The sequence below is a fragment of the Marinifilum caeruleilacunae genome, from assembly GCF_013141825.1.
Taxonomy (GTDB): Bacteria; Bacteroidota; Bacteroidia; order Bacteroidales; family Marinifilaceae; genus Marinifilum; species Marinifilum caeruleilacunae.
This window is the reverse complement of record NZ_RZNH01000010.1, coordinates 1-57,671: the sequence shown is the minus strand read 5'-3', so window position 1 is coordinate 57,671 and position 57,671 is coordinate 1. Positions and strand designations below refer to the sequence as shown.

Below are 57,671 nucleotides of genomic sequence, written 5' to 3'. Positions count from 1 at the left end.
TTGTGGAAGCATGGTAGGAAAACGATAATCTTTTTGATTGGACTGTCTGCACGAAGTAAAAATGGAGTTGAAACTAACAGCACCAATAATGCCTGCAGCGGCTGCATTACGGATAAATTTTCTGCGACTCTGTTCGTATGATTTATTCATGACTCTTGATTTTAGGAAATTCGCAAACGACTCTGAATCCAACATCGGTACAATCGGAATACCACCATATGCTTTTCGGAATTTGAGGATCTGTTAGCATCCATGCATCGTGTTGGGTGTGATCTGTTTTGTTGTATCGTAAGTCTTTTAACTCACTGTTGAATGATCCGCCCATAAGAACATGTTCTGTTTTTCCATTTACCGTGATTTGATCGGAACAAAACTCTTTCACATTGCCCAGCATGTGGAGCAAACCAAAAGGATTGGCCTTTACTCGATCGGGAAGAGCGGTTTTTTCTTCACTGTTCACCATCCAGATCACATATTCATTAATCCTTTCATTTGCTTGCTTGAATAGGTTCATCGGAAAGTTTTTCTGCTTGTAATTTTTTAAACTACCACCAAAGAAAAAATCTTCTTTGCCATTGGCATTGCAGGCATACATCCACTCTTTTTGTGTAGGAAGGCGATAGGTTTTTCCCGTTTTTTCAGACAACCATTTGCAATAGATGTTGGCAGCATGCCAGGTCATTGTAATGGCTGGTCTTTTTCCCATGCCCCATGCCTGTGAAGGATCTCCGAAAGGAGGTGTTGCGCCACTTATGGCATCAAGATCTTCTGTGTTCTTTTCTACTCTTCCTTCCGATTCGGTTTCGGCCAGAAAGGCTTTGTATTCGTTCCATGAAACTTCAATTTTCCCCATAAAAAAACGGGGGATAGAATCGGTAGCTGGAATGGCCATTAGATCAAATGAGACATCTGTTCCTGGGATTTGTTCTGTGAAATTTTCGAATTTCGATACTCTTGTTGAGCTCGTAAATAGCTCATCCGACTTCACTTTTCGCATAAACATTTGATTAGGCTTATGCATTTTCTTTCCGCCATGCCCAACATCTAAATGACAGTTGATGCAATCCAGTTTTTCCTTGTTGTTTTTGTAGTAAAGGTGGGCCTTATCGCCCTTTTTAGAAAGATGTAGGGGAAATAAGTTATCATGGCAGTTGGTACATGATTCATTGTAAGTGAAGTTTTTGGCCTGTTTTGCCTTCGATTTCTCATTCCAATTGATTTCGGAATGATCCTTGAAATAGAAAGAATATACATCTTTTGAAGCAGCCTTTAATTTCTGTGGCCAGTAACTGCTGTGACTTTTAGGAGGCAAATGGCAATCGACACAATGCACAACTACGCCACTTTTGTTGTTGTAATGACTCGCATACTTCCAGGAATTATCGGCTTCGGTATGAACATGACACGACATGCAATATTCATCTTTGGAAGTGTAATTATCAACGCCTTTTAAGCCAGATGTAAACAGAAAAGCAAACAGGAACGCAATCAGAATCAATAATGGGAATTTGTATTTCTTTAACTTACTCATTGGGAATTTTCAATCGTTTTATCGGTTCTTGATTCGTTTTGCTGTTTGTATTGTTTTGGTGTTTGTCCATACTCCTTTTTGAAACATTTCGAGAAATACTTCGGATCGTTAAAACCAACCTGGTAGGCAATTTCCGAAATGGTAAAATTGTGATGCGTTAAAAGCGGAATGGCCTTTTTTAAACGGAAATTACGCATGAAATCAACCAGGGTTTTATCGGTTAAGGATTGGAATTTTCGGTAAATATTGGAGTAGCTCATGTTTAATGGTTCGGCCAAATCTTCCAGTCTAAAATCAGGATTGTCGAAATTTCGTTCCATTTCAACAATTACTGATTCGATGAATTTCTCATCTGGCGATTTTACCTCAATCTCCTTACTTTCGGTTAGTACTTCCGACCTGTATTGCTCAATTAATTTTTGCTGAGCATCCAGGATGTTATTCACTTTCAGTAAAAGCTCCTTTACATTGAAAGGTTTGTTTATATATTCGATTGCACCAAACTGAAGACCTTCCAGCTTTGATGCAGTAGCGTTTTTGGTGGTTAGCAAAATAATAGGAATATGTCGGGTCGATCGTTTTTCTTTAAGATGTTTGCAAAGGCTTATTCCGTCCATAATTGGCATCATTACATCGCTCAGAATAATATCAGGTTTTAGATCTTTGATTTTATCAATCGCTTCCTGTCCGTTTTGTGCGGTCATCACCTGGTAATGAGCTTTGAAACTATCTTCCAAAAACATTAACATTTCGTAATTATCCTCAACAATCAGTAAAGTTTTTTTCAAATTATCGGCATCATTTACAATCTCTTCCTTTATTTCCTTTTCAGCAATAGAATCAGGCTTTGTAACTGGTTCTCTATTTTGAACGATATCCTGTACAAGGATTTCTTCCTGTTTAAAATGATTATTGCCCAATGGAAGCGAAATGGAGAAGCTTGTTCCCTTGTCGATTTCCGATGCTACTTTAATATCGCCTTTGTGCAGCAGGATGAGTTCTTTGGTGAGTGCAAGACCAATTCCGGTTCCTCCCACACTCTTTCCATCTTTCGATTGATAAAACAGATTAAAGATATTTTCAAGGTCATATTTCGGAATGCCAATACCGGTATCCGAAACTGTAATTAATATCTTATGTGCCGAAATATCCTCTTTTATTGCCAGTGTAATTCTCCCATCGCGTGGCGTAAACTTAAATGCATTTGCCAATAGGTTGTATATGATATGCTCCAGCTTTTGGCGATCGTACCAAAGCATCATCTTTTTCGATTCACTTTCCAGGATTAAATCGATTTGCTTAAATCGTGCTTGCTCCATAAAGGAAAGGGCTACCTGGTTCAGGTGATTTACCACATTATTTTCGCTGGCTCGGATTTTCAATTTACCCATCTCTTTGTTCCGAACAGTCATAAGTTCCATGGCAATGCGCGACAGGCGGGTGGCATTGTTTTTGATCACCTGCAAACGCTGCGAAAGTAAAAGGTTTCCTTCGGCCCGCTCAATCATATTATCGATAGGCGATAAAATGAGCGTTAGCGGAGTTTGAATTTCGTGCGACATTTTTGCAAAGAAATTCATTTTCATGGCATACAATTCCTTGTTTTTTTCGTTTTGTAACTCTTCCAACAATAGCTTTTTCTTCAAGCTTGCCCACATCAGGTAATACCTGATAATAAAAAAGCCAATCACAATAAACAGGATGGCATAAATGGTGTAGGCCCACCATCTTTTCCAAAATGGTGGCAAAATGCTTAGTTCAATCGATTTTGCATCAATATTCCAATCGTTGAGCTTTGTTCCGGCCTTTACTTCAAAAGTATAATCACCGTAAGGGATATTGGTATAGGTTGCAATTCGATTGTTTGTGCTACTGATCCACTTATGGTTGAAACCTTTCAATCGGTACGCGTAGGTGTAATTGGGATCCAGGTGATCGTTAACAACGGCAAATTTAAAAGAGAATGAAGTTTGATGGTGATTCAGCTTCAAATGCCTGGTTTGCTCAATTCCATTTACGAGTTGGTCTGGAATAATTTCATCGGCATCCCGATTCACAATTTCCATATGGTTGATATACAGGTTTAGATCCTTTTTCTGAGTTTGCATGTTGTTGGGATTGAAATAATTGACACCCTCTATGCCACCAAAGTAAATCAGGCCATTTTTATCAAGGTAAGAACTTCCAGAGAGGAATTTCCCTTTAATTGTTCCATTTTTCCAGGTGTAAAAATATTCCTCTCTCGATTGTAAATCCAGATGAGCTATTCCATTGTTTTTGGAAAGCCAAAGATTGTTTGGATCGCTTGAAATTACAGCTACACACCCATGTATTTGATCAGCTGTGAATCCAGACATGCTCACTACTTCTTTCTTTTTTATATCGAACTTCACCAATTTCGAATAGCTGTTTACCAGGTACAAATAACCATCATTATTGCTTGTTCCGTGAATAACACTACTTTCCGAAATGTTGTTTGATGATGATAGCTTGTAAGTAATAAACCTCGAATTCTGAAAATCTTCGGCTTCTTCCATCAAGCAGATTCCACCATTAAACATTCCAATCCAAAATTGACCGAGTTCGTCTTCAAGAAAGAATTCGGCTATGCTGCCCTGTAAATCCTGGTTGTTATGTTGGAAGTAGGCCAACTGCCTACCATCTGTATTGAATACGAATAAACCGATATTGCTGCCAATCCAAATTCTATTTTTTCGATCAATGTAAATCGATCGGATATCGCTACCATTTTGTACATATTTGTTTGATGTTTTAATCCGGCGAAAACGATTCTCTTTCTGATTATAAAAAGCCAATCCATTTAGGTAAGTTCCAATCCATAAATTCCCATTCTGATCTTCGGCTATGGCCTGAATGTAGTTGCCTGGAATGCCTTTGGCTGATTTTGTGTTGGCAATAAATTGTTGAATGGTTTCGCCTTTACGATTAAGCATGCTTAGGCCTTCGCCATCGGTTCCAATCCAGAGCTTTCCATCTTTGGCTTTGAGTATGGAGAGAACTCTTGTTGGCGAGCCATCTAGGCTGCCACTGTGGTAGCCAACTGTATTCGATTCATTTGGAATGATATTGATATTGCCATAATTGGTAAACACCCAGATGTCTTTGTTGTTGGTTTCCCCTATGCCAATAATGGTTTTACTCTGAAGAGAAAAGCGGTTGGTTTTCGAATGGTTGAATCTTTTCACCTCCTTGCTTTTCGGATCTATTTTATACAAACCACCGCCATCGGTTCCCATCCAAATCAATCCACGACTATCTCTAAAAATCCGAATAATCATATTTGAAGGTACGAAGTCAAGCTTCTCATTTCTTACTCGATAGTCAATGTACTCACCGTTTTTTGTATTGTAGAAAAAGAAACCAGACAATTCTGTTCCTATCCAAAGGTTATTGTTATTGTCGGTGCTCAGAATAATTGTGCTAAACGGGTTATTAAATGGGCCTTTGATTTCTTCCAGATCTTTGCTTTTGATATTGCCTTTAAAAATTCGCCCTCTGCTTGTGCTGAACCAAATTGTGTTTCTATTGTCTTGCGAGATGGAGGTGATATCTTCCTCGGATTCGATGTCAAACTGTATGAAGGATTTTGACACGATTGATTGACCAATAACAGCTCCATTGTTAGAGCCCATCCATATAGTAGTGTCGGTTAAGTGCGCTGACTGCACCTGAAAATTCTCTCCTTGTTTGATGTTTGAACCTGCGTAATCCTGAAATTTACCTGATTCAAGCAATTTTGAAATATCTCCTTTTCTGGAAACAGCCCAAATGCTCTCATCTTTTTGCTTTAGCAACTTAAATAAGGATTGTGAATTCGCATTTTGCGAGAATATTTTGGAGTTGATGATTGGTTCAAAATCATATCCATCGTAGCGAATCAAACCTGAATAGGATTCAATCCAAAGATAACCTTTCGAATCTTCAACCACATTGTTTGCATTGGTTTGTTGTCCTTCAAACTTGGCTTGCATGTGAATGAAATTTGTGGTTTCATCCGCCAATGCATGGAGTGATGTTAAGAGTAACATCAAACCTAAAATGATAGAATTGTATTTATTGATGAGGCACATAATCAATCTTTCTCTTTCTTCAGTTGTTATCAAAAATACGTATCCCTGCAAAGCCTGTCAAATCCTGAAGTGCTCTTTTTTCGGGCAGACTTTTAAAAAGTATTACAAGGTACATTTAAATTGCTATTCCCAGGTAGGGAATTGCCTAGTTGTTAGTAGAATGCAGAAAAAGTGCACCCAATTGCTTAAAATATCCACCAAATGGGTGAAAAGAGAAAAAATAAGTCAAAAATGAAGTTGAAATGATTTTTTAGAGCCTTCTATATTACCCTAATCGTGCTGCACGGGGACTATTTAAGCTGTGTGTACTGTAAAACCGACAATTTCAGAAATCTTATCCCAAAGTAAAATCTCCACCTTATCGCAGAATATTTACCCCTCATTCATGTTGGGATTTTACAAATTTGAAGTGATTCAGGATCGGAACCGATGAAGTAGACTATAATTGTTTTAAAAAATATTATAAAAGTTCCGATAAGTATTATAGAAGTTTTGATAAATGAGAATCATTTAACCCGTTTTAATAACTAATCTAAGGAAAAATGCTAATGAAAAACATGAAGAAAACGTGTAAGAATCTTAGTCGAGTATTAAGTATTGCACTGGTTCTTGTTCTGTTTGCGGCAACAGCGGTCGCACAGAGTGGCAACAAAAAGACGATTACAGGTATTGTAACCGATGCTGCATCGGGCGAAACCATTATTGGTGCAAACCTGTGGATTAAAGGAACAACTATTGGTACCACTACCGATTTTAATGGTAAATATAGTATCGAATCCGAAAAAGAATCGGATGTATTGGTTGTTTCGTTTATTGGATATCAATCACAGGAAATTACAGTTGCGAACCAAACCCTTATCGATTTTAAATTAGAATCGGATACTGAGAGTTTGGATGAGGTGGTGATTGTTGCCTATGGAACTCAGAAAAAGTCGAACCTTACAGGATCTGTTGCTTCCGTTAAAGGTGATAAGTTAAAAGATGTGACAACTCCTCGAGTTGAAAATCTACTACAGGGGAAAGCTTCTGGTGTATATGTTTCAACCGCCAGTGGTCAACCTGGTAGTAAGGCAAAAATTCGTATTCGAGGTAAAGGGTCATTAAGTTCCGAAGTAGATCCACTTTGGGTTGTTGATGGTGTTGTTGGAGCGGACGGATCTGCGATTAGTCCAAATGAAATTGAAAACATCTCTATTTTAAAAGATGCTTCAGCAACGGCATTGTACGGTTCGCGTGGGGCCAATGGTGTAATCATTGTGACAACGAAAACAGCCAAGAAGGGAAGAGAAGTTCTTACTGTTAATGCTAACTATGGTGTGAATATTCTATCGCTTGGGAATTTTGAGGTAATGAACTCTCAGGAATTGTATGATTATCACAAGAGTTGGAACACCAAGCCTTGGTTCTCTGAGAAGCTATTGGAAACTGATACTGATTGGTTCGACCTTGGAACGCAAACTGGAACCGTTCAGAATTATAACATGTCATATTCGGGGACATCAGGTAAAGTAAGCACTTTTATCATGGGTGATTACTATACCGAAACAGGTTCTGTTAAAGGTTATGATCTGGACAAATACACAATGCGAGTAAACCTTGATTATAAGGTGAACGATAAATTAACATTGAAAACCAAATTATCAGGTTTTGTTCGTACCACCGATAGTAAACAACATTCAGTATATGCAATGTATCACTATCTGCCTTGGGACAGTCCATATAACTTAGATGGTTCGGTTAGAAAAGGTGATGAAGGAACAGCAAGTTTGGAAAATGGAACTGATGGTGATTTCTGGATTGGTCGAGATGGTTCAAACTATATGTATAACCTTCAATGGAACTGGTCACAATCAAGAAATGTAGGAGGAGATGTAAATATGGGCCTTGAGTACAAAATTGCTCCATTTTTGACTTTTGAATCAACGAATAACTATAATTATAAGCATTACTTTGGAGAGAGCTATACTGATGCCAGATCTACTTCAGGAGAATCAGACAAAGGTTCTTTGAGTAATAGTCACTCTTCGGTAACCAAGAGATTTACCAATCAAATGTTGAAATTCAACAAATCTTTTGGTGATGACCATGTTTTAACTGCTTTGGCAGGTTATGAGTATACCGACTACAAATACGAAAGCACTTCAGCAGTAGGTAAAGGAATCCCTCAAGGAACTGAAGTCTTAAATGTAGCAGCTGAGCCAAAATCAGTGAAAGGGACAAAATTAGAATGGGCGATGGAATCCTATTTGTTCAATACAAACTACATTTTCAAGAACAGATATATGGCTCAATTCTCCTTCCGTCGAGATGGTTCATCAAGATTTGGTGAGAACAAACGTTTTGGTAATTTCTTTACCGTTAGTGGTGGATGGTCTGTTCATGAAGAAAGTTTTATGGAAGATCTTCACTGGTTGAATACCTTGAAGGTGAGAGCAAGTTATGGTTCGGTTGGTAATATGCCAACATCTTATTATGGTGCTTACGGATTGTACGCTATCAATCGCCATTATGTAGGTATTCCAGCGGCATTTCCATCACAATTGGAAAATAAGGATTTAACATGGGAAAAATCATACATGAGCAACTTTGCTATCGATGCTCGTTTGTTTAATCGTGTAAATCTAAGCATTGACCTGTACGATAAGAATACTTCTGACTTGTTGTATTACGTGCCATTAACATCGATAACAGGAGTTGAAGGCCAATGGCAAAATGTTGGTGAATTAAATAACCGTGGTATTGAAATTAGTTTAAATACTGATATCGTTCGAGGAGATGATTTCAACTGGGATTTCGATTTCAATATTGGTTTCAATAAGAATGAAATCAAAGAAATGTACAATGGGCAACCGCAGATTATTGGGAAGAAGAAGTATACTGAAGGACATGACATGAATGAATGGTTCATGAGAGAGTGGGCAGGAGTTGATGAAGCTACAGGTGCTCCTTTGTGGTACATTCACAATGAAGATGGAACAAAGGAAACGACAAGTGACTATGCAAGTGCAACTCGTGAATTATTAGATAAATCTTCAGCTCCTGACTTCTTTGGTGGTTTCTCTACTTCTCTGAGTTATAAGAATATAAGCTTATCTGCTAACTTTGGTTACGCTTATGGTAACTACATTTATCACAGTGCTCGTGAAACCTTTGATAGTGATGGAGGTTACCCAACCTTTAACAATATGAAAATGCATGATGGATGGTCAAGATGGGAAAATCCAGGAGATAAGGCTACTCATCCAAAAGCAATTGAAGGTGGTAACAACCAGGCATACAAACCTTCTTCAAGATATTTGGAGGATGGTTCTTATCTGAAATTGCGTAATGTAACACTGAGCTACAACTTGCCAGAATCAGTATTAGAAAAAATAAAGTTGAATTCAGTTAAGTTCTTCGTGACTGGGGAAAACCTTTATACATGGACCGATTTCTCTGGTACGGATCCTGAAGTGGCTGTTGTTGGAGAAACAGGAAATAATTCAGGTGCTTATTATTCAGAAGGTACTGCTGGAGCTTTGTATCCAATGTCTCGCAAATTCTTATTCGGAGTTAACGTTCAGTTTTAATCAATAAAGAAAAATATAATGAAAAAACTTACATATATATTATTGTCGTTAATGACGCTTGGTATTCTGTCTTCATGCGATTTGGAGAAAATGCCATACGAGTCGATGAACGATGAAGTAGCTTTAAGTACCGAAGAAGGTCTTTATGCTGCAACACTGGGGAACTACTCTTTCCTTAAATCAGAGTATTTTGTGAAACCATTCCACTATATCCCTGAATTTGGTAGCGATAATGTTGCTTTGAGTGGATCTACAACAGATGGATTGTTCTATCTGTACAACCTACAGCGTAACAAAGATAACTATCATTTGTCGGGTCTTTGGGCCAACTCTTTTAAGGTGATCATTGCATGTAATAAGGTGATCGAGAAAGCTGAGGAAGGACGATCTGAAGAAATGGACAACCTTATCGGTGAAAACTATTACTTAAGAGCTTTCCTTTATTTCACTATGGTAAATGCTTTTGGTAGACCATACGCACAGGATGGTGGAGCAAGCCTTGGTGTACCTTTGAAAACAAGTTCGAATGTGGATGAATTTCCACCAAGAGCTAAGGTTTCTGAAGTGTATGCTCAAATTGAAGCAGATCTTTTAAAAGCTGAAGCTTTGTTAGGAGAAGTTAAAAATTCGGCTTATGCATCCAAGCAAGTAGCCCAGGCTTTATTATCCCGTGTTTACCTTTATATGGAGAATCATGATCAATGTATTGAATACTCAAATAAAGTAATTAACTCAGGCAGATATGATTTGGTAGAAGGAGATTATTATCAAAAATATCCACAACATTTACCTGAGGATAATGCTGAAACTATTTTCGCATTACGTCACTTAACAGAAATTGATTTGCCTCAAGGTTGGGGACAGTGGAATGCTTATTTAACCGTTGGAGCGATGTACTCTCATATTGATGGTATGGGATGGGGAGAGATGTACGCATCAAAATCACTAAGAGATGTAATGATGCAGTACCCACAAGATTTACGTCACGCTTTTATTGAGCCTCAGTTTGTAGAAGATGAAAATGGTAATAAAACAAGAACCATTCAGTGGGCTGAAGAATATGATGATGCCAATCAGGGACACGAAAGATATCGTTATGTGATTAAGGATGTGGATCAAGAAGATGTAAGCGGTACAATGAAATACTTTTACGAAGAAGATGGAAGTAAAACTTATGTAGAAACAGAAGTTGATGGTGATATTACTCGCAATTATATCATGTTAGGAAGTGATAAGCAATACGTTGAGTTGACCTATCAAATGAAAGCCAGAAACGGTTATCCAAAATACTTTGTAGTGAAGTGTTCACGTCAGGAAGGAAAGACTCAAAACTGGTCGCCTATCGTATCTCGCCTGGCAGAGATGTACCTGAATCGTGCTGAAAGTTTTGCAAAGAAAAATGATGAAGCCAATACTTTGGCTGATCTTAATGTGATAAGAGAACGTGCCAATATTCCTGCTTATACTGCAATTCCTGCAGGTAAGAGTTTATTAGATATTGTATTACAGGAACGTAGAGTTGAATTGGCTTATGAAGGACACAGAAAATATGACGTTTTCCGTAATAAGTTGACTTTGAATAGAAGATATCCTGGAACACATGATTTAGGATCTGCAACAGCTGTTCGTTTGGAAGTGCCATACACTGCAGATGAAGTGGTTTGTTTTATCCCACAGCGTGAAATTGATGCATATCCTATCGATTTACAACAAAATCCATAATCTTAATAGTTAGTGATTAACAGTTAGATGGAGACGGCAGTTTTTGGTATTCAGTAGTAGACAGTCAGTACATACATTTGGTAAATTAAGCCGTTTCCATCTGCGGTTATCCTTTAACAAAGCCTTGAATTTAATTATGCAATGAATGGTGAATTCAATTAAAAGGCAAATGCTTTGTGTTCCTCGTTAGATAGGGAATGAATAACGAGGACACAAAGTTTAAACAAGAAAAAAATGCTAAAACAATTCATATTATTATTGGTTTGCACAAGCTTCGTTATGCTTTCTTCCAGTGCTTGTAGTAAAAGTAACGATAGCGAAGAAATCAAAAAGAAAGCGATTAGCTATACGGTTTCAGTACCGGTTGCCGGCAATTCGTGGGTGGTAAACAATCCATTGTTAAACCATACAATGATTAGCGAAAATGGAATTAGCCAATGGAACAATCCCGAAACAGTAATCAGAACATGGTTTTGGGTTGAACGGGCAGGTGAAATTCATATCGGTGTAAAAGCACAGGTTTCGAAAGGGGAGTCGAAAATCAGATTTACATTCGAGAATCAAGATATTGATGTAGACCTGACAAATGCTACGGCATCTAAAATTGAAATTGGAAGTTTTATGGTTTCCAAACCTGGATATTATTTCCTGCAAGCACAAGGAATTGAAAAAACAGCCTCAAGCTTTGGCTCATTTAGCGATATCCTTTTGGGTGGTGAAGTTACAGCTCAACCAGTAATTTGTGTGAAAGATGATTTTTATTGGGGAAGAAGAGGACCTTCGGTTCATTTGGGATACAAAATTCCTGAAGAGCTTGAAGATGTGGAGTGGTTTTACAATGAGATCACAGTACCTGAAGGTCAGGATGTATTGGGATCTTATTTTATGGCCAATGGATTTGCCGAAGGATACTTTGGGATACAGGTAAATTCAGAAACAGAACGAAGGATTCTATTTTCGGTTTGGAGTCCTTATCAAACCGATGATCCAAATAGTATTCCGGATGAATACAAGATTAAATTGTTACGAAAAGGAGAGGGCGTTACTACCGGTGAATTTGGAAACGAAGGTTCCGGAGGACAGAGTTATAAGGTGTACAATTGGAAAGCAGGGAATACTTACAAATTTTTATTGAGAGGACATCCTGCCGAAGAAGACGACTGCACCGATTATACGGCATGGTTTTATGCTCCCGAAAAAGGCAAATGGGAATTAATTGCCAGTTTCAGACGACCTAAAACAGATACTTATCTGAAAAGACCACATTCGTTTTTGGAAAATTTTATGACCGAGATGGGGCCGGTCGATCGAATGGCCTACTATACCAATCAGTGGGTAATAGATAAAAATGGAGTTTGGTACGAACTAAACGAAGCTACATTTACTGCTGATGCAACAGCCAGAAAAGATGCAAGAAGAGATTATGCAGGAGGAATTCAAAACGGAAAATTCTTCTTGAGAAATTGCGGCTTTTTTAGCGATAGAGTGGAATTCGATACCGAATATAAAAGAGAGAAAACACAAACACAACCAGATATTGATTTTATCGATCTACCATAGTTAAAAGGAGGAGTGTCTCCTCTTTTTAATTGTGGTTTTGATAATCAAAATGTAAAATAAAAGATTAAATTTAGTCGAGAAAACTAGATTGAAAAACAGACTATTAAAACATTCATAAATGGCAACTAACAGAAGATCATTTTTAAGTAACCTGGCCCTGGGTGCCGGAGTACTTGCAGCTGCACCGCTGGCATCGTGTGCAGGAACAAAGGAAGAAAGTGCGCTACCACATATCAAAGAATTGGCTGGGAAACTGCCAAAAATGAATTTCAACATGTGTGGTTATGCCGCTCCAAAATTGGAAACTGTACGTGTAGGATTTGTGGGAATTGGAGATCGTGGTTCAGGGGCAGTCAGAAGAATGACCTATATCGAAGGAGTTGAAGTAACAGCCCTTTGCGATATCCGTCAGGCAGCTGTTGATGGCGCTCAGAAAATTCTTTCCGATGCTGGTTTGCCAAAAGCCAAAGAGTATGTAAATGGAGATTTGGGTTTTAAAGCCCTTTGCGAAAGTGGTGATGTTGATTTGGTATACATTGCTACACCTTGGGAATGGCACGTACCTGTTGCCATTGCTGCTATGGAAGGCGATAAGCATACAGCAGTTGAGGTATCAACAGCAAAAACATTGGATGAATGCTGGCAAATGGTCGAAACTTCGGAAAGAACCCGTAAGCACTGTGTAATTCTTGAAAACTGTTGCTACGATTTCTTCGAGATGTTGACCATTAGCATGGCGCAACAAGGGGTATTTGGAGATTTGGTTCATGGCGAAGGAGCATACATCCACGATTTGGATTACTGGCATTTCAACAAGCCAAAAGATGATAAAATGAGCGATGGGGCTTACACAAAAATGTGGCGCTTACACGAAAATAAACGCAAGGCAAATGTATATCCAACACATGGTTTGGGTCCAATTTGCCAGGCAATGGATATTAACCGGGGCGATAAAATGGATTACCTTACGGCGATGATGTCTGATGATTTCACCTTAAAGCACAGAATTAAGGAGATGGCTCAGGAAGATCCGTTCTTCGAGCAGTTTGTAGGATGGGAAATGCGTGGTAATATGGACATGCAAATGATTCGTACCAACAAGGGAAGAACCATCATGATTCAGCACGATATCAGTTCGCCTCGCCCATACTCAAGAATTCACATGTTGAGTGGAACCAAATGTTTCGCACAGAAATGGCCGAAACAGCACATCGCATTTGGGCACAACGTAATTGATGAGGCGCAGTTTAAAGAATTGCAGGATAAATACACGCCGGAAATTATCCGTCGAGTTGGAGAAATGGCCAAGCAAGTTGGAGGCCATGGAGGAATGGATTTCGTGATGGACTGGAGATTGATTGACTGTTTAAGAAATGGGTTGCCAATGGATATGGATGTATACGATGCTGCAGCATGGAGTTGTATCACGCCATTGAGCGAATGGTCTATCGCCAACAAGTCTCGCCCAATCGATATTCCTGATTTTACAAGAGGAGCCTGGAAAACAAACAAACCAATCGATTTGAGTATGGAAGGGGCAGGAAGTACAAGCGTTCGTAACCTGAAAAAAGCAGATTCGAAGGGACAGTTGAATGTTCATTAAAAAATAGATACATTTGTAGTTGTACATAATAGTGAAGATGTCGTTAAGTCGAACGATCTTCACTATTATTTTATCTATCGTAAATGAATTCAAGAAAAAAAGTGATGAGTAAGAAAATTTTGGTAACAGGCGGAACAGGATTTATCGGTTCGCATACAGTGGTAGAATTACAGAATAACGGATTTGATGTGGTAATTGTAGATAACCTTTCGAATTCGAAAGTGGAGGTGTTGGATCAGATCGAGAAGATTACAGGAACAAAACCCGAATTTGAGTGTTTCGATTTAACCGACAGGCAAAAAACAATACAATTTTTTGAGAAGCAGGAAAAACTAGAGGCTATTATCCATTTTGCCGCATCGAAAGCTGTTGGGGAATCGGTTGAAAAACCATTGATGTATTACCACAATAACTTGAATTCTTTAATGAATTTGATGGAATGCATGCAGGAATTTGATGTGCAGAATTTGGTATTCTCTTCATCGTGTACAGTTTACGGTCAGCCAGACCAATTGCCTGTAACCGAACAAACGCCAAGAAAAGAGGCTGAATCGCCTTACGGAAATACCAAAAGCATTTGTGAAGATATCATTCGCGATGTGTGCAAGGCAAATCCACAACTGAAGGGAATTGCCCTTAGATATTTTAATCCAATTGGAGCTCACGAAAGTGCTTTGATTGGCGAGTTGCCTTTGGGTGTTCCAAACAACCTGATTCCATTCCTTACCCAAACCGTTGCAGGTATCCGTAAAGAATTAAGTGTGTTTGGCGACGATTACAATACGCCAGATGGTTCGGCCATTCGCGATTACATTCATGTGGTTGATTTGGCAAAAGCACATGTTGTTGCCATAGAACGATTGCTCGATAATCAAAACAAAGAAAACTGTGAGTTCTTTAATGTTGGAACAGGGAATGGAGTGTCGGTATTGGAAATTATCAATTCTTTTGAAAGATCGACGGGAGAAAAAGTGCCTCACAAAATCACTGGCAGAAGAGAGGGCGATATTGAACAGATATATGCCGATACCGCATATGCCAACCAGGAATTGAATTGGAAGGCAGAGAGCAGCCTGGATGAAACTTTACTTTCGGCCTGGAAGTGGCAGGTAAATCTGAAAAATTTTTAAGATTACTTTTTGTGAGAGGGGAACGGTAGGAGTGAGGATTACGAAGAGCATTTGAATTTTTGAAAAAAATGAGAACAATATCCATGAAAATGATAAAACTGTTTCCCTTGATTTTAATCTTACTGTGTTGTGTAAAGGGTTTTGAAACTGTGGCTCAGAATCAAGAAAGCGACTTGTCGTTTTTAGAAAATCCAAAAATGTTCGATCAGAATAAAGAGGCTGCACATGCCAGCTTTATTCCCTTTAAAAGCGAACAAGCTGCACTGACTAAGAAAAGACAAGAGTCGGTATATTACAAAAACTTAAATGGAAACTGGAAGTTCAATTGGGTGCGAAAACCTGCCGATCGTCCAAAAGATTTTTATAAAACTTCCTATGATGATTCCAATTGGAAGGAGATTCCTGTTCCTTCCAATTGGGAGTTGGAAGGCTATGGAGTTCCTATCTATGTAAATCATCAGTACGAGTTTGCTGATTACAAAGCCCCCGTTTCAGATGAAATTGGGTTTGTGGAGAAAATCTACCCCAAGCATCCAGGAAAAATACCACACGACTACAATCCGGTTGGATCGTACAGAAAAATTTTTACCATTCCTGATACCTGGGATGGAAGACAAATCTTTATTCAGTTTGGTGCTGTAAAATCGGCCATGTTTTTATGGGTGAATGGCCAGAGAGTAGGCTACTCGCAAGGCAGCAAAACACCAGCCGAATGGGACATTACCAAATATCTGCAAAATGGCGAGAATATATTGGCAGTAGAAGTATTTCGTTGGAGCGATGGCTCTTACCTGGAATGCCAGGATTTTTGGAGAATCAGTGGCATCGAAAGAGATGTTTTCCTCTACTCAACACCTAAAGTTCGCATTCGCGATTTCTTTGCCAGAACCGATCTGGATTCACAATATCAAAATGGATTGTTTTCGTTAGATGTAGATCTTAGAAATCATACACAACAATTGAAATCTGGAAATTATTCAATTGAATACAAGCTGTTGGATGATCAAAGAAAAGTGATTGCCAGTGATGTTCAAACGGCTAAAATTCACAAGAATAAGGATCTTTCATTGCATTTTTCCACTACGATTCAGAATCCTAAAAAATGGACTGCCGAAACACCCAATTTATATACGCTAATTATTCAACTTAAGGATAAAAAGGATGTGGTAAAAGAGGTGGTGACCTGTAAAATGGGCTTTCGAAAAATCGAGATCAAAGATGCTGTTTTTCATATTAATGGGAAGGCTGTTTTGATAAAAGGTGTAAATCGCCACGAGCACGATCAGCACAAAGGGCATGTAGTGAGCGAGGAAAATATGCTGAAAGAAATTGCGCTCATGAAACAGTTCAATATTAATGCGGTGCGAACCAGTCATTACCCTTGCGATGAAGGTTTTTACGAATTATGCGATCAGTATGGATTGTACGTAACAAATGAAGCCAATATTGAATCGCACGGAATGTACTATGGTAAACATTCTTTGGCTAAAAATCCGGAATGGAAAGAGGCTCATTTGGACCGAAATATTCGAATGGTAGAGCGCGACAAAAATCATCCATGCGTAATTGTATGGTCGATGGCAAACGAAGCAGGCGATGGTGAGAATTTTACTGCTGTTTACAAATGGATAAAAGATCGTGACCCATCGCGCCCAATTCATTATGAGCGTGCAATTATGGGCGATAATACCGATTTGTATTGTCCGCAGTACCCGGGCGTGAAGCATTTGGAAAAATATGCATCTCAAAAGCAAACAAAGCCAATGATTATAAGCGAGTACTCGCATGCCATGGGAAACAGCACTGGCAACCTGGTAGATTTGTGGGATGTGATTTACAAAGCGGAAAACACCCAGTTGCAGGGAGGATACATTTGGGATTGGATTGACCAGGCATTGGTGAAAACAGATGAGGATGGAAAAGAATTTTGGGCTTACGGTGGCGATTACGGACCTAAGGGAATGCCTTCGGATAATAATTTTGTGGTGAATGGAATTATTTCAGCTGATTACACTCCACAACCGGCAATGTGGGAAGTAAAATACGCTTATCAGTACGTTCGATTCGAAGCTGTAGATCTTGAAAAAGGAATATTTAAAGTGAAGAACTTTCACGATTTTATTGATTTGGCCAAGTATGATATTCTGTGGACCTTATCGGGCAATGGAAAGACCATTCAAAAAGGAAAACTCCGTGATTTTAATCTGCAAGCACAAGAGAGTAAGTTGGTGACATTAGCCATTCAAACTTTTGAACCAATGGCGGAAGTGGAGTATTTTATCGATTTTTCGGTGGTGTTAAAAGAGAGTGAGCCATTTTTAAAGCAAGGTTTTGAAGTGGCACACGAACAATTTCAACTTCCGGTTTACAAAAAACGCAAAAAAGAGAGTGTTGCGGCAAACTTATACCTGCATGAAGACGATGGTAAAATAAAAATCTCTGGTAAAAATTTTGTGATTCGTTTCGACAAGACCAATGGCCAGATTTCATCTTACCAGGTGAATGGCATGGAACTGTTTCAAAAAGGTTTACAGGTGAACTTCTGGCGTCCTTGTAACGATAATGATAAAGGAAGCAATATGATCAAACGCCTTGGAGTTTGGAGAGAAGTTTCAAAATCGATAAAACTAACTGATTGTAAGGTGGAGCAAAAGAATGAGAGAGCAATAGAATTGTTTGTAAATTATGACCTTCCAGCCGTAAAATCCACGCAAAGTGTAAGCTATAAAATTGATGGAAACGGAAAGATTGAAATGTTGAGCTCTTTCCATAAAGGAGAAGATGACTTGCCCGATTTACCGCGCTTTGGCATGCGTTGCCAACTGCCTGTGAATTTCGATCAGTTGGAATATTTTGGACGTGGTCCGCACGAGAATTATTGCGATAGAAATAGAAGCGCATTTGTGGGAAAATACAGTAGCAAGGTAAAAGACCAGTATTTCAAATATGTTCGTCCACAAGAGAATGGCTATAAAACGGATGTTAGGTGGTTTGAGTTGAGAAACGAAAAGGGTTTTGGACTGCGCATTTCTGGTCTGCCAAGACTTGGATTTTCGGCACTTCACAATCCTGTAGAGGATTTTGATCAGATCACGCATCAGGATTTTCGCCATACCAATGACATTGTAAAAAAAGATGGTGTTTTTGTGACTTTTGATTTGAAACAAATGGGAGTTGCAGGAGACAATTCCTGGGGAGCAAAACCTTATAAACAATACAGTTTACCTGCTAAAAACTACCAGTTTTCTTTTAGCATTCAGCCGGTATTTTAGCAGTATGCATTTCAGTCAGAAAATCAGAATGAATAATCTTTTAAAAAATATTATAAAAGTATTCGGTAAAAAGAAAAAATATTTTAATTTTACATTCGTAATACAAAAAACTAACTAGAAGAGAAACGTTTGAGAACTCAATTTCTATACGAAAAGAATCTTACAGGTGTAGCAAACTCTGTAAAGAGGAAACAAGAACAATATCTTAAAATTGTTCGACACCTATATTACAATGGAGCAGCATCGATTGCCGAAATTGTAAAAGCAGTAAAAATTAGCCAACCGCTTGTTGCTTCTTTGGTCGATGATTTAATGGGCTATGGAATGCTGCTGGACAATGGTATTGGAGAGTCGATAGGTGGACGACGCCCGAATCTGTTTTGTATCAATCCCGAATATCAGTATGTAATAGGTGTTGATATCAATTTACATTCCTTGAACCTGGCAGTTTTTGATCTGTCGAACAAACAGATTCACAGGGAAGAAATTAAATACTTCGACCTTGAAAATAGTGAAGAATACCTAACGGCTCTACTGGAGAAAATCGAACGAATGATTTCCCGATTGGGAATAGCGCGCGAAAAATATCTTTCTGTTGGAATTTCGATACCCGGTTTGGTTGATGCCAGGCATGGTTTAAGTCATACCCACCTTTCGGTTGCGGAAAATGGATTGGCTCAATACTTAAGCGAAAAACTGGGAATGAGTGTGCAGCTCGACAATGATGCCAGGATTATGGCATTGGGAGAGAAGGCATTCGGGAAAGCCATAGACAAGGAAAATGTACTTTGTTTGAACCTAAGTAATGGTATTGGTTTGGGAATGATTTTGAATGGTGAGCTTCACTCCGGAAAAAATGGATTTGCCGGTGAGTTTGGACACATTCTTATCGATCCAAAAGGAGAGCTTTGCCATTGTGGTAAAATTGGTTGCCTGGAAACGCTTACCTCTGGTAAAATCCTGGTAAGAAATGTGAAGAAGGCCATTGAAAATGGACAACCTACCATATTGGCACAATACCACGAAGAAGGGAAAAAAATAGATTTGAGAGCAGTGGTTGAGGCCATACAGGCCGGAGATCAATTTGCGATAGACCAGCTGAACCAAATGTGTGAATATTTGGGAAAAGGCCTGGTAACTCTGATTCACTTGCTGAATCCGGAAATGGTAATTATAGGAGGGAAACTGGCACATACAGGGAAAATTGTGTTGGATCCGGTTGCCATGTCAATGAATAAATATGCCATGAGTAGAATTAGTTCAGAAACCGAATTGGTTTGTTCCGATTTGCTGGATAATTCGGCCCTAATGGGAACCATGGCCAATGTAATGAAATGCGTGTTAAGTTTAGATGAATAGAGGAATAATTGATTCCCGCATGGTTGAACTTTGGTTCAATATTTAATTGTAGTAGTAGTGTTTTGCGGGAATCAATTTCTTCTTATAGGTGAACGATTAGATAACAAATACTAAAGACAGACACATGAAACCAACATTATTAGTATTAGCAGCAGGAATGGGAAGCCGTTATGGAGGCTTAAAACAAGTTGATCCAATAGGGCCATCGGGCGAGACAATTATCGATTACTCAATATTTGATGCAATAAAAGCCGGCTTTGGAAAAATTGTATTCGTGATTCGCGAACAATTCGAAGCAGATTTTAAAAAGCGATTTGTTGAAAAACTGGAAGGCAAAATCGAACTTGAGTTTGTGAACCAGGAAATTTTTAAAGTGCCTGAAGGAGCAGTTTACACTCCCGAAAGAGAAAAACCATGGGGAACTGGTCATGCAATATTAATGGCAAAAGACTGCATTAAAGAACCATTTGCTGTGATTAATGCTGATGATTTTTATGGAGCCTCAGCTTTTAAAACCATGGCAGACTTCCTGAAAGATGGAGCCAGTGAGAAAGAAAATTGCATGTTGGCTTACTTCCTGAAAAACACCATTTCGGAAAACGGATCAGTTTCGAGAGGTATTTGTACTGCCAACGAGAATGACCATTTGCTTACTGTGGTTGAAAGAACGCATATCGAAAAGTTGCCTGAACATATTGCCTATCTCGAAGATGAGAAGTGGTATCCATTGGCCGATGAATCAACGGTATCGATGAACTTTTGGGGATTTACACCAAACGTATTTGAGCATTTGAATACTCAATTCAAAACCTTCCTTGCCAAAAGTGGAAGCGAATTAAAGTCTGAGTTTTATATCCCATCGGTTGTTGCAGAGCTGATTGATCAGGACGAAACACAATTCAAAGTTTTACGATCCGATTCACAATGGTTTGGAGTGACTTATAAAGAGGATAAAGAAAAAGCTGTACAAGCCATAAAACAGTTGATTGATAAGGGAGAATATCCTAATAATTTGTGGAGTTAAACCGAACTATTTTCTAAGAAACATATCATGAAATACAGTTTGTACATTTCATGACCTAAAAAAAAGACAACATGAGTACTTCTAAAACTTCGTTTAAGAACTTTATTTTACCAATGATTATTATTGGTGCACTGTTCTTCATATTTGGTTTTGTAACGTGGTTGAATGGAATTTTAATTCCTTACCTAAAAATAGCTTGCGAATTAACAGATTTTCAAGCCCTGTTTGTAGCATTTGCTTTTTACATTGCCTATACGGTAATGGCTTTGCCATCGGCCTGGGTATTAAAAAAGACAGGATTTAAAAATGGAATGATGGTAGGTTTGTGGGTAATGGCCATCGGGACCATTATTTTCATTCCGGCAGCAATGTCGAGAACTTACGCAGTGTTCTTAACCGGTTTATTTGTAATGGGTACTGGATTGGCCTTGTTGCAAACTGCATCCAATCCGTATGTAACTATTATTGGGCCAAAAGAGAGTGCTGCCCGCAGAATCAGTATACTCGGAATTTGTAACAAGTTTGCAGGTGCAATGGCTCCACTAATTCTTGCTTACTACATTCTGAACGATGGTGATGCCTTTGTAGAAAGCTTGAAGGCAATGGATGCAACAGCAAGATTGGCTGCACTCGATTCATTGGCTGCCAGGGTAATCAATCCATACATTGTGATGACTGTTGTTCTGATTTTAATGGGAATTGGTGTTCGTTTGGCGCCGCTACCAGAAATTGATACAGACAAAGAAGAAAACGAAGTGGAAGAAAGCACCACAGTTAAAAAGAGCATTTTCGATTTCCCTCACCTTATTTTGGGTGTGTTGGCACTCTTCTTCTATGTGGGAGCAGAGGTAATTGCAGGCGATACCATCATTAACTACGGATTGTCACTGGGCATTGAACTGAACACAGCAAAGGCATTTACTTCATACACAATGGTAACCATGGTTGTGGGGTATTTGTTAGGAGTGGCATTAATTCCAAACGTAATTACTCAACGTTTCGCATTAAAAGCATCGGCTATACTGGGTTTGGTTTTCGCAATGGGTGCCATTTTTACAACAGGTATCACTTCCGTGATATTTGTGGCACTATTTGGTTTGGCAAATGCTTTGGTTTGGCCGGCAATCTGGCCGCTGGCTTTATCCGGTTTGGGAAGCTTTATTAGCACAGGTTCAGCCTTGTTAATTATGGCCATTTCGGGAGGGGCAATTTTACCACTAATTTGGGGTAGAATGTCTGATGTATTCTCAACTCAGCAAGCATACTGGATCATGGTGCCATGTTACCTGTTTATCCTGTTTTATGCATTAAGAGGATACAAGATCAGATCCTGGAAACCAGGAACAAAGAGTGTTGAAGCAGAGACGGTAACAAGCAAGTAATTTTGATCATGGAACTTGAATTACGAAACATTGCATCAAGATTTCAGATTGTTGGAGAAATAGCTTCGGTTCGTCCGCTGGGAGAGGGTTTTATCAACGATACCTTCCTGGTAAAAACCAAATTGGAAAGTACACCAGATTATCTCCTGCAAAGAAAGAACAAGAGCATCTTTAAAGATGTTCCGGGAATGATGCAAAATATCATTAGTGTTACTTCTCATCTGAAAGAAAAAATAAAGAAAAATGGTGGCGATCCAAACAGGGAAGCCATGACGATTATACTTTCTGAAGAAGGAAATCCATACTTTACAGATAGCAAGGATGACTACTGGACCTTGTGCCTTTTTATTAAGGACAATATCAGTTATGATGATGCGGATAGTCCAAAACTGGCCTATGCCGGCGGTAAGGGAATCGGGAAATTCCAGGCCATGTTGGCAGATTTGAAAGAGCCGCTTACCGATATTCTTCCGGGCTTTCACAATATCCGTTTTCGTTTCGAACAATGGGATGAAGTTTTGGATAGAGATCCGCTTAAGCGAAAGAAAGACCTTGAAGAGGAAATTTCGTGGATCGAAGAGAGAAGAAACGAGATGCTGGAGTTTTGGGAATTGGTGGAAGAAGGAATAATTCCAGCACGCGTGACTCACAACGATACCAAAATCAACAATATCCTTTTCGATAGGGATGGAAAAGATCTTTGCGTTATTGATTTGGATACAGTTCTGAATAGCACTGTGCTAAACGATTTTGGAGACGCAATTAGATCTTATACCAATACCGGATTAGAAGATGATGAAAACCTGGAACAGGTAAGTATGGATATGGAAATGTTTAAAGCCTATACCAAAGGATATTTGGAGGAAAGTATGGCATTCTTATCCGAAAAGGAAATTGAGTACCTGGCCTTTTCGGCAAGATACATCACTTTCGAACAGGTCTTACGATTCCTTATGGATTATATAGATGGCGACAATTACTACAAAACCAAATCGCCTCAGCACAATTTGATCAGAACCCATGCTCAATACAAATTATTGCGAAGTATGGAAGATCAGTTCGATCAGATGAATGAAGAGGTAATGCAGTTTTGCAAAGAATTGTCGGCCTAAAAAATGTGTAAAATAATAAAGCTAACTCATAGATAACGAGCTTTTTCTCCTTGTGTGGTGGAGATTCAGCCGAAAAAGATTTTAAAGAGAGAAATGGAAAAAAGATTCGAATCAAGAGTAGAGCAAGCATTCTATGAATTATCGGGAGTGCAGGAAATTACAAGCAAAATTCCTTACGTTACGGTTGATAATTTCCCAAAATTAGGATTATTGACATCGCTTCGTTTCCTGGAATGGGCGGAGCAAAACCCTCAGGGAGTAATTAGTTTGCCTACGGGTAAAACTCCTGAATATTTTATCAAGTATACGCAGTTTTTATTAGAGAACTGGGACAATAAAAAAGGAATTGAAATTCGTGAACAATATGGTTTAGGTGAAATGGCCAAGCCAGATTTGAGCGGATTGCAATTTGTTCAAATCGATGAGTTTTATCCAATTGATCCACGCCAGCACAATAGTTTCTACAACTATGTGATGAAATATTACATCGAAGGATTTGGTTTGAAAAAAGAGAATGCTTTGCTAATCAACTCCGATGAAATTCCATTGGCCGACAACAAAACATTCCTGGAGGTTTTTCCAGATTACAATATCGATTTATCGCTTCGTTACCGTGAAGCAACAAGTGAAGTTGAGAAAATGCAGCAGGAATCGATCTTTATGATTGACAATTGGTGTACGCAATACGAACAAAAGATTCGCGAAAAAGGTGGCATTGGTTTCTTCCTGGGAGGAATTGGCCCAGATGGTCACATTGCCTTTAATACTCGAGGATCGGATCATTATTCCACCACACGATTAACCAAAACAAATTTCGAAACCCAGGCTGTAGCAGCAGGAGATTTGGGAGGAATCGAAGTGTCGAGAAACCGCCTGGTAATTACCATTGGTTTGGATACCATTACTCACGATCCAAATGCTGTGTCCATTATATTTGCAGCAGGTGAAGCCAAAGCTGATATTGTTAAAGGTTCGCTGGAGACAGAACCCGATGCGGTGTACCCGGCTTCGGTACTTCAGCGCCAGAAAAATAGTCGTTTTTACCTGACAACAGGTGCAGCTTGTAAGCTTACCGATAGTGTAAATCAATACTATAAAACCGGAGATTGGACACATACAAAAACCGAGAAATCGATTATTGATTTGTGTCAGAAAATCAACAAATACGGTCATCATCTAACATTGGAAGACCTAAAGGCTGATCCTTACACCAGCCAGATCCCGAATTTGAACGAAGGAACAGTACAAACAGTAATTGATTCCATAAAAGTAAAGCTTGACAAAGGCATGAAGGCTGACAATGATGAGGTGATTTACCATACAGGACCTCACCACGATGACATCATGTTGGGAATTATGCCATACACCAATCGCCAGATGCGTTCGGCAAGCAATGAAATTCACTTTTCGGTGCTAACTTCAGGTTTTACGGCCGTGACCAACGGATTCATTATTGGTGTGTTAAAAGAATGCCAGGCTTTCATTGCACAAGGAGAAATTCAAATGCTCGATTATGCCGATTTCTTTGAGGAAGGATATAGCAAAAAATGGGACAAAGATGTTTCTCACTTTCTGAATTCGGTTGCAGAGCGCAATGAAATTGGAAAACGCAGAGGACTTTGTCACCGTGTAATTCGTTCGGTAGTTGGAATCTGGAAAGTACAAGACAGATATCACCTGAATAAAGTGATTGCCAGTGTAATTGGTGAGTTGGAAAGCTCGTACGATGGAGGTAAGAATTCGCCTGAGGTGCAGAAAATGAAGGGAATGGTGCGCGAGTTTGAAGAAGAACTGGTATGGGCTCACTTTGGAATACCTGTTCGTAATGTTCATCACCTGCGCCTGGGATTCTATAAAGGAGACATTTTTACCGAACTGCCAGAAAAGAACAGGGATATGCTTCCGGTTTTGGAAGAGTTTAGAAAATACAAACCAAGTACCATTAGTTTGGCTATGGATCCTGAAGGAAGTGGTCCTGATACTCACTATAAGGTTTTACAGGCCATTGCCGGAGCCGTTAAGGAGTGGGGAGAAGAAGAAGATCTTTCCAAACTTAGAATTATTGGTTACCGAAATGTTTGGTTCAAGTACCATCCGGCTGATGCCGATTATATTGTACCAGTATCGCTAAATGCACTTGATGTACTGGAAAATTCATTTACCGAATGTTACATGAGCCAGGTAAATGCTTCTTTCCCAAGTTACGAGTACGATGGGAAATTTAATGAATTGACTCAGAAAGTTTGGGTTCAACAATTAAAGCAAATTCAACTTTTATTGGGTAAAAACTTCTTCTACGAGAACGATCATCCATTGGTGCGTGCAACTCATGGTTTGGTTTACATGAAAGAAATGACTGCCGAAGAGTTTGTTGCAATGGCAAAAGATTTGGAGAAAGCAGTAGAAGAAAATCCGTTTTAGTACCACACATAAATACCATAGGATCGGAGAGTTTAGGCTCTTCGGTCCACCTTTTTTAATGAAACAATATCAGGTAAACAAGATAACAGAAACACTTGCAATTAAGGGGGAAGCAAGATCTTTGTTTTGGGACAAGGCAGAGGTGTTATCAGATTTTTCCTTAGCATGGAATAGTGAGCATGCGCAAGCAACCGAATTTAGAGCCTTGTACAACGATCAACATTTCTTTTTTAGGTTTGATGTTGAAGATGATCATGTTCTGACATTTATTGAACAAGATCATAAGCTGGAAGTAGTTGATTCTGATCGGGTAGAGATATTTTTTAGAAAGAATGATCAATTAAAACCATACTATTGCCTGGAAATGGATGCAAGAGGCAGGGTTTTGGATTATGAAGCCAATTACTATCGCGATTTCGATTATGAATGGAATTGGCCTGGTGATTTGGATGTGAAAGCATCTGAAAACAGTAAGGGCTATGTGGTAGAAGGTGCGATAAGTTTACAATCGCTTAGGAATTTAGGGATTTTAAAAGAGAATAAGATAGAGGCAGGATTGTACAGAGGATTTTGTACTCACCTGCCTGATAAAAATAGAGGAGCAGGATTCAAGTGGATTTCGTGGGTGAAACCAGATTCCGCCAAGCCAGATTTTCATATTCCTTCATCGTTTGGAGTTTTAAATCTGGAGAAGTAAAATTGACAATCACTGTTTGCAGAATAAGATAGAAAGAGAATGACTGAATTAGCAATTGGAATAGATATAGGAGGTACAAATACGGTGTTTGCCTGTATCGATTCGTTGGGAAATATAGTGGCGGAAGGAAGTATTCCAACTCAGACAAGGGAAGATTTCGAAGATTATATTGAAGATTTGATTGCTGCAATTCGCACTTCCATTGACCAATCGAAGCAGGAGGTAAAAATTGTAGGAGTTGGACTGGGAGCACCAAATGGAAGTTACAGGGCTGGAACAATTGAAAATGCTGCAAATTTAAGATGGAAAGGAAGCCTTCCAATTGCACAATTAATTGCGGAAAAATTGAATGTTCCGGTAAAGGTTACCAACGATGCAAATGCTGCAGCATTGGGCGAAAGAATATTTGGTGGCGCAAAAGAGATGTCCGATTTCATGGTAATTACCCTTGGAACCGGATTGGGTAGTGGTATAGTTGTGAATGGTGATTTGCTATACGGATACGAAGGTTTTGCAGGCGAGGTAGGCCATGTAATTGTTCGTCCGGGAGGCAGGGAGTGCGCATGTGGCAGAAAAGGCTGCCTGGAAACCTATGTGTCGGCTACCGGTGTAAAAAGAACCGTTTACAAATTGTTGGCAAAACATTTAGGAGATAGCACTTTGCGTGATATTCCTTTCAATGATCTGAATGCAAAAATGGTTGCCGATGCTGCCAATAAAGGCGATTTGGTTGCTTTGGAAACTTTCAAATATACGGGCAAGATGTTGGGAGAGGCTTTGTCGAATGTTGCGTCGGTAACAGCACCAGAGGCAATTTTTCTGTTTGGTGGATTGGCCAAAGCGGGAGATTTATTATTCGAACCAGTACAAAAAGTAATGGAAGAAAATCTCTTGTTCCTTTACAAGGATAAGATTAAATTGCTGCCATCACAATTGGGCGATAATGCCGGGGTTTTTGGAGCAGCAGCCATAATTTGGAACGATGAAAAAATTACATCGACACTTGAAAAAGACTTAATACCAAAACAAATACTTACCAAAACACATGGAAATGACTAAACTACAACATTTGATGTTTGCACTGCTCATTGGATTGGTGTTTACATCTTGTAAAGAACCGGTTCCTATGGATTTAGCAAAAGAAAATTTGATTCCAAAGCCAGTAAAACTAGAAGCTACAGGAAGCTCATTCGAATGGACGAAGAATACTCAAATTCATATCCAAAAAGGAAATGAGGAAACGAAAAAGATTGCCAATCATTTGATTGAAATGATTCAGCCAGCCACTGGTTTTCAACCTAAAATTAAGGAGCTGAAAACACCACTGGGAAGTCGCGGTATCTCCTTAATTCTTGACGAAAAATATAAAAACTTAGGAAAAGAGGGGTATCATTTAATGATTGATGCCCGAAAAATTTCATTACAGGCGTTTACTGCAGAAGGTTTGTTCAGGGGAATTCAGACCCTTCGTCAGTTGTTGCCGGCAAAAATTGAGGCAAAAGAAACACAAGAAGGTCCATGGCTAATTGCCAGTGGAACAATCGAAGACCATCCTCAGTATGGATATCGTGGTGCGATGTTGGACGTAGTTCGCCATTTTTTCGATGTAGATGAGGTGAAGCAATACATTGATTACCTGGCAGCTTATAAAATGAATGTTTTGCATTTGCATTTAACCGATGACCAGGGATGGAGAATTGAGATTAAATCGTGGCCTAAACTAACTGAAATTGGTGGAAAAACTGAAGTAGGTGGAGGAGAAGGAGGATTCTACACACAGGAGCAATACAAAGAGATTGTGCAATATGCTGCCGACCGATTTATTACCATTGTACCTGAAATAGATATGCCGGGCCATACCAATGCAGCTTTGGTTTCTTATGCCGAATTAAATGCCGATGGAAAAGCAAGAAAGCCATATACCGGAACAAAGGTTGGTTTCAGTACTTTGGCTACCAATAAAGAAATTACCTACCAATTTATCGATGATGTAATTCGAGAATTGGCTGCCTTAACACCAGGTGAGTACATTCATATTGGTGGAGATGAATCGCATGTAACCAAAAAGAAGGATTACATCAAGTTTGTAGAACGAGTACAGAAAATTGTTGAAGCTCACGACAAAAAAGTAATGGGTTGGGCCGATATCGCGGCAGCGAAATTAAACGAAACAGCAGTTGCGCAGTTCTGGCAAACCAAACCTACAAATGCACTAAAAGCAGTTGAGCAAAATGTAAAAATATTAATGTCGCCGGCAACTCGTGCATACATGGATATGCAGTACGATTCCATTTCTCCGCTAGGATTACATTGGGCAGGTTACCTTGAAGTTGATAAAGCTTACAATTGGACATTGGAAGGCAATGTAGAAGGCATTGACAAGGAAGATATTCTAGGAATTGAAGCTCCGCTTTGGGCTGAAACCATCGAGACCATGGACGATATTGAATACCTGATTTTCCCTCGCTTGTTGGGATATGCAGAATTGGGCTGGTCGCCTGATCAAAACAATTCATGGGATGAATACAAAGTTCGCCTGGGAAAACAAAAAACAAGATTTGAGCTTCAGGATATCAATTACTATCAGTCTAAATTGGTTCCCTGGACCGATGAGAAAATGGATGAAGAGAAAAAATAGTTTGTTTTAAGTGATAATTTTTACACCCAAAGAGAAGATGCATTCTGATCTTTGGGTTTTTTGCTGTCAAAAAAAAACGGCTGTAAGCATCAACTTACAACCGTTTATATGTTTTAATCGAACTCAGGTTTTAAGCTAAGCGCTTATTTTGTGGTCTGATCGATAATCAATTTCACTGCTCTTTGGCAAGCCGGGCAGAATTGGTTGTGACGTGTAAACATGATACAGTTGGCAGCACTTCGATATAAACCTTTCGATTTGTACTGTGCACCTTCAAAAGCACCAACTTTACCACTGTGTTCCATATTCGACAGTAGTTCAGTATCCCAGGCGCGCTTCTTGATAAAGAATTCCTCCATCACCTTTTCTTCAACCTTAGCCTTACGCATTTCAACACGTTTTTTCTGTACTTCGATACTGTGTTTGTCGTACTTTTCTTTTTCCCAAGGCGTTGGCATCGGAGTGCCAGGTGTTAGAATGTCTTTCCATTTAATGGTTTCCGGATCGGTGTTAGCAGTCACATTCAATTCCCATGGCTCAAGGTGTTCAGCATCCATTTCGTATGCCGTTGCCGAGGTGTAATACTCATCAGCCAAATCGGCAAAATGATGACCAAACTCGTGAACAAACAAATACTCCTGGAATGCATTATCAACCGCAGCAGTAATGTACAAGTTGTATATACCGCCACCACCATAAATTGAATCGTTCATTAAAATGGCAGTAAACTCGTAAGGAACAGCAGCTGCAGCATCTCTAATTTTTTTATTGTCGTAACCCAAAGCATAACGCTCCGAACCAAAAGCTCCGTAGGTAACCGATAGAGCCGATCGTGTGTAAATATCCTGGTGAGGGTGGTTTACGCCAGAATCAGGAGAAGGTGTTTCTACTGCTCTGATCGAAAATTTATCCTTAAATGCAGCGAAAGGCTCAGTGTTTAAAAGAACTTCGGCAAATCGCTCTGCATCTTTCTTGAATTTTGGCATATCTTCTTTCGCATAACCTTCACCTAACACAACGATGTCCACTTGCTTTTCAGGAGCACCATTCACAACAATATCAATGGTATTGTAATGATTTTTAACTGCAGAAGGGAATGCCCTGTGGTGCTTAGGATCAACCATATAAGTCCATACCGGATCGAAACCATTTTTAATGTTTCTCTTTAGAATGGTTAATTCTACCTTTTGTTTAGGCCATGGAAAACGTACCGATTCGTGAAAGCTTCCCCATTCTTTTTCAGCCTCAGGAGTGGTTTCCCATTCGCCATAAATGCTCGAGTAACCTCTTGAGTAAAGCAATTTGCCGGTTTTAGGATCTTTAATTTCAAAGAAATACTTTCCAAGGTTTAGTTCATCCAGCAAAGCTGTTTTGCTTCCTGCCCATTCGCCATCGTTTACCATTTGGTCGAAGGCAAAGTGTTCTTCGTTGGCATTACCAATATGACTGTAGTCTAAACGCATGGTTGCGTTGGTAAAGTAGTCTGCATATTGTGCTTGTGCTACAAATGAAAGGCTCACCAATAACAAAGCAAATGCGATAATTTTTTTCATGATATAGTGTTTTTGTTCGGGTTTTAATTCATGCACAAGATAAAGAATATCGCCGACAGGAAAGATGTTGAATGTCATGCTTCACAAAATTTCAAATCAAAGACTAAATCTTGTGGTCTGAAGTGGTCAGGCAATCAATTTTGAAGCTGTAAAATGGTAATTTTTGGATTGATTTAAAATTGGTCGACCAGTCGAAAAGGATTGTGATTCTCCAAAATTATGCCAAATCATGAAAAAAAAATGAAAAAAAAATCGATTGCCGGAAAGTGTTGTATCTGCTAATATTCAAGCCTGTTGGAGCGTGTTGAAATAGACTTTGTGAAGGTGTGATATTTTGAAATAAAAAAATAGTCCGTATATTTGGTCAACCAATTAGTGGACGAACAGACGTTAGTCGAGTAGTTTTTAGATATGGAAATATTAGAAAGTTTTAAAACGATTGAAATTGATAGTCCGGTTGACAAGATCATCCGTCAGATTAGAGATTTGATCGTTGCTGGTTATTTAAGAACAGGAGACAAATTACCTTCCGAGAGAAAATTGTCTGAAAAATTTGGCATTGGTAGAACTCATATCCGTAATGCCATTAAGAAATTAGAGTTCTATGGAATTCTAACCACTCATCCACAAAGTGGTGTTGTTGTAAATGGGGCAGACCTTGGTGCCATGGAAGGACTCATTACCAATGTCATGAAAATTGAGCGCCCAGACTTTTTCTCACTGGTAGAAACCAGGTGTTTCATGGAGATATTTTCGGTTCAGCAAGCTGCAGTAAGAAGAAGCGAAGAGGATCTTGAAAATTTGGAGAAAGCTCACCTTGCCTTAAAAGAAAAGATAGATAATGACTTGCCTGCCGAGAATGAGGATTTCTTGTTCCACCTAAAAATTGCAGAAGCAAGTCATAATTCTGTGATTAAAACTCTCATGTTAATTGTCTTGCCTGATATTCTTGAAATTTATAGAAAAGAGAATGTATGTACTGGTGATGGTTTAAAAAAATCACTGGCAGAACATGAAGGCATTTTAAGGGCGATCAGACAGAAGGATTCTGACCTGGCTGCCAGATATATGGAAGAGCACTTACAGGATGTGCTCGATTTTAGTAGGAAAAAAATAAGTGTGTAAACAAAACTAATCCTGTTGCTCCTCTAAGCAGGAACGATGCGATTGGATATTAATCAATTTAATTTCAAATGCTTTTTAAGCTTTTTAATTATCAGATTGGGCCCTGGATGATTAGCTGAGTCGGAAAAAGTATTGATCTATAGAACCTAATAACTAACTAATTTTACTAAATTAAAGTGAAATGAAAAGAAAAATCCTAATGCTAATAGCTTTATTAACAGGGTTCTCCTCTTATTTGTTTGCCCAGCAAACGATTACGGGGAATATTGTTGATAAAACAGATAACTCACCTTTAATAGGTGTGAGTATATACGAAAAGGGTACAACAAATGGTACTGTTACTGATTATAATGGAAACTACACAATAAGTGTTGCCGGAGCAGAGAGTGTTTTGGTATATTCATTTGTAGGTTATGAAACAATAGAAAAGCTTGTAGGATCGGAAACAGCTATTAATATTGTAATGGGTGTTGATGCCGAAAGTTTGGAAGAAGTGGTGGTAATTGGGTACGGTACCCAAAAGAAATCACACCTTACCGGGGCAATTTCGAAAGTTGTGAACGATGACATGGAGCAAGTTGCAGTAGCTCGTGTTGATGACGCTTTGGTTGGAAAAGTTTCTGGTGTAAACATTCAGGCAACCGATGGTGGGGCAGGTACAGCACCAACCATTAGAATTAGAGGTACAGGATCGATTAGTGGAAGCTCCGATCCGCTAATTGTTGTTGATGGTATCGTTGTTGATTCTGATTACCTGGGCAACCTGGATATGAACGATGTTGAGTCGTTTGAGGTATTAAAAGATGCTGCTTCGGCTGCAATTTACGGTTCCAGGGGTGCAAATGGTGTAATCATGATTACATCGAAGCAAGGTAAAGAAGGAAAAACCAAATTCAACTACAACTCTTATATCGGTTTTAAAGAGGCTCACCAAAGTGATGATTATTACTTTACAGTTGCCGAAACTGCAGCTGCCGAATTGGCTGCTACAGGTGCACTTTCTGCAAAAACTCAGTACAAGCAAATGATTGGTGTTGACAGAGACTGGCAGGATGTGATTTTTGATGGTGGTACAATTCAAAATCACTCGTTTAGTGCAAGAGGTGGAAGTGAGAGTACGAAATTTAGTACTTCATTAAACTATTTGCATGATGAAGGTGTTCTTTTAACCGATGATTACAAAAAGTACAGTTTAAAATTAAAACTGGATACAAAAATTTCTAAAAACTTCTCTTTAGGAGTGAATTTGTCTCCTTCATTTTCAAACAGAAGAAGATTCGATGGTTCTACTCATGATATCCTGCGTCAAACTCCTTGGTTGCCAGTTTATCACGACGAGCATACCATTCAGTTTGTTGATCGAAACAATTACCCTGATGTACAGGTAGGTGATTACGCCAATCAACGTCATTTTGACAATTACATCCTGGATGGTCAGGAAGTAGACATTAGTAATACTTCGAATGTGAATCCGGCAGCGAAAGTTTTGGAAAGAGATTATACCTACAAGAAGTTTAAAATGTATGGTAGTCTTTATGCCAAGTATAAATTCACAAAAGGATTAAGCTTTAAAACTTCGGTTGGTGGTTCATTCCAGAATACAGATGTTCGAAGATGGCAAGGACCAAAGGCACACAGAAATGGTGCAGACAACACTCAGTTGTTTGAGTCAGCTCAAAACAGATTCCATATCGTAAATGACAACTTCTTTAACTTCAACAGAAGATTTGGTGACCACGATATTAGTGCAATTTTAGGGATGTCGGTTGAAGCCTGGGAAACTGAATTTTCAAGTATGTCGGGTACAGATTATGCATTCGACTACATTCAAAATATGAGTGCAGCAGGTACAATTAGTGCGGCTGAATCGGGAAAATATGAAGAACGTTTACTGTCTTTCACAAGTAGGGTAAATTATGCATATAAAGACAAGTATTTGGTATCGGCTAGTTTCAGACGCGATGGTAGTTCACGCTTTGGTTCGGATACGAAGTATGGTAATTTTAGCGCATTCTCATTGGGTTGGAGACTAAGCGAAGAAGATTTCTTAAAGAACAGTTCTGTTATCGATAACCTGAAACTTAGATTTAGTTATGGTGTAACGGGTAACAATGCAATTGATGCAAGCACAGTATATGAAGAGCATTATCCTTATTTGGCATTGCTGGAAACCTCTACATCTGTTGTAAATGGTTCAGCAGTAACAGGTTTTAATGCCTTGAATATTGCCAACCCTGATTTAGGATGGGAGAAATCGGTAGAAATTAACCCTGGTATTGACTTCATGTTATTCAATGGCGTGCTTTCAGGTTCGTTCGAGTATTATAAAAGAACCAGTGATAACCTGATTTTGGAAAACCCGGTTTCTTCAACTACAGGTTTCGATGCAGCATTAATTAACCGAGGTGAAGTACAAAATAGTGGTATTGAGCTGGAGTTAAGATCGAGAGTGAAAATTACCAACGATTTAACCTGGACAGGTACTTTATTGGCTTCGAAGAACAAAAACAAGTTGAACGATTTTGCTGAATCAAATGGCCAGATTCAAAGTGTTGATTCTAAGCGTGCAGCAGAATGGATTAACATGGAAGGCCTTCCAATTTCATCATTCTACGGTTGGGTTGTAGATAGAGATATTCCACTGGAGTATATCAAAAATCCTTACCATCCGGTAGGTGGAGAAGCACAGGATGTTTATGTGAAAGATTTAAATGGTGATGGTATTATTGATGATGAAGATAAAGCCGTTCTTGGTAACCCTTATCCTGAATTGATTTGGAGTTTCTCAAGTGAGTTCAATTATAAAAACTTCGATTTCAGCTTCATGTTCCAGGGATCACACGGTGCAGAGGTGAGAAATATGGGAGACCAGTACATCTTCAATCAGTTTAACAGCAGCCAGGATTTCGATCCAGCAATCACACCTGATCAGGAATTTATTAAAGCAAAAATTTTCACAGATGATATTATTCAGGATGCTTCTTACATCTCATTAAGAAATATAAATCTTGGATACACTTTCGGAAAAGGATTGTTAGGTAAAACATTCATCGAAAAGGCAAGAATTTATGTATCTGCACAAAACTTACTTTACTTAAAAGCAGACGATTATACCGGTTTTAACCCTGAGTCTATTGACAATACCTCTCCAACAACCTATGGTTACCAGAGAGCAGGTTCTCCGGTTTACAGAACAATTAGTGTAGGTGTAAATGTAGATTTTTAATCTAAAAAATGATGATAGACATGATCAAATATATAAGCAAAATAGCAGTGCTTCTGTTAATGGTAGTATTTACCGCTTGTGAAGACACTTTTTTGAGCCCAGACCCTACGGGGGTGATTACCTCTTCAAACTTCTTTTCGGATGATACAGAATTAGAAGCCGCCATCATTAATATGTATGATGGGATACAAGGCGTAAACTCTACAAGTACCAGCGATAATCATGGTGTAATGTATGAGTTTTATATCACCGAAATGAGAAGTGACAATACCCAAACCAAGAGTAGTGAAGGTGAAGATGCACAATTTGAAAGTTTTACTGTAGAAGCTACAAATGGTAGAGTTGCTGATTATTACGATAGTTATTACAATATTATTTACAGAGCAAACCTGGTTTTGGAAAATCTTGGAGTGGCTTCTGAAGATGCCAAAGGCGCTTTTGAAGGTGAAGCAAAGTTTGTAAGGGCTTATGCATATTTCAACCTGGTAAGATTGTTTGGCGATATTCCTTTGGTAGATAAGGTAATTAGTCCATCGGATGCTGAAACAGCCTACACTCGTGTAGCTACTGCAACAATTTATGATTTAATTGAATCTGATTTGCAAACAGCAGTAGCAAATCTTGATAATACCTACAAAGGGAGAGCTTCAAAAGCTGCTGCCCAGGCATTATTGGCGAAAGTATATTTAACACAGGGTGAAAATTACGACCTGGCACAAGGATTATGTGAGGACGTAATGAGTAGTGGTTTTGCTTTGGAATCTAATTTCAAAGATGTTTTCTACAATGAATTGAACGACGAAATCATTTTCGCGATTGAATACATTGGCGATATCGTGGATGATAGTCAGAACTTTTCGGCTGAATGGTTAAATGCAGTAGGTAGAACCAGTGGTGTAAACTATGTAACTGCCGATGCTCGTGAAGCTTTAGATGCAATGGGTGGAGACAGAACCATGTACTCATACCGTCAGGATGCATTGCAAACTGAAAAATACCAGGTGGTTAAATACCTTCCTAACGGGGATAGTAATTTAGGTATCGATCCTACTTCAGGTGATCCTCAGAGAGCAGGAAACGACTGGATTGTATTGCGTTATGCAGATGTTTTGTTAATGCATGTTGAAGCAATTATGGCTGGAACGAACGAAACTTCAAGCTCTACAGCAATTAGCTCTTTCATGGAAGTAAGAAACAGGGCAGGAATCACTGATATGGTGAGCTCGATTACAAAAGAAGAGTTGTTAAACGAAAGAAGAGTTGAGCTGGCATTCGAAAATCACAGATTCTTTGATTTGGTGCGCTTCGGAATGGCTCAGGATATTTTATCAGCATTTTCTGCTGAAACAGGCGGAAGCTTTTCATCAACTGATTTATTGTTACCAATCCCTCAAAGAGAAATTAACTTGAGTAATGGCTTGCTAACACAAAATCCTGGATACTAAGATTTGTTTAACGATTAATTTGATTTAAAATGAAAAATAACATATTGAATTTAAAGCTAAATCAAAGTTCTGTTTGGAAGTTGATGATCTTGGTATTCGCACTTTCTGTTACAGCTTGTGATTTTGAATACGACTTGCCGGAAGAAGGATCGAAGGCAGATGAAACACCACCTAGTGCATATTTTACTTATGCACAAGGACAGGGTACCGAAGAGGAATGGAAAGATTATACTTTTTCGAATTTATCCAATAGTGCAACAGACTATGCCTGGGATTTCGGAGATGGTAATACATCAACCGATAAAGATGGGAAAAACACCTATGCAGGTGAAGGAACCTATACGGTAACGCTTACAGCTTCTGATAAACTTGGGGCAAGCAGCACTTACTCAGAAACCATAGAAGTGGTTAAACCAGAAGAGCCGGAAGCAATTGTTCCTGTGATTTTAGAGAACAGTTTTGAAGACTTGACTTTGCCTGATGGTACAGGTGATGGTAGAGATTCATGGAGAAATGATTTTGGTGGCGTAATTCAAATTACCGGCAGTCCGGTATATGATGGATCGCAGGCAGCAAAATTCCCTTCAGCTGGCGATAGAGTAGCTTACCAGGATGGTATTGCTGTGTCTCCTAATACCGACTACATTCTTACCTATTACTACACCATGAAATCTGGTACTGGTAATTTAACGGTTAAGGTTTTGGGTGGAACAATTAGCGATTTATCTGAGGCAGATGCTGCTACTTTAGGTGAGCATGTTGGTACAGATACTTCCGATCCGGATACCTATGTGAAAGTTTCAGTTCCATTTAATACCGGAACCAACGGAACAGTGGCTATCCTGATTACCAACGAAGGTGTTGAGTGTAGAGCAGATTTATTGGAAATTGAAGTGGCACTATAAAACTGATATCAAATGCTTAAATCAGTAAAACAGATCATTTCTATAGTACTTAGTTTGTTTTTGACAATTACAATTATTAGCTGTCAGGGTTCATCTGATGATCCATCTGATGAGATACCTGAAATCATTACTCCTGAAGAAAAAGAGGATGATTTCAAATTGCCAGATATTGATTTAAGTAACTGGAAAGTAACACTTCCGATTGGAAATCCTTCGGAAGTGCTACCTCCCGAGATATTAAACTATGCAAACAACGAATCCTTAAAGCCATTCATGTACAACGATTCTATCGAAGGAGCACTGGTTTTTTATACCTATCCCGAGGCATCAACTGCTAACTCTTCTTATTCGAGAACTGAATTAAGAGAGTTGATGAATCCGGAGGATAAAGGGAAAACAAACTGGACATTTGCCCAGGGTGGATACATGAAAGGAACTTTAGCCATGGGAGGTATTTCGAAAGATGAGAATGATAAATACCACAGGGTGATTATCATGCAAATTCATGGCAGACTAACAGATGAGCAGAGAGATTTAATCGGCGCCAAGGATAACAATGCTCCACCAATGCTAAAAATATACTGGACCAACGGAGAAGTTAGAGTAAAGACGAAGGTGCTTAAAAATCTTAATGATTCATACGAAGAGCTGCTCGAAACAGATGCCTGGGGCGATGATGAAGGCTATACCTTTTCAGAAGCTGTTGGCTTTGGGAAATTCACTTTGGAAGTGAAGGTATCCGATGGAAGAATGGAAGTCATTCTGAACGATAAGGAATCGGTTGTATACGATGATATCCACATTGAAAAATGGGGAGTGTTCGAAAATTACTTTAAAGCAGGGAATTACCTGATATCACTCGATGAAAATGCTTACTCAACAGTAAAATATTTTGACTTGGAAGTAAGTCATTAATCGATGATGAATTCTTTACTGCAGGTCTCAGTCCTAAAGCTTGGATCGAGCCTGGTAATGATGTAACAATACAGTTTACAGCATATTAGATTAGTAGTTTAGAAGTTAGCAGTGAACACAAGAGTCCGTACTGTAATATGCGGACTCTTCACCAGGCTAAGTCTAAAAAAGTAGAAATTAGTACTCAAGCTGTCCGAATCGCATGACTAGAATTATTTGCATATTCTTTATTCTATTTTCTCTTAGGCTATCAGCTCAAGAGTCGAAAGTTCCTTATGATCGAATACTAGGGAATGATGAGATCATTGAACTTTTAGATGTAGATGCCGATGCCAAACTGAGAAGAATTCAATCAGATTATCAATCTGGTCGGAAAGAGAAGGCATTGCAAGCTTTGACTGAATATTTTAAGGAAAAATTATCGGATCGTTACTTTTTCAGTTGGAAAAATTTTGGTCAGCGATTTGAGATGTACAACAAAATGTACTCCGGCAGAAAAGAGTATCATCAAAAGAAAGCAAAGCAACATCTTGATTTGTACCCTGCCAAAACCCATTGGAAAATTCCATTTACCAATTTAAAAGGGGAGCAGGTTAGCTCGTATCCGTACAGGCATTTAACAAGACAGCATAAAGCTGGAGATATTGCTTTGCTTTTTCATTATACCGAAAACGAAAGCTATTTACACTATATCCCAAAACAAGCCGAATCGCTAAATGAGGCATTCGAAAACAAGCAGTTTGAAACGATAGAGGATGGAAATGGTGTTTACGAAGCTTACAGGGCAGGAAACAGGATGTACAACTGGTTGTTTGTGCACCATTGTTTGTTAGCCTCCGAAAAATACAGCTGGAATGAACAGTTAACAATGATAAAGACCTTTTTGCACACCGGTGCGAAATTAAATGTTCACAACCAGAAATATAAAGAAGGAAATCATCAAACCAGGGGAATGAGCGCCCTGAGTATGCTCGCCATTTTATTTAGAGAATTTATAGGAGTAGACCAGTGGCAGCAAACAGCAATTGCCAGGTTGGAAGAGCATCTTGAAAAGGAAATTTATCCCGATGGTTTTCAGTTCGAAAGATCGGTTCACTACCATATCGATGATATTGACAACTATTTCTATCCATATCAGTTAGCCAAAATTAATGGAATAGAATTGAACCCGATTTGGGATAATAGATTAAAAGGCATGTTTAATGCAATGTTGCAGTTGGCAATGCCAAACAAGAACTTGCCTGTTCTACAAGATGATACAAAAGATCCCTGGGCAGAAGTAAATAAGGTAGGAGATATTATGGCTTTAGGCTCAGCTTTGTTTGGGGATAAAAACTTAAAATATTTTGCAGGCAAAAAAATACCATCAAAGTATTATTGGTTGTTAAGTACCGAGCAAGTAGAAAAGTACAAAACGGCAAAAGCAAGTAAACCAAAAATGAGTAGTACAGACTTGCCATATACAGGTTATTACGTAATGCGTAACAGCTGGAAAGAACAGAATCTGTATATGGTAATAAGTGCAGGACTATCGGAGGAAAAACCAGATCATCAGCATGGTGATATGTTGGGAGTGCAAGCCTATGCTTATGGGAATATGCTTTTACCAAATTACCAGGTAAGATATTATTTGAATGATTTGGAAGAGTTTAAAAATTCATGGACGAAAAGTGTTGCTGTAGTTGATTCGGTTCTTCATGGCAGGGAATGGAAAGGAAATAAAGGTGGTAGTGGATTTGGCAAATGGGGAAAGTTACCTACCCCTAAACTTATCAATTGGACAACAACTGATGAAATGGATATTTTCATTGGTTCACATGATGGATACCGCGACCTAAATGTAGATACTTACAGACAAGTGTTTTTTATTAAAGATGGTTTCTGGATTGTTAGAGATCATTATAAATCTAAGGAAGATAAACATACTTATCAGCAAGTTTGGCAAGGACATTACGATGCTGAAAACGATATTCATGTTAGGTCGGTGTTTCCGAATGGCGCTGGTTTGGAAATTATACAATTGGGGCACCGACCTGATTTTTTAAGAAAAAAATCTGCTCGAGGTAAAGGGAGAATAGTATTCGAAGCAGAAAATCAGAAGAATACAAGCTTTACAAGTTTACTGTATCCATTTAAGGATTTTGAAAATAGAATACATGCGAACTCAAAATATGATGATTTACAATTAGCAGGTTGGCATTTTTTTAGTAAACCAGAGCGTCAAGGAATTGATTGTAATTGTAAAACCGGCCTAAGTAAAAATGGCATAACATTACTTTTTGATTGTTCGCAACTTAAGATTCAGAATACGGAAATTTTATTGAGCAATCCATCAGATTTACTGATTAAGAAAAATGGTGTAGAATGGGAAATTGCTAATTGTGGGATTTCAAGAATAAAATTAAGCATAGGCGATCATGCAGTTGAATTGCTATCAGGAAAATCAGTTCGAATTGAATTATAAGGATTAACATACAATGCAAAACGTAAAAACATACATTCTCTTATTCATGTTCATTGCCATTGGCAATTGGGCACATTCACAATCTCATCCTAAATTAATTTTGACGCAAAAAGGAGTCAAAGAAATTAGGGCGCAAATTGATCAATTGCCACTTATGCAGTCATCGCTGGATAAGGCAAGAGCTTTTGTTGATCAGGAAATGGCAAAAGGGATTGATGTTCCTGTACCCAAAGATATGGCTGGCGGTTATACCCACAATCGCCATAAGAAAAACTACATGCTGATGCAAAAGGCTGGCGTGTTGTTCCAGATTACGCAGGAAGAGAAATACGCGCTTTTTGTGCGCGATATGTTATTGGAATATGCAAAGATGTACCCAACACTTGATGTGCATCCTGTGAAACGCTCTTATGCTCCTGGTAAAATATTTTGGCAAAACCTGAACGATGCAAACTGGTTGGTGTATACAAGCCAGGCTTACGATTGTGTTTACGATTTCTTGTCGGCCAAAGAGAGGAAAACCCTGGAAAAAGACCTTTTCCGTCCCTTTGCAGATCACCTTTCGGTTGATTCTCCTCAATTCTACAACAGGGTACACAACCACAGTACCTGGGGAAATGCAGCGGTTGGAATGATTGGTTTTGTGATGAATGATCAAGAGCTAATCGATCGTGCATTTTACGGATTGAAATCGGATAACATTAAAGAAGACCAAAAAGACAACGATGGCGGACTAATTAAGATGCAAGGAGATGGAAAAGCTGGATTTTTTGCCCAGTTGGATCACCTGTTTTCGCCTGACGGATATTATACCGAAGGACCATATTACCAGCGTTACGCAATGTATCCTTTCGTAATGTTTGCTGAAGCAATTGAGAATTGCCGTCCCGATGTAAAAATCTTCGAATATCGCGATTCTCTTTTGGTAAAAGCGGTTCAAACCTTACTCAACCTTACCGATGTAAATGGATTGTTTTTTCCAATTAACGATGCTCAAAAAGGCATGTCTTATTTGTCGAGAGAGTTGGTGTCGTCGGTGAATATAGTATACCATTTTGGAGGTGAAGATCCAGGATTGTTGTCGGTGGCCGAAAAGCAAGGAGAAGTGATGCTGGACGATACAGGTTTATCGGTAGCCAAAGCTATTAAAGAGGGGAAGCAAAGAGCCTATCAGAAAAAATCAGCCAATTATGGCGATGGAGCTTCGGGAGAAGAAGGCGCATTGGGGATTCTTCGTGCAGGCAAAGCCGATGCAGAACTTTGTTTGGTGATGAAGAACAGCTCGCAAGGAATGGGGCATGGTCATTTCGACAAGCTGTCCTTCTCCTTATACGACAATAAAGGTGAGGTTTTGCAGGATTACGGAGCTGCACGATTTGTAAATATCGAACAAAAATTTGGCGGTGGTTACCTAAAAGAGAACAAAAGTTGGGCGAAACAAACAGTTGCTCATAATACGCTTGTGGTAGATCGAATTTCACACTTCAAAGGAAGCACAGATACTGGCAATAAATACCATTCTGAACCTTATTTGTTTGATGCAGGCAATGAGCAGATTCAAATTGTGAGTGCTAAAGAAAGGAATGCATATCCTGGAACAGAAATGCACAGAACTTTAGCTCTGATATCGGATGATAAGTTTGAGAAGCCGCTGGTTTTGGATGTGTTTAAGGTGAAATCTGATGAGGAAAAACAATTGGAGCTGCCTTATCATTTCTTTGGGCAAATTATTTCTACCAATTGCGAATATCAGGTAGCAGAACCTCTTACAAAAATGGGAGATGCATATGGATACCAGCACTTGCGCCTGGAAGCCGAAGGACTAACTGATGAGGGAAGTGCCAAGCTATCGTGGTTTGTAAACGACCGATTCTATTCCATTACAAGCGCTGTAAATTCTGAAGATAAATTATTACTGGTTCGTTCTGGTGCTGAAGATCCAAATTTCAATCTTAGAAGAGATCCAGCCTTTATTGTGCAAAAAAATCAGCAAAAAGAGGCAGTGTTTGTAACGCTGATTGAATCGCATGGAAAATACGACAGGGTGACCGAATTTGCTGATAACGCATTCAGCAGCATATCACAAGTTGAATTGCTATTGAATAGTGATGATTATACGGCTGTTTCCTTCGAGGATAAAAAGAACAACAAATGGATGTTGATTCTTGCCAATAGAGATGCTGGCAAAAAGTCGAAACATCAGCTTAGAATAAATAAAACTGATTATGAGTGGACTGGTGCATACCATTATGTGCCTGCCCAATAAGGAATACAAGTCAAAACTGATTAATAAAAACGAAAACCATGAAATTGTTTAAACCTCTCACATTACTATTGTTTGTAGGATTTATTCTTACTTCTTGTGCAGAAACCAGCTCGGAAGTAAAGGTAAAAGATATGACCGAACTCGCTTCGGCTATTGATAATGCTCAGCCAGGTGATGTAATTGTAATGTCAAATGGTGTTTGGAAAAATGCTGAAATTGAATTTGTGGCAAATGGTTTGGCTAACAATCCGATTGTATTAAAGGCCGAAACCGCCGGAGAAGTTAGTATTGAGGGACAGTCGTATCTGAAAATTGCAGGTCAGTTTTTAGAGGTTCGCGATTTGTATTTTAAAAATGGGTATACGCCAATTAACAGTGTAATTCAGTTTAAAAAAGATAAAAAGAATGCTGCTTACGATTGTAAGGTAATCAATTGTGTAATTGAAAACTTTACACAGTTAGACAGAACCAAAAAAGATCATTGGGTTGAATTTTGGGGACAACGTAACGAATTGCGTTCATGCTATATTGCTGGAAAATCGAATAACGGTCCTACAGTTAGAGCTGAACTCAAAGGAAATCAACATGCCAATTGTTATCACGTTATTGCCGATAATTATTTCGGACCTCGTCCGCGTCGTGGAGGACCAAGAGGTGAAACCATGCAATTGGGCGATAGCTATACGTCTATGGTTCCATCGTATATCCAGGTAAAAAACAATTTGTTTTATGAATGTAATGGCGAGGTTGAGATTATTTCGAGCAAGACCAATTACAACAGTTTTAGCAACAATGTTTTTTACAAGTGCGAAGGATCATTGGTTCTTAGGCATGGTAATTATGCTAGCATAGATTCAAATTGGTTTATCGGCGATGATAACTCGAATAATATAGGTGGCATAAGGGTAATAAATACGGGACACTGGATTACAAATAACTATTTCTACAATCTGAAAGGCAAAGAGTTTCGTAGTCCTTTGGCTGTTATGAACGGAATTCCAAAATCTCCACAAAACAGATACAATCAGGTAACCGATGTTGTTGTGGCTCACAATACCTGGATGAATTGTGAAACACCTTTACAGTTTAGTGTAGGTTCTAATGTTGACAAAATAGATGTTTTGCCAAAGTCTGAAATTAGATCGGCTCTTCCAATTAGAACTACAATTGCCAACAATATTATTTATGGTTCTGGTAGCGATGTGCTTAAGTTTCACGACAAGCAAGGAGATATTCTATTCCAAAACAACTATGTAAATGCTGAAGTAAACTTTAAGGGATTTATAGCTTCTGAAATTCAAGTTGAAAATGATAAAGCTTTGGTGCCATTAGTTGGTATGAAAGATAAAAGTGCTGACTTGTTTGATGGATTCAACTTTGCATCAATAAAGACTGATATTTTTTCAAATGGTAGAAGTAAGAATCAAGCAGGCGCAATTTGCTCTGAGCAATTCGATGTTATGCAAGTGTTTGATTTTAATAAATACGGCGCTTCCTGGTTTTCTCCTAATAATAAGAATCATAAGGCAAATAAAATTACAGTAAAATCTTCAAAAGAATTATACGAAGCTCTTGCTAATACTAACAATGGCGATACGATTTTATTGGATGCTGAAGTTTTCGAGTTGGAAAAACCATTAGAGATTGTAAAGAGTGTAGTTATTGCTTCTCCATCAGAAAATAAATCGAATGTAACATTTGTGGCCAGCGATATTGAAACTGCATTGATTTTAGGACCAGGTGTTGATTTACATCTTAAAAATGTAAGTCTGAAAGGGAACAAAAATATGAATTGTATGATGCCGGATATGCACAATATGTCAATTGCATCAAATGTATTTGTAGAGAATTGCGAGATCCAGGATTTCAAATCGATTTATAAATCTATAAAAGGATCATTTGCTGATAAAATTCAAGTGCTTAACTCATCGATGAGCAATTTAAGCAGTGGATTTATTGTGAATTCGGAGGTAGATGCCAAAGGTGATTACAATGTAGAATTCCTGATTTTAAAGAACAATCAAATCGATAATATTAAAAACGAGTTTGTTGATTTCTATAGAGGTGGATACGATGAATCTACTATTGGTGGAAACTTTGTGTTTGAAAACAATAAGGTTAAAAACGCAGGAAAAACCGGTTCTAAAGAGATTTTGCTACAAACGCATGGAATTATAAACGTTCACATTTTAGATAACAATTTCAGTTCCATAAAATCAGGAATGGTAGCGAAATTATGGGGTGAGAAAAACAATCTTGAAAGTGGGAATGTAATTCAAGGAAATTCGAAGATTGTAACAGAAGAGTTTCTAACTCAAAAGTTAATGTATTAAGCAGTAATAAAAATGGGAAGAGGGCACAGGCTCTCAGAAATTAAAATATGTACTAAAAAAAATATAGCTAATCATGGAAAATGTAAGACAAAAATACTTTACGTCGAAAGAGATGAAATGGGAAGATCTTGGTGGTGGTGTTCAGCGCCAGTTTCTTGGGTACGACAACCAAATTATGATGGTGAAAGTGAAATTTGACAAGGGAGCAGAAGGTGCACCACACGAGCATTTTCATACTCAGTCTACCTATTGTGCAAGCGGTAAGTTCGAATTTACCATCGATGGAGAAAAGAAAATTGTAGAAGCCGGAGACGGTGTATACATCTCGCCAAATCTATTACACAGCGCAATTTGCCTGGAAGAAGGCATTCTTATTGATGTTTTTAGTCCGGTAAGAGAAGATTTTCTTGATGGGAGTGGTGTTTCTTATTTCGGTAAATAATCGTGAAATCTAAATACTAAAACTATGAAAGTAAAAGGATTAAGATGGGTAATTATTGCATTGATTTTTATTGCAACAGTTATCAATTACATAGATAGAAGTGCTTTGGGAATTATGTGGGGAAGTGAAGATCTGGATGGATCGATTTCTCAGTCGTTGGGATTAAGCAAAAATGACTATAGCTACATCCTGAACATCTTTATGGTGGCTTACGCCTTGGGGCAGCTGTTTACAGGTAAGATATTTGATAAAGTAGGAACTCGTATCGGATATGTATTATCAATTGGGATTTGGGGGCTTTCTTCTTTCTTGCATTCAACGGCTCGTGGCTTTTTGTCACTTAGTATATTCCGTAGTTTGTTGGGATTTTCTGAAGCAGGTAACTGGCCAGGAGCAGTAAAAAGTAATGCTGAATGGTTTCCAATTAAGGAACGAGCCATTGCGCAGGGATTATTCAATGCCGGTGCATCTATTGGGTCGGTAATTGCACCTCCACTTATTGCAGCACTGTTTGTAGCCTTTGGGTGGAAAGTAACCTTTATGGTGATTGGTTCATTCGGTATTGTTTGGATCATTCCATGGTTGCTAATTAACAAAGCAGGACCGAAAAAACACCCTTGGATTACCGAGAAAGAGAAAAAATACATTCTGGAAGGTCAGAGTGAAGCCGATCAGAAAGACACAGATGATGTAAAAGGAAAATCATTAAGAGAAATTTTATCTCACAAAGAATCATGGGCAGTTGTTGTTGGTCGTTTCTTCTTAGAGCCAATCTGGTGGTTATTTGTAGGATGGATGCCAATTTACCTCTTCGATGTTTACGGATTTGATGTAAAAGAAGTAGGGATGTTCCTTTGGGTGCCTTATGTAGGTGCAGCGGTTGGTAGTATTGCCGGCGGATTTGTTTCCGGAAGAATTATTGCCAAAACCAACTCTATTGATAAAGGAAGAAAAACAACCATTCTGATTGGTGGAATTATCATGCTTTTGGGTCTGATTGCAACCGTTCTTATAGGCGATACAGCAGAGAAATTTGTGGCCATTGTCTTCTTCGTACTGTTTGGGTTCCAGTTTGCCATTAGCAATGTACAAACACTTCCGAGTGATTTCTTTGGCGGCAAGTCGGTAGGATCATTGGCAGGATTAGGTGGCATGATTGGTGTATTTTCGGTAATCATCATGAACTTCCTGGTTCCTGTAGTGGTTGATAAACTTTCATACACCCCAATATTTATTGCGATTGCTGTATTTGTGCCTCTAGGAGTAGGTGCGATCTATTATTTCGCAAGAAACATTAAATCAGTAGAAAAATAGTCTAATAAACAATAATAAAACAAAGAAAATGGGTTTAGATAAAAAAGTAGCTGTAGTAACCGGTGCAACAGGAGGAATTGGTTTCGAGGTGGCAAAACGATTAGGTAAAGACGGATATACTGTGATTCTAAACGGTATTGAAGATGAAGCAGGAGCAAAAAGAGTTGAAGAGCTAAGTGCAGAGGGAATTACTGCTGAATATTACAGATTCGATGTAACAAACGACGAAGCTGTAACTTCAAATATCACTGCAATTGGCGAAAAATATGGCCAGATTGATGTTCTTGTGAACAATGCAGGAGGATTAGGTGGTAGATCGAGATTCGAGGAGATGACTACCGAATTCTACCGATTTGTGATGGCATTGAATCTTGATTCGGTATTCTTTGCTTCGCGAGCAGCCATTCCATTCTTAAAAAAATCGGAAAATGGCTCTATTATTAATTATACGTCGAATGCAGGTTGGAACGCAGGCGGACCGGGTGCAGGAATTTATGGCACTTCGAAAGCGGGTGTTCATGCCATTACAAGAGCATTGGCAAAAGATTTGGCAGAATATGGAATTCGTGTAAATGCAGTATCTCCGGGTACAATCGATACACCATTCCATGCTCAGATTAAATCTACAAAACCTGAAGTTTTTGCATCCTGGAAAAACAACATTTTGTTGGGCAGATTGGGTCAGCCAGAAGAAGTTGCTTCTGTTGTATCCTTCCTGGCAAGTAAAGATGCATCTTTTATTACTGCCGAAACCATTCAGATTGGTGGCGGACAAGCTTTGGGAATTTAAGTAGTAAAAATGATTAAAAGGAAGGCCAGGCCTTCTCATAAATCCTTTGGTTAGCGGATTCCGGGGAGGTTTGAATTCCCAATCCCTTCCCGGATATTCAAATTAGCAAAACAAAAAAGAGTCATGAGTCAAAAAGTAGTAAGCTTTGGAGAAATAATGTTGAGGTTGGCAACTCCTGGCTACCAGCGATTTAATCAAGCGGCAGAATTTACTGCCACTTATGGTGGTGGAGAAGCGAATGTTGCTGTTTCATTGGCAAATTACGGCATTCAATCCGAATTTGTAACAAGACTTCCTAAGAATGATATTGGACGTACTTGTGCCATGGAACTTAGAAAATATGGTGTTGGTATCGACCAGATTGTGTATGGAGGCGATCGTTTGGGAATTTATTTCCTGGAAACCGGTGCGGTAAGCAGGGGGAGTAAAGTGGTGTACGACAGGGCTCATTCGGCCATATCGGAAATCGAAACCGGAATGATTGACTGGGACAAAGTGTTTGAAGGCGTGACCTGGTTTCACTGGACAGGGATTACTCCGGCCATTTCGCAAGGAGCTGCCGATGTTTGTTTGGAAGCCATTAGAAAAGCCAACGAAAAAGGCATTACCGTTTCATGCGATTTGAACTACCGCAAAAACCTTTGGAAGTACGGTAAAACGGCAGGCGAAGTAATGCCTGAACTGGTTGCTGGTACCGATATCGTTCTTGGAAACGAAGAAGATGCAGAAAAGGTATTGGGCATTAAACCCGAAGGAGTTGACGTAACTGGTGGTCATGTGGAAGGCAAGGCTTACGAATCGGTTTCGAAACAAATTATGGCGCAATACCCACGATGCAAGAAGGTGATTACCACCCTTCGCGGATCGATTAACGCCAATCACAATTCCTGGGCAGGTGTGCTTTGGGATGGGGAAACACTGTTCGAATCTCCTACCTACCAGATTACCCATATTGTTGACAGAGTGGGTGGCGGCGATTCATTCATGGGCGGCTTAATTTACGGATTGCTTACATGGCCCGAGGATGATCAGAAGGCATTGAATTTTGCCGTGGCTGCTTCCTGTCTAAAACATACCATTTATGGTGATTTTAACCAGGTAAGTGTCGAAGAAGTTGAAAAACTAATGACCGGAGATGCTTCGGGAAGAGTAGCAAGATAATTGAATTGTAATTCATAATAGAAAAATAATGGCAAGATTTTCTCGAATTGAAGTCGCTTTAAAAATGGCAGAAACAGGGATTGTTCCCGTGTTTTTTCATCAGGATATTGAGATTTGTAAAAAGGTTGTAAAGGCTTGTTACGATGGAGGAGTTCGCGTTTTTGAATTCACAAACAGGGGAGATTTTGCTCATGAAGTGTTTGCTGAATTGATCAAATGGGCGGAGCAAAATACACCTGAAATGATTATTGGTATTGGCTCGATTGTAGACGCAGGAACCACTTCTCTGTACATTCAGCTGGGGGCAAACTTTGTGGTTTCACCTGTGCTAAATGCCGATATGGCCAAAGTGTGTAACAGGCGAAAAGTTTCATGGTCGCCAGGCTGTGGCACTCTAAGTGAAATTAACTATGCCGAAGAGTTGGGAGCAGAGGTTTGTAAAATTTTCCCGGGTTCGTCGGTAGGAGGTGCAGAATTTGTTAAGGCCATTAAAGGGCCGTGCCCGTGGTCTTCCATTATGCCTACCGGAGGTGTTACCCCTGATAAAGATAACCTTACAAAATGGTTCAATGCCGGCGTAACTTGTGTTGGTATGGGATCGCAATTAATTGGAAAGGATATCATTGAAAATGAAAATTACGATGCTTTAACAAAATCTGTGGCCAATGCCATCGAAATTGTGAAGGAATTAAAAGATATGAAGTAGTGTGATGTGATAGGTTGATCCTGGTTTAAGGAATTGATTGTTGAAAGTGGTAAACCAATTGTTAATTGTTAGTGTGTTATATTTGGTTTAGGTTAACAAAATCATTGAAATTAGATCATGTATTACTGTTTTCAAAATTCCTTAAATCTGGGATTTAACCTTGCTTTTGTGTGGAAAAGTGTATTAAGCCTGATAATAATTGGCAAACAGCTTAAAAGTAGCTAAATTTGTCCTACCAGTATGAATGTTTTAAGCTGGTTTGAGAGATAAAATTAGTTATTGTATGGAATTACTAGATAATTTTAAAGCAATCGAGGTTGAAACACCCGTTGATAAAATTATAAGACAAATTAGAAGTCTGATCGTTTCAGGATACTTGAATCCGGGAGATAAATTGCCTTCGGAAAGAAAGTTATCTGAAAAATTAGGTGTTGGAAGAACCTACATCCGCGATGCCATCAAAAAATTGGAATTCTTTGGAATTTTAACCACTCATCCGCAAAGTGGTGTGGTTGTGAATGGAACCGATATCACGGCAATGGAAGGATTGTTCTCGAATATCATGAAAATTGAACGTCCCGATTTTGCTTCTCTTGTAGAGACCAGGGTGACCATGGAAATTTTCTCGGTAAGAAAAGCTGCCGAAAGAAGAACCGAAGAGGATCTGAAAATTATTGAAGAGGCATTGCTTGAATATGAGAAGAAAATCAACAGCAATATTCCTGCGGAAAACGAAGATTTTTTGTTCCATCTGAAAATTGCCGAGGCATCTCATAATTCGGTGATAAAAACCATGATGTTGATTATCCTGCCGGATATCCTGGCAATTTATCGTCGCGAAAAAGTGTGTACCAAAGATGCTTTTGCGAAAACCTTAAAAGAGCATCGTGAAATTTTGGATGCCATTAAAAATCAAGATTCCGAAAAGGCAGCTGAATTGATGAAGAACCATTTGAGTGATGTTCTTGAGTTCAGCAAAAGAATTTTATAACAAATGACTGGTGCGTGTAATGCGCACTAAGTCTTCAAATAAAACAATTCCATACATTTATTTGATCTGATATACTTTCCATTACAAGATCAGCTAAACTGATCCTGCTTCACTATTAAATTGATTGTAATAAGCATTTTTCAACTTTTGAAAAAGCGCTTGTGTACTTGTAACTAGTGGTACAAGGCATGGTCTGCACTTGTATTTCTGCAAATGATATGGAATAAGTAATGGAGTATTTTGAACCAATTTTTATTGTTGTTGCCGGTATATTTGCCGGCTTTTTGAATGTTGTAGCAGGTGGAGGTTCCTTAATTACTTTGCCATTGCTCATCTTTTTAGGGCTTCCGCCCACCATAGCCAACGGAACCAACCGAATTGCAATTCTGGCGCAAAACTCTTTTGCGGTGGCCAAATTCAACAAAGATGGTGTAAGCTCTTATCCCTATAGTATTTACCTGGGTTTATCGGCTTTGTCCGGATCTGTATTGGGTGCCCTCCTGGTGGTCGATCTCGACGAACAACTGTTCAAACGAATTCTGTCTATCGTGATGATTGGCGTAGCTGCATTACTATTTTTCAATAGCAAAGCTGCCAACCTGGTAAAGGGTGAAAAAATGGCCTTTAAAAACCAGTTGTGGGGCGTAATCAGCTTCTTTTTTATTGGCATATATGGCGGATTCCTACATGCCGGAATTGGCTTTATCATCATTTTGGCACTGACCAAACTCAACGGCTTTTCCCTGGTAAAAACCAACAGCATTAAGGTAACCGTAGCCTTGGTGTATACAATAGCTGCAGTGGCTGTTTTTGTGTATAAAGATGCCATTAGCTGGAAGTATGCACTCATTCTTGCTACAGGAAATTCCCTGGGTGGCTACCTGGGCTCTGTTTTTTCTGTTAAAAAAGGCGATGGGTGGATCAAAGGCATTCTCCTTGTAACGATAGTGGCCCTTGCCATTAAATTGTGGTTTTTTTAGTCTGTATTTCCTAAGCTTAAGATATTCTGATATGAGTAAGAAAGTAATAACATTTGGAGAAGTAATGCTGCGATTGGCAACACCCGAATACAAAAGATTTTCGCAGACCCATAAATTTGGCGGCACTTTTGGAGGTGGAGAGGTGAATGTTTCTGTTTCCCTGGCCAATTTTGGAATCCCCACTTCCTTTGTTACCCAACTGCCGAATAACGATATCGGGAAGGCCTGTCAGCAAAGCTTGAACGAATTGGGAGTCGAAACCAATCATATCAGCTTTGGGGGTGAAAGGTTGGGAATTTATTTCCTGGAGACAGGTGCCGTTTCTCGAGGCTCAAAAGTTGTATACGACAGGGCCAATTCGGCCTTTAGCCAGCTCAAAAAAGGCGATATCAACTGGAATGAGGTTTTTGCAGACGCCAACTGGTTTCATTGGACCGGAATTATTCCTGCCATATCCGAAGGAGCAACAGAGGTATTGTTCGAAGCTTTGGAAAAAGCAGAATCTTATGGCATTACAGTTTCCTGTGATGTGAATTACAGAAGTAAACTTTGGCGCGAGGGTGCAAAGGCAGAAGAGATTATGCCCAAACTCATTGCCAAAACCGATATTCTAATCGGGAACGAATTCGATGCCGAAAAAGTGCTGGGTGTTGATACCGATATTGTGGCAAAAGGCGAATTTACCAATCAAAGCTTTTTGGAAACAACACGAGAGCTCATGAAAAAATACCCCAGGGTGAAAAAGATAATTACCACCAGGAGAGGTACAATTAGTGCCAACCACAACAGCTGGCTGGGCATTATTTCAGAGGGAAAGCAGGTTTTGCAATCGCCAGTCTATCAAATGACTCATATTGTAGATAGAGTGGGAGGAGGCGATTCCTTAATGGCTGGACTCATTTACGGATTCCTGAATTATCCTGAAAACGACCAGCAAATTATCGATTTTGCAGTAGCAGCTTCCTGTATCAAACATACCGTATACGGCGATGTAAACCTGGCCAGCATTGCCGAGGTAGAAAAACTAATGCAGGGCCACCTGCATGGTAAAATTGATTGGTAGGTATTGTGCCGAATTTCTCCATACGAACTTCTTTTGCCTGTAAAGAAGAGTTCTTGCTCGTTTCATTTTTATATTCAATAAATACTTTTCATCATAATCTTGTTGATAAAAACATAATCATAAATAATTATATTTAATGATATAATCATATTTAGCCCAAGCAAAACCTATGGTTTTCGACTACAGAAAAAATAAATCCAAACCAATTGAAGTGAACTGTTGTTGACTTTTTTTTGGTTCGAAACGATTCCTATGTCTATGTGTCATGATTTATAAGCTCTTGTCAGGAGGTGTGCTAAATGTTTCACTAATCTTTTTTTAACAAAAAAAATACCATGTGACAACTCTTGATATGAGGAAATAAATGATCATGCCTTAGTATAGTGAGGGGATTTAAATTTGAGAGGATATTTGATATGAATATAATTCTATTTATATTTATTCCAAATAAATCATTCTTGATTTCTTTTCTTGAGTGATTATTGATAACCAAAATTTATATTCAATTAAAATTTAAATCCATGTTAAATTCAAGTATTTTAAACAAATTAAATGAGCAAATCAAGTTAGAGCACTTTGCATCAAATTTGTATTTGTCAATGTCATCATGGTGTAAAGCACAAGGCTTAGATGGTGCCGCAGATTTTTTACTAAAGCATAGTTTAGAAGAATTGGACCATATGCGCAAGCTTTTTAATTATGTAAATGATTCGGGTGCCCAGGCAAAAATATCTGCAATTGAGGAGCCTGAATCAGAGTTCGCAAATATTAAAGAGCTCTTCGAAAGCACTATGAAACATGAAGTATTTATTACCGGAAAAATTAATGAACTTGTAGATTTAGCTCTAAAAGAGAAGGATTATTCAACCTTTAATTTTTTGCAATGGTATGTGAGTGAACAACATGAAGAGGAAGCTCTCTTTCAGCAGATTGTCGATAAAATAAGTGTAATTGGCCTCGATGGCAGAGGTTTATACCTGGTTGATAAAGAAATAGGAAAGTTGGCTGCTGTATAGTTCCTTTAACTGCCTCAAGTTTGTAACTTGTTGCCAGAAAAATAATAAATTAAAAACACAAGCCATTAGCAGAGAACTGTTAGTGGCTTGTATTATTGGGGTGTAAGCCCTGTTGTATAGGCAGAGTGTGAGCTGTAAGTTGGGTTACCAGGGCAACCAACTGAAAAAGTTATGGCGCAAGAATACCGAATTGGTAGAAGTATGGCCCGGCGACACCAATAACGACGGCAAGGTAGAGGTAGACGACCAGCACCCTGTAGGCTACAACTACAAACTGGCAGTACGCCCACGAGATAGCCGCAGTATAGAATGGAAAGCCTATGTAAATATACAACGCAAAGGCGACGATTTGGTATTTAGCGATGCCAATGGCGATGGAATGGTAAACGAACTCGATACCATTGCCATGCACAGAAACCTTTTGAAAACTCATGAAGTAGCAGAACCCAAGGCCACAGCACCATTTAAATACGAGTACGACAAAAACGGCAATATGGTGTACGATGAGTACAAGAAGCTACACATTAGCTACAACCTGCTGAATTTACCCGATACCATAAAAGCCGAGAATGGCAAAATAGTAAACCAATATTTGGCCGATGGAACACTACTAAGAAGAAGCTATTTTGATGAAGATGAAAACGAAGTAAAACGCATAGACTACCAGGGTGAGTTCCTGTTTGTAAACGACAAGCTAAACAAAATATTTACCGAAGAAGGATATTACCAACCAACAGCAGCTACTAAAACCAAGAAAAGCGACTACGGCACCTATTACTACACCTTAAAAGACCACTTGGGGCACACCCGTGTAGTGGTTGATGAGGAAGAAAATGTAATACAGGAAACAGCCTATTATCCTTACGGCGGAATAATTGCCGAGCTAAGTAGCAAAACAAAATATAATTACCTTTATACAGGCAAAGAGTTCATTGATAGTTTGGGGATAAATTGGTACGACCACCATGCTCGTTATTACGACCCGGAGGTAGGCCGTTGGTTTGCCATTGACCCGGCCTTGCAGGCTTCGAGTCCTTACCTGGCGATGGGGAATAACCCAATGATGATGGTGGATGAGGATGGGATGACCTGGGGCATATTTAAAGCCATAGGCAATGCCTGGGACTGGGCCTGGGACAAAGGCAACCAGTTTGCAAAATGGGCACAGCAAAATGGAATCCCCGATGCTAGTTTTGGAGTAGGGATGAATTCTGGTGGACAAGTTAATCCGCTTGTAAATGTTAATGGGCAGAAGGTTGATTTTAATTATGGTAACATAAATACTGGAATTAATCAGGCTCACAATTCACTAGCAGGGCAATTGGCCTCTTTACCAAGTCAAAAGTCAAATTATCGATCATTAGGTAGAGCTTGGATACCTGATATTCATGTTGATCTAGCAATTCTTAATGGATTTTTAGACGGAGAGTACAATTTTCATAACTATACTCTTGAAATGATTATTCGTGGTATGAGAGGCCCAATTAAAAATTCAAATGGTGTTGCTCATACAATAAGGGCATATCAACCAAACTTTTGGGCAGAAGTTAGAGATGATAATGGGTTTTTAGGTAGAGCGGGATATCAAATAGCCGATGAGGTTAATATAGTTGGACAAAGAGTTGTATTACAAAGACTTCCTAGTAGGATTACTCATTTAGATAACTCCGGTGTAAATCGCACTGAGATTGTTGATGCTGGTATTGGGACTATGTCCAATTTTCTACCTGCATCAAAAATTGGAAGACAACTTAATATTGCAAAAAGTACCTTTAGTGTTGGTTTTTTTAATTCAGCATATAAAGGAACGGGAATTTATGCATCTAAAAAAGGAGGATTATATTTAAGACAATTTAATAATGTTGTAAAACAGAATATTGGGATGGAGAGAGCTTATGATTACGCTAATTATATGGGATATGTTCCTTATTTTTTTACTGAAAGACAAGAATAATTATGTTGTGGCCACTTTTTGAATTAATAGGGTTGATTTTATGGTGTTTATTTCATTTTTTCTTTATAAAAGAAAAAACGTCAATTCGTAATATCTATACAAGAAGACATAATGCACATGATATTATCGAGGGGTATTCAAATGATACTGTTTATTCGATTATTGGCATTGGGTTTATTGTTATAGTAATAGGTGTCATGTATCTTGAGTATGTGATTTGGTAAAGAAAGTTTCCTTACATTACTGTAGATCCTTTAATTTTTAATGGCGCATGGACTTACGATCCGAACGATTGGTTTTCGGCTAATCAGACATTAGAACAAGTAATATTTAATCAATGGTATGAACGTTATAGTGGAAGAGTTGAAATAACCGATAGCCCAATTGATTATATGTTGGGTGCTGGAATAGGAAAAGCATTTTTGAATGGTGGTAGAAAATTAGCTGTTAGGGTTGCTGTTAGAACTGGGAGTAGTAAATCGGCCGCTAAGTCAAGCACGCAAGGTGGTTTAAACCTTTTCAAGTGGGGAGCACCGCAAACAGGGAAAGATATTGGATGGAAAACAGGAGACTATATGCTCTATTTACCAAACAAAGGAACTCCTAAATTAAATTGGAAAGCTAACTATGGCTCGTTAAGAAGAGAAATGAATTTAGGTAAACCTATTTTTGATTCTTATAGACTACCAAATGGTAATCTTATTCCATCTAAAGGGTTTTTAGGAGCTGAAAGATTTACACTTCAAACTAGAGGATGGATTTATAATCCAAGTAAAGGAGCGTGGATGCCTCCTGGTTTTTAATCAATTTTCACTATGCTATTTAATCAAGAAATAATAAATAAGATACAAGCCATATTAAAAGAATATGGCTTGTTACTCCAGAGACAATCAGAGTTTCAAGTGGAATTTTCTTCACAAGAAATAGTGATTGTATTGAGTCATAATCCTCGTGAAAAGTCAAACGTGTTGTGGGTAAAAGGAAAGCATACTCATGAGATTGAAATTAATAATCAAGTGATGTCTGATGTGTTTAACTCGAATATAAAAATCAGTAATTTACCTATCGAGGTATTTTTAAATAATGTGTATCTCTTTTTTAAAGAAAGAGGGCATGAATTATTTTGTGCAAAAGAATCTTTTATAAGTAAAATAACTAATTATAGAGAGCGGCGAAGTTCTGAATATACAGAAAATCTAATTGATAAACAGAATATTGAAGCTGCTGAAAGAGCTTGGAAATTACAAGATTATCGAAAGGTAATAAGTTATTTAGAAAAGGTAAATGAAAAAGCCTTGACCAACTCTTTAAAGCAGAAATATAAGATTGCTAATAATAAAATTAAATAGACACAGGGTAATGCATAAAATGGGTAATGCATCAAACATGTTGATTTTATAATTTTATAAAACCACAATATTGGTAATGCATAAAATTGACTGATATGGATAAAGTAGAGCTGTAAGGTGTTGATATTAAAGATGAAACTCCAGATGGCGCGACTTTGCATTATTTGCTGGTGCGAGAGTTTCACTCGTACCTGTTTTGAAGAAAATAAAAGAAAAAAACAAGCCATTTGTAGAGCACTAGTTGTGCCTTGTGTTTTGGAGTGTAAGCCCTGTGTACAGGCTGAGTGGGAGCTGTAAGTTGGGTTAGTGGGAGTGTAAAAAAGAATTTTTGAGGGGTAATTTGAATTTGGTAGAAGCCACACGAAAGGGTTAGTTTCACTAATCTCGTAAACTGGGTATGTGCAGTTTCGAGGTGCAACTTGATGTTGAATTGTTGTAATTGCCTGTATTCACAGGACACGAGCTACAAGCTCGCGCCCAATGTCATTAAGTTAAGGTTATTTCACAAAGCATCACGCTGATTTTTAGTAACCTTTGGTTTGACTCTATTTCTGTATTTATC

38 protein-coding genes (1 of these 38 running past the window's edge) are annotated in these 57,671 nt (G+C 38.7%); 34 read left to right on the top strand and 4 right to left on the bottom strand.

What is annotated here, in order from left to right; genetic code table 11:
• The 3 genes in view from ELS83_RS08020 to ELS83_RS08010 are tightly spaced (each overlapping or abutting the next) and all read right to left on the bottom strand, a layout consistent with a single transcriptional unit that may run on beyond the window.
• A protein-coding gene (locus ELS83_RS08020; protein ID WP_171595022.1) for a Gfo/Idh/MocA family protein crosses the window boundary here: on the bottom strand, positions 1-150 show its beginning. 1,200 nt of this gene lie to the left of the window's left edge; 150 of the gene's 1,350 nt are visible here — the first part of the coding sequence; it begins with the start codon at positions 148-150; its stop codon lies off the left edge, out of view.
• On the bottom strand, positions 143-1,531 hold the full coding sequence (locus tag ELS83_RS08015; protein ID WP_171595021.1) for a NapC/NirT family cytochrome c: 1,389 nt from the start codon (positions 1,529-1,531) through the stop codon (positions 143-145). The genes ELS83_RS08020 and ELS83_RS08015 overlap by 8 nt, the downstream gene beginning before the upstream one ends.
• The gene (locus ELS83_RS08010; protein WP_171595020.1) at positions 1,528-5,523 is read right to left on the bottom strand and encodes a hybrid sensor histidine kinase/response regulator transcription factor; all 3,996 of its coding nucleotides are present in this window, start codon (positions 5,521-5,523) and stop codon (positions 1,528-1,530) included. Before ELS83_RS08010 ends, ELS83_RS08015 begins: the two co-directional genes overlap by 4 nt.
• A 656-nt stretch (positions 5,524-6,179) precedes the next feature.
• Between ELS83_RS08010 and ELS83_RS08005 the strand changes: the two genes are divergently transcribed.
• From ELS83_RS08005 to ELS83_RS07940, 14 genes are all read left to right on the top strand, one after another.
• Entirely contained in the window at positions 6,180-9,191 is a 3,012-nt protein-coding gene (locus ELS83_RS08005; protein WP_171595019.1) for a SusC/RagA family TonB-linked outer membrane protein, read from the top strand.
• An 18-nt stretch (positions 9,192-9,209) separates the two neighbouring features.
• A complete protein-coding gene (locus ELS83_RS08000) occupies positions 9,210-10,913 on the top strand; it encodes a RagB/SusD family nutrient uptake outer membrane protein (RefSeq protein ID WP_216616428.1) in 1,704 nt (567 codons plus the stop codon).
• Between the two features lie 234 nt (positions 10,914-11,147).
• Positions 11,148-12,473, top strand: a complete 1,326-nt coding sequence (locus tag ELS83_RS07995) for a DUF3472 domain-containing protein (RefSeq protein WP_171595018.1) — start codon at positions 11,148-11,150, stop codon at positions 12,471-12,473.
• Between the two features lie 118 nt (positions 12,474-12,591).
• The gene (locus tag ELS83_RS07990) at positions 12,592-14,076 is read left to right on the top strand and encodes a Gfo/Idh/MocA family protein (RefSeq protein ID WP_171595017.1); all 1,485 of its coding nucleotides are present in this window, start codon (positions 12,592-12,594) and stop codon (positions 14,074-14,076) included.
• Between the two features lie 104 nt (positions 14,077-14,180).
• Positions 14,181-15,206, top strand: a complete 1,026-nt coding sequence (gene galE, locus ELS83_RS07985) for a UDP-glucose 4-epimerase GalE (RefSeq protein WP_171595016.1) — start codon at positions 14,181-14,183, stop codon at positions 15,204-15,206.
• A gap of 68 nt (positions 15,207-15,274) precedes the next feature.
• On the top strand, positions 15,275-18,478 hold the full coding sequence (gene lacZ / locus ELS83_RS07980) for a beta-galactosidase, LacZ type (RefSeq protein WP_171595015.1): 3,204 nt from the start codon (positions 15,275-15,277) through the stop codon (positions 18,476-18,478).
• Positions 18,479-18,607: 129 nt separating this feature from the next.
• The gene (locus ELS83_RS07975) at positions 18,608-19,837 is read left to right on the top strand and encodes an ROK family protein (protein ID WP_171595014.1); all 1,230 of its coding nucleotides are present in this window, start codon (positions 18,608-18,610) and stop codon (positions 19,835-19,837) included.
• Positions 19,838-19,961: 124 nt separating this feature from the next.
• Positions 19,962-20,861, top strand: a complete 900-nt coding sequence (locus ELS83_RS07970; RefSeq protein WP_171595013.1) for a nucleotidyltransferase family protein — start codon at positions 19,962-19,964, stop codon at positions 20,859-20,861.
• Between the two features lie 71 nt (positions 20,862-20,932).
• A complete protein-coding gene (locus ELS83_RS07965; protein WP_171595012.1) occupies positions 20,933-22,243 on the top strand; it encodes a sugar MFS transporter in 1,311 nt (436 codons plus the stop codon).
• An 8-nt stretch (positions 22,244-22,251) separates the two neighbouring features.
• Positions 22,252-23,355 (top strand): phosphotransferase enzyme family protein, encoded by a 1,104-nt coding sequence (locus tag ELS83_RS07960; RefSeq protein ID WP_171595011.1) that lies wholly within the window; start codon positions 22,252-22,254, stop codon positions 23,353-23,355.
• Positions 23,356-23,448: 93 nt separating this feature from the next.
• Positions 23,449-25,776 carry a glucosamine-6-phosphate isomerase gene (locus ELS83_RS07955; protein WP_171595010.1) on the top strand — a complete coding sequence of 776 codons (2,328 nt, stop codon included), beginning with the start codon at positions 23,449-23,451 and terminating at the stop codon, positions 25,774-25,776.
• Between the two features lie 58 nt (positions 25,777-25,834).
• On the top strand, positions 25,835-26,473 hold the full coding sequence (locus ELS83_RS07950; RefSeq protein WP_171595009.1) for a carbohydrate-binding family 9-like protein: 639 nt from the start codon (positions 25,835-25,837) through the stop codon (positions 26,471-26,473).
• A 39-nt stretch (positions 26,474-26,512) separates the two neighbouring features.
• Entirely contained in the window at positions 26,513-27,532 is a 1,020-nt protein-coding gene (locus tag ELS83_RS07945; RefSeq protein ID WP_171595008.1) for an ROK family protein, read from the top strand.
• On the top strand, positions 27,525-29,111 hold the full coding sequence (locus ELS83_RS07940; protein WP_249414422.1) for a beta-N-acetylhexosaminidase: 1,587 nt from the start codon (positions 27,525-27,527) through the stop codon (positions 29,109-29,111). The genes ELS83_RS07945 and ELS83_RS07940 overlap by 8 nt, the downstream gene beginning before the upstream one ends.
• A 143-nt stretch (positions 29,112-29,254) precedes the next feature.
• Here the strand turns inward: ELS83_RS07940 and ELS83_RS07935 are convergent, their stop codons facing one another.
• Positions 29,255-30,664 (bottom strand): M64 family metallopeptidase, encoded by a 1,410-nt coding sequence (locus ELS83_RS07935; protein ID WP_171595007.1) that lies wholly within the window; start codon positions 30,662-30,664, stop codon positions 29,255-29,257.
• Positions 30,665-31,075: 411 nt separating this feature from the next.
• On the opposite strand from ELS83_RS07935, the gene ELS83_RS07930 reads away from it, so the two are divergent.
• The 20 genes from ELS83_RS07930 to ELS83_RS07835 all read left to right on the top strand — a co-directional run bounded on the left by ELS83_RS07930 (position 31,076) and on the right by ELS83_RS07835 (position 57,109).
• Complete coding sequence (locus ELS83_RS07930) at positions 31,076-31,789, top strand: FadR/GntR family transcriptional regulator (RefSeq protein WP_171595006.1); 714 nt, start codon at positions 31,076-31,078, stop codon at positions 31,787-31,789.
• 181 nt (positions 31,790-31,970) lie between these two features.
• Positions 31,971-35,015, top strand: coding sequence for a SusC/RagA family TonB-linked outer membrane protein (locus ELS83_RS07925; RefSeq protein ID WP_171595005.1), 3,045 nt, complete (start codon positions 31,971-31,973; stop codon positions 35,013-35,015).
• 20 nt (positions 35,016-35,035) lie between these two features.
• Positions 35,036-36,460 carry a RagB/SusD family nutrient uptake outer membrane protein gene (locus ELS83_RS07920; RefSeq protein ID WP_216616425.1) on the top strand — a complete coding sequence of 475 codons (1,425 nt, stop codon included), beginning with the start codon at positions 35,036-35,038 and terminating at the stop codon, positions 36,458-36,460.
• A gap of 29 nt (positions 36,461-36,489) precedes the next feature.
• Complete coding sequence (locus ELS83_RS07915; protein ID WP_171595004.1) at positions 36,490-37,365, top strand: PKD domain-containing protein; 876 nt, start codon at positions 36,490-36,492, stop codon at positions 37,363-37,365.
• A 12-nt stretch (positions 37,366-37,377) separates the two neighbouring features.
• Positions 37,378-38,280 carry a polysaccharide lyase family 7 protein gene (locus ELS83_RS07910; RefSeq protein ID WP_171595003.1) on the top strand — a complete coding sequence of 301 codons (903 nt, stop codon included), beginning with the start codon at positions 37,378-37,380 and terminating at the stop codon, positions 38,278-38,280.
• 202 nt (positions 38,281-38,482) lie between these two features.
• Entirely contained in the window at positions 38,483-40,744 is a 2,262-nt protein-coding gene (locus ELS83_RS07905) for a heparinase II/III family protein (RefSeq protein WP_171595002.1), read from the top strand.
• Positions 40,745-40,757: 13 nt separating this feature from the next.
• Complete coding sequence (locus ELS83_RS07900) at positions 40,758-43,010, top strand: alginate lyase family protein (protein ID WP_171595001.1); 2,253 nt, start codon at positions 40,758-40,760, stop codon at positions 43,008-43,010.
• Positions 43,011-43,048: 38 nt separating this feature from the next.
• Positions 43,049-45,343 (top strand): chondroitinase-B domain-containing protein, encoded by a 2,295-nt coding sequence (locus ELS83_RS07895; protein ID WP_171595000.1) that lies wholly within the window; start codon positions 43,049-43,051, stop codon positions 45,341-45,343.
• A 73-nt stretch (positions 45,344-45,416) separates the two neighbouring features.
• On the top strand, positions 45,417-45,785 hold the full coding sequence (locus tag ELS83_RS07890) for a cupin domain-containing protein (protein WP_171594999.1): 369 nt from the start codon (positions 45,417-45,419) through the stop codon (positions 45,783-45,785).
• Positions 45,786-45,809: 24 nt separating this feature from the next.
• Entirely contained in the window at positions 45,810-47,099 is a 1,290-nt protein-coding gene (locus tag ELS83_RS07885) for an MFS transporter (protein ID WP_171594998.1), read from the top strand.
• A gap of 28 nt (positions 47,100-47,127) precedes the next feature.
• Positions 47,128-47,889, top strand: coding sequence for an SDR family NAD(P)-dependent oxidoreductase (locus tag ELS83_RS07880; protein ID WP_171594997.1), 762 nt, complete (start codon positions 47,128-47,130; stop codon positions 47,887-47,889).
• Positions 47,890-48,012: 123 nt separating this feature from the next.
• A complete protein-coding gene (locus ELS83_RS07875; RefSeq protein ID WP_171594996.1) occupies positions 48,013-49,050 on the top strand; it encodes a sugar kinase in 1,038 nt (345 codons plus the stop codon).
• 28 nt (positions 49,051-49,078) lie between these two features.
• Entirely contained in the window at positions 49,079-49,756 is a 678-nt protein-coding gene (locus tag ELS83_RS07870) for a bifunctional 4-hydroxy-2-oxoglutarate aldolase/2-dehydro-3-deoxy-phosphogluconate aldolase (RefSeq protein WP_171594995.1), read from the top strand.
• A gap of 283 nt (positions 49,757-50,039) precedes the next feature.
• The gene (locus ELS83_RS07865; protein ID WP_171594994.1) at positions 50,040-50,747 is read left to right on the top strand and encodes a FadR/GntR family transcriptional regulator; all 708 of its coding nucleotides are present in this window, start codon (positions 50,040-50,042) and stop codon (positions 50,745-50,747) included.
• A 230-nt stretch (positions 50,748-50,977) separates the two neighbouring features.
• Complete coding sequence (locus tag ELS83_RS07860) at positions 50,978-51,727, top strand: sulfite exporter TauE/SafE family protein (RefSeq protein ID WP_171594993.1); 750 nt, start codon at positions 50,978-50,980, stop codon at positions 51,725-51,727.
• A gap of 31 nt (positions 51,728-51,758) precedes the next feature.
• Positions 51,759-52,790: a sugar kinase gene (locus tag ELS83_RS07855; RefSeq protein ID WP_171594992.1), complete on the top strand. Its 1,032-nt coding sequence runs from the start codon at positions 51,759-51,761 to the stop codon at positions 52,788-52,790.
• A 521-nt stretch (positions 52,791-53,311) separates the two neighbouring features.
• Positions 53,312-53,806 carry a non-heme ferritin gene (gene ftnA, locus ELS83_RS07850; RefSeq protein ID WP_171594991.1) on the top strand — a complete coding sequence of 165 codons (495 nt, stop codon included), beginning with the start codon at positions 53,312-53,314 and terminating at the stop codon, positions 53,804-53,806.
• Positions 53,807-53,933: 127 nt separating this feature from the next.
• On the top strand, positions 53,934-55,760 hold the full coding sequence (locus tag ELS83_RS07845) for an RHS repeat-associated core domain-containing protein (RefSeq protein ID WP_171594990.1): 1,827 nt from the start codon (positions 53,934-53,936) through the stop codon (positions 55,758-55,760).
• A gap of 392 nt (positions 55,761-56,152) precedes the next feature.
• Complete coding sequence (locus ELS83_RS07840) at positions 56,153-56,563, top strand: hypothetical protein (RefSeq protein ID WP_171594989.1); 411 nt, start codon at positions 56,153-56,155, stop codon at positions 56,561-56,563.
• A gap of 12 nt (positions 56,564-56,575) precedes the next feature.
• Positions 56,576-57,109 carry a hypothetical protein gene (locus tag ELS83_RS07835; RefSeq protein ID WP_171594988.1) on the top strand — a complete coding sequence of 178 codons (534 nt, stop codon included), beginning with the start codon at positions 56,576-56,578 and terminating at the stop codon, positions 57,107-57,109.
• Positions 57,110-57,671: the final 562 nt, after the last annotated feature.

Coding starts and splice junctions, on each gene's coding strand:
- ELS83_RS07890 (WP_171594999.1), top strand. CDS start 45,417: ATGGAAAATGTAAGACAAAAATACTTTACGTCGAAAGAGATGAAATGG.
- ELS83_RS07995 (WP_171595018.1), top strand. CDS start 11,148: ATGCTAAAACAATTCATATTATTATTGGTTTGCACAAGCTTCGTTATG.
- ELS83_RS07870 (WP_171594995.1), top strand. CDS start 49,079: ATGGCAAGATTTTCTCGAATTGAAGTCGCTTTAAAAATGGCAGAAACA.
- ELS83_RS07910 (WP_171595003.1), top strand. CDS start 37,378: ATGCTTAAATCAGTAAAACAGATCATTTCTATAGTACTTAGTTTGTTT.
- ELS83_RS07970 (WP_171595013.1), top strand. CDS start 19,962: ATGAAACCAACATTATTAGTATTAGCAGCAGGAATGGGAAGCCGTTAT.
- ELS83_RS07955 (WP_171595010.1), top strand. CDS start 23,449: ATGGAAAAAAGATTCGAATCAAGAGTAGAGCAAGCATTCTATGAATTA.
- ELS83_RS07900 (WP_171595001.1), top strand. CDS start 40,758: ATGCAAAACGTAAAAACATACATTCTCTTATTCATGTTCATTGCCATT.
- ELS83_RS07880 (WP_171594997.1), top strand. CDS start 47,128: ATGGGTTTAGATAAAAAAGTAGCTGTAGTAACCGGTGCAACAGGAGGA.
- lacZ (WP_171595015.1), top strand. CDS start 15,275: ATGAGAACAATATCCATGAAAATGATAAAACTGTTTCCCTTGATTTTA.
- galE (WP_171595016.1), top strand. CDS start 14,181: ATGAGTAAGAAAATTTTGGTAACAGGCGGAACAGGATTTATCGGTTCG.
- ELS83_RS07840 (WP_171594989.1), top strand. CDS start 56,153: ATGTTGGGTGCTGGAATAGGAAAAGCATTTTTGAATGGTGGTAGAAAA.
- ELS83_RS07960 (WP_171595011.1), top strand. CDS start 22,252: ATGGAACTTGAATTACGAAACATTGCATCAAGATTTCAGATTGTTGGA.
- ftnA (WP_171594991.1), top strand. CDS start 53,312: ATGTTAAATTCAAGTATTTTAAACAAATTAAATGAGCAAATCAAGTTA.
- ELS83_RS07875 (WP_171594996.1), top strand. CDS start 48,013: ATGAGTCAAAAAGTAGTAAGCTTTGGAGAAATAATGTTGAGGTTGGCA.
- ELS83_RS07835 (WP_171594988.1), top strand. CDS start 56,576: ATGCTATTTAATCAAGAAATAATAAATAAGATACAAGCCATATTAAAA.
- ELS83_RS07860 (WP_171594993.1), top strand. CDS start 50,978: ATGGAGTATTTTGAACCAATTTTTATTGTTGTTGCCGGTATATTTGCC.
- ELS83_RS07905 (WP_171595002.1), top strand. CDS start 38,483: ATGACTAGAATTATTTGCATATTCTTTATTCTATTTTCTCTTAGGCTA.
- ELS83_RS07915 (WP_171595004.1), top strand. CDS start 36,490: ATGAAAAATAACATATTGAATTTAAAGCTAAATCAAAGTTCTGTTTGG.
- ELS83_RS07920 (WP_216616425.1), top strand. CDS start 35,036: ATGATCAAATATATAAGCAAAATAGCAGTGCTTCTGTTAATGGTAGTA.
- ELS83_RS08000 (WP_216616428.1), top strand. CDS start 9,210: ATGAAAAAACTTACATATATATTATTGTCGTTAATGACGCTTGGTATT.
- ELS83_RS07945 (WP_171595008.1), top strand. CDS start 26,513: ATGACTGAATTAGCAATTGGAATAGATATAGGAGGTACAAATACGGTG.
- ELS83_RS07950 (WP_171595009.1), top strand. CDS start 25,835: ATGAAACAATATCAGGTAAACAAGATAACAGAAACACTTGCAATTAAG.
- ELS83_RS08015 (WP_171595021.1), bottom strand. CDS start 1,531: ATGAGTAAGTTAAAGAAATACAAATTCCCATTATTGATTCTGATTGCG.
- ELS83_RS07935 (WP_171595007.1), bottom strand. CDS start 30,664: ATGAAAAAAATTATCGCATTTGCTTTGTTATTGGTGAGCCTTTCATTT.
- ELS83_RS07965 (WP_171595012.1), top strand. CDS start 20,933: ATGAGTACTTCTAAAACTTCGTTTAAGAACTTTATTTTACCAATGATT.
- ELS83_RS08010 (WP_171595020.1), bottom strand. CDS start 5,523: ATGCAAGCCAAGTTTGAAGGACAACAAACCAATGCAAACAATGTGGTT.
- ELS83_RS07925 (WP_171595005.1), top strand. CDS start 31,971: ATGAAAAGAAAAATCCTAATGCTAATAGCTTTATTAACAGGGTTCTCC.
- ELS83_RS07865 (WP_171594994.1), top strand. CDS start 50,040: ATGGAATTACTAGATAATTTTAAAGCAATCGAGGTTGAAACACCCGTT.
- ELS83_RS07855 (WP_171594992.1), top strand. CDS start 51,759: ATGAGTAAGAAAGTAATAACATTTGGAGAAGTAATGCTGCGATTGGCA.
- ELS83_RS07895 (WP_171595000.1), top strand. CDS start 43,049: ATGAAATTGTTTAAACCTCTCACATTACTATTGTTTGTAGGATTTATT.
- ELS83_RS07885 (WP_171594998.1), top strand. CDS start 45,810: ATGAAAGTAAAAGGATTAAGATGGGTAATTATTGCATTGATTTTTATT.
- ELS83_RS07930 (WP_171595006.1), top strand. CDS start 31,076: ATGGAAATATTAGAAAGTTTTAAAACGATTGAAATTGATAGTCCGGTT.
- ELS83_RS07940 (WP_249414422.1), top strand. CDS start 27,525: ATGACTAAACTACAACATTTGATGTTTGCACTGCTCATTGGATTGGTG.
- ELS83_RS07990 (WP_171595017.1), top strand. CDS start 12,592: ATGGCAACTAACAGAAGATCATTTTTAAGTAACCTGGCCCTGGGTGCC.
- ELS83_RS08005 (WP_171595019.1), top strand. CDS start 6,180: ATGAAGAAAACGTGTAAGAATCTTAGTCGAGTATTAAGTATTGCACTG.